This is a genomic window from Allobosea sp. NPDC055594 (assembly GCF_053618995.1).
Genome location: NZ_JBSHIO010000004.1, coordinates 169020 through 224689, shown reverse-complemented (window position 1 = coordinate 224689; position 55670 = coordinate 169020). Strand labels below are relative to the sequence as shown.

Annotated in this window: 55 protein-coding genes and 1 riboswitch (2 of these 56 cut by a window edge); of the genes, 35 read left to right on the top strand and 20 right to left on the bottom strand. The window is 68.4% G+C overall.

Annotated elements, in window-relative coordinates; translation table 11 throughout:
- The 13 genes from ACWGRX_RS10590 to trmB all read left to right on the top strand — a co-directional run.
- Positions 1-471, top strand: partial view of a universal stress protein gene (locus tag ACWGRX_RS10590; protein ID WP_291641080.1) — the 3' portion only. It extends 24 nt beyond the left edge of the window; 471 of the gene's 495 nt are visible here — the last part of the coding sequence; the start codon falls outside the window, past its left edge; it ends in the stop codon at positions 469-471.
- A gap of 96 nt (positions 472-567) precedes the next feature.
- Positions 568-1134 (top strand): NifU family protein, encoded by a 567-nt coding sequence (locus ACWGRX_RS10585; protein WP_291641082.1) that lies wholly within the window; start codon positions 568-570, stop codon positions 1132-1134.
- A gap of 155 nt (positions 1135-1289) precedes the next feature.
- On the top strand, positions 1290-1991 hold the full coding sequence (gene tsaB / locus ACWGRX_RS10580; protein WP_291641084.1) for a tRNA (adenosine(37)-N6)-threonylcarbamoyltransferase complex dimerization subunit type 1 TsaB: 702 nt from the start codon (positions 1290-1292) through the stop codon (positions 1989-1991).
- A gap of 2 nt (positions 1992-1993) precedes the next feature.
- Entirely contained in the window at positions 1994-2491 is a 498-nt protein-coding gene (locus ACWGRX_RS10575) for a GNAT family N-acetyltransferase (protein WP_452117513.1), read from the top strand.
- 100 nt (positions 2492-2591) lie between these two features.
- Positions 2592-3401: a lysophospholipid acyltransferase family protein gene (locus ACWGRX_RS10570; protein ID WP_452117512.1), complete on the top strand. Its 810-nt coding sequence runs from the start codon at positions 2592-2594 to the stop codon at positions 3399-3401.
- Between the two features lie 124 nt (positions 3402-3525).
- Entirely contained in the window at positions 3526-4878 is a 1353-nt protein-coding gene (gene miaB, locus ACWGRX_RS10565; protein ID WP_452117511.1) for a tRNA (N6-isopentenyl adenosine(37)-C2)-methylthiotransferase MiaB, read from the top strand.
- A 98-nt stretch (positions 4879-4976) separates the two neighbouring features.
- A complete protein-coding gene (locus ACWGRX_RS10560; protein WP_291642224.1) occupies positions 4977-6131 on the top strand; it encodes a PhoH family protein in 1155 nt (384 codons plus the stop codon).
- A complete protein-coding gene (gene ybeY, locus ACWGRX_RS10555) occupies positions 6128-6724 on the top strand; it encodes an rRNA maturation RNase YbeY (protein ID WP_452117510.1) in 597 nt (198 codons plus the stop codon). The genes ACWGRX_RS10560 and ybeY overlap by 4 nt, the downstream gene beginning before the upstream one ends.
- A complete protein-coding gene (locus tag ACWGRX_RS10550; RefSeq protein WP_452117509.1) occupies positions 6721-7701 on the top strand; it encodes a hemolysin family protein in 981 nt (326 codons plus the stop codon). Before ybeY ends, ACWGRX_RS10550 begins: the two co-directional genes overlap by 4 nt.
- The gene (gene lnt / locus ACWGRX_RS10545; RefSeq protein WP_452117508.1) at positions 7698-9296 is read left to right on the top strand and encodes an apolipoprotein N-acyltransferase; all 1599 of its coding nucleotides are present in this window, start codon (positions 7698-7700) and stop codon (positions 9294-9296) included. The genes ACWGRX_RS10550 and lnt overlap by 4 nt, the downstream gene beginning before the upstream one ends.
- Positions 9297-9415: 119 nt before the next feature.
- Positions 9416-9826: a helix-turn-helix domain-containing protein gene (locus tag ACWGRX_RS10540; protein WP_291646235.1), complete on the top strand. Its 411-nt coding sequence runs from the start codon at positions 9416-9418 to the stop codon at positions 9824-9826.
- A gap of 159 nt (positions 9827-9985) precedes the next feature.
- Positions 9986-11191 carry a methionine adenosyltransferase gene (gene metK, locus ACWGRX_RS10535; protein WP_452117507.1) on the top strand — a complete coding sequence of 402 codons (1206 nt, stop codon included), beginning with the start codon at positions 9986-9988 and terminating at the stop codon, positions 11189-11191.
- 76 nt (positions 11192-11267) lie between these two features.
- Complete coding sequence (gene trmB / locus ACWGRX_RS10530) at positions 11268-11960, top strand: tRNA (guanine(46)-N(7))-methyltransferase TrmB (protein ID WP_452117506.1); 693 nt, start codon at positions 11268-11270, stop codon at positions 11958-11960.
- Here the strand turns inward: trmB and ACWGRX_RS10525 are convergent.
- On the bottom strand, positions 11935-13023 hold the full coding sequence (locus ACWGRX_RS10525; RefSeq protein ID WP_452117505.1) for a DUF2336 domain-containing protein: 1089 nt from the start codon (positions 13021-13023) through the stop codon (positions 11935-11937). The genes trmB and ACWGRX_RS10525 overlap by 26 nt on opposite strands.
- A gap of 250 nt (positions 13024-13273) precedes the next feature.
- On the opposite strand from ACWGRX_RS10525, the gene rimP reads away from it, so the two are divergent.
- The 8 genes from rimP to ACWGRX_RS10485 all read left to right on the top strand — a co-directional run bounded on the left by rimP (position 13274) and on the right by ACWGRX_RS10485 (position 23646).
- A complete protein-coding gene (gene rimP, locus ACWGRX_RS10520; RefSeq protein ID WP_291642237.1) occupies positions 13274-13990 on the top strand; it encodes a ribosome maturation factor RimP in 717 nt (238 codons plus the stop codon).
- Between the two features lie 5 nt (positions 13991-13995).
- Positions 13996-15588 carry a transcription termination factor NusA gene (gene nusA / locus ACWGRX_RS10515; RefSeq protein ID WP_291642239.1) on the top strand — a complete coding sequence of 531 codons (1593 nt, stop codon included), beginning with the start codon at positions 13996-13998 and terminating at the stop codon, positions 15586-15588.
- A 37-nt stretch (positions 15589-15625) separates the two neighbouring features.
- Positions 15626-16354, top strand: a complete 729-nt coding sequence (locus ACWGRX_RS10510; protein WP_291642241.1) for an RNA-binding protein — start codon at positions 15626-15628, stop codon at positions 16352-16354.
- Positions 16351-19188, top strand: a complete 2838-nt coding sequence (infB, locus tag ACWGRX_RS10505; RefSeq protein ID WP_291642243.1) for a translation initiation factor IF-2 — start codon at positions 16351-16353, stop codon at positions 19186-19188. Before ACWGRX_RS10510 ends, infB begins: the two co-directional genes overlap by 4 nt.
- Before the next feature lie 147 nt (positions 19189-19335).
- On the top strand, positions 19336-19782 hold the full coding sequence (gene rbfA, locus ACWGRX_RS10500; RefSeq protein WP_291638033.1) for a 30S ribosome-binding factor RbfA: 447 nt from the start codon (positions 19336-19338) through the stop codon (positions 19780-19782).
- The gene (truB, locus tag ACWGRX_RS10495; protein ID WP_452117504.1) at positions 19769-20746 is read left to right on the top strand and encodes a tRNA pseudouridine(55) synthase TruB; all 978 of its coding nucleotides are present in this window, start codon (positions 19769-19771) and stop codon (positions 20744-20746) included. The genes rbfA and truB overlap by 14 nt, the downstream gene beginning before the upstream one ends.
- 75 nt (positions 20747-20821) lie before the next feature.
- Entirely contained in the window at positions 20822-21853 is a 1032-nt protein-coding gene (locus tag ACWGRX_RS10490; RefSeq protein ID WP_452117503.1) for a proline racemase family protein, read from the top strand.
- 83 nt (positions 21854-21936) lie between these two features.
- Entirely contained in the window at positions 21937-23646 is a 1710-nt protein-coding gene (locus ACWGRX_RS10485; RefSeq protein ID WP_452117502.1) for a hypothetical protein, read from the top strand.
- 161 nt (positions 23647-23807) lie between these two features.
- Here ACWGRX_RS10485 and thiE read toward each other — a convergent pair whose 3' ends face one another.
- The 12 genes from thiE to ACWGRX_RS10425 form a co-directional block, all read right to left on the bottom strand.
- The gene (gene thiE, locus ACWGRX_RS10480; RefSeq protein ID WP_452117501.1) at positions 23808-24476 is read right to left on the bottom strand and encodes a thiamine phosphate synthase; all 669 of its coding nucleotides are present in this window, start codon (positions 24474-24476) and stop codon (positions 23808-23810) included.
- Between the two features lie 89 nt (positions 24477-24565).
- The gene (locus ACWGRX_RS10475; RefSeq protein WP_452117500.1) at positions 24566-25315 is read right to left on the bottom strand and encodes a hydroxyethylthiazole kinase; all 750 of its coding nucleotides are present in this window, start codon (positions 25313-25315) and stop codon (positions 24566-24568) included.
- Positions 25312-27189 (bottom strand): phosphomethylpyrimidine synthase ThiC, encoded by a 1878-nt coding sequence (gene thiC, locus ACWGRX_RS10470; protein ID WP_452117499.1) that lies wholly within the window; start codon positions 27187-27189, stop codon positions 25312-25314. The genes ACWGRX_RS10475 and thiC overlap by 4 nt, the downstream gene beginning before the upstream one ends.
- 81 nt (positions 27190-27270) lie before the next feature.
- Positions 27271-27375, bottom strand: a riboswitch (TPP riboswitch).
- A gap of 106 nt (positions 27376-27481) precedes the next feature.
- Positions 27482-27682: a hypothetical protein gene (locus tag ACWGRX_RS10465; RefSeq protein ID WP_452117498.1), complete on the bottom strand. Its 201-nt coding sequence runs from the start codon at positions 27680-27682 to the stop codon at positions 27482-27484.
- Between the two features lie 85 nt (positions 27683-27767).
- On the bottom strand, positions 27768-27968 hold the full coding sequence (locus tag ACWGRX_RS10460; protein WP_291638025.1) for a hypothetical protein: 201 nt from the start codon (positions 27966-27968) through the stop codon (positions 27768-27770).
- A gap of 74 nt (positions 27969-28042) precedes the next feature.
- Positions 28043-28336 (bottom strand): hypothetical protein, encoded by a 294-nt coding sequence (locus ACWGRX_RS10455; protein WP_291646166.1) that lies wholly within the window; start codon positions 28334-28336, stop codon positions 28043-28045.
- Positions 28337-28471: 135 nt separating this feature from the next.
- A complete protein-coding gene (locus ACWGRX_RS10450; protein ID WP_452117497.1) occupies positions 28472-30487 on the bottom strand; it encodes an OmpA family protein in 2016 nt (671 codons plus the stop codon).
- A 133-nt stretch (positions 30488-30620) separates the two neighbouring features.
- On the bottom strand, positions 30621-31514 hold the full coding sequence (locus ACWGRX_RS10445) for a polysaccharide deacetylase family protein (RefSeq protein ID WP_452117496.1): 894 nt from the start codon (positions 31512-31514) through the stop codon (positions 30621-30623).
- Between the two features lie 13 nt (positions 31515-31527).
- Positions 31528-33237: a dipeptide ABC transporter ATP-binding protein gene (locus ACWGRX_RS10440; RefSeq protein WP_452117495.1), complete on the bottom strand. Its 1710-nt coding sequence runs from the start codon at positions 33235-33237 to the stop codon at positions 31528-31530.
- A gap of 184 nt (positions 33238-33421) precedes the next feature.
- Positions 33422-34300: an ABC transporter permease gene (locus ACWGRX_RS10435; RefSeq protein WP_452117494.1), complete on the bottom strand. Its 879-nt coding sequence runs from the start codon at positions 34298-34300 to the stop codon at positions 33422-33424.
- Positions 34300-35271 (bottom strand): ABC transporter permease, encoded by a 972-nt coding sequence (locus ACWGRX_RS10430; protein ID WP_452117493.1) that lies wholly within the window; start codon positions 35269-35271, stop codon positions 34300-34302. The genes ACWGRX_RS10435 and ACWGRX_RS10430 overlap by 1 nt, the downstream gene beginning before the upstream one ends.
- Before the next feature lie 151 nt (positions 35272-35422).
- Positions 35423-36124 (bottom strand): creatininase family protein, encoded by a 702-nt coding sequence (locus ACWGRX_RS10425; protein ID WP_452117492.1) that lies wholly within the window; start codon positions 36122-36124, stop codon positions 35423-35425.
- A gap of 95 nt (positions 36125-36219) precedes the next feature.
- Between ACWGRX_RS10425 and ACWGRX_RS10420 the strand changes: the two genes are divergently transcribed.
- The 12 genes from ACWGRX_RS10420 (at position 36220) to ACWGRX_RS10365 (ending at position 48999) form a co-directional block, all read left to right on the top strand.
- Positions 36220-36771: a MarR family winged helix-turn-helix transcriptional regulator gene (locus tag ACWGRX_RS10420; protein WP_452117491.1), complete on the top strand. Its 552-nt coding sequence runs from the start codon at positions 36220-36222 to the stop codon at positions 36769-36771.
- A complete protein-coding gene (locus ACWGRX_RS10415) occupies positions 36768-38369 on the top strand; it encodes an ABC transporter substrate-binding protein (protein ID WP_291638013.1) in 1602 nt (533 codons plus the stop codon). Before ACWGRX_RS10420 ends, ACWGRX_RS10415 begins: the two co-directional genes overlap by 4 nt.
- 154 nt (positions 38370-38523) lie before the next feature.
- Entirely contained in the window at positions 38524-39471 is a 948-nt protein-coding gene (locus ACWGRX_RS10410; protein WP_452117490.1) for an isoaspartyl peptidase/L-asparaginase family protein, read from the top strand.
- Positions 39472-39631: 160 nt separating this feature from the next.
- Positions 39632-40672: a ketopantoate reductase family protein gene (locus ACWGRX_RS10405; protein WP_452117489.1), complete on the top strand. Its 1041-nt coding sequence runs from the start codon at positions 39632-39634 to the stop codon at positions 40670-40672.
- Entirely contained in the window at positions 40645-41400 is a 756-nt protein-coding gene (locus tag ACWGRX_RS10400) for an SDR family NAD(P)-dependent oxidoreductase (protein WP_452117488.1), read from the top strand. Before ACWGRX_RS10405 ends, ACWGRX_RS10400 begins: the two co-directional genes overlap by 28 nt.
- A gap of 120 nt (positions 41401-41520) precedes the next feature.
- Positions 41521-41730 carry a cold-shock protein gene (locus tag ACWGRX_RS10395; protein WP_291638004.1) on the top strand — a complete coding sequence of 70 codons (210 nt, stop codon included), beginning with the start codon at positions 41521-41523 and terminating at the stop codon, positions 41728-41730.
- 247 nt (positions 41731-41977) lie between these two features.
- Positions 41978-43105, top strand: a complete 1128-nt coding sequence (locus tag ACWGRX_RS10390) for a TIGR03364 family FAD-dependent oxidoreductase (protein ID WP_452117487.1) — start codon at positions 41978-41980, stop codon at positions 43103-43105.
- Positions 43102-43941: a phosphonoacetaldehyde hydrolase gene (gene phnX, locus ACWGRX_RS10385; protein WP_452117486.1), complete on the top strand. Its 840-nt coding sequence runs from the start codon at positions 43102-43104 to the stop codon at positions 43939-43941. Before ACWGRX_RS10390 ends, phnX begins: the two co-directional genes overlap by 4 nt.
- A 255-nt stretch (positions 43942-44196) precedes the next feature.
- Complete coding sequence (locus ACWGRX_RS10380; RefSeq protein WP_291637998.1) at positions 44197-45411, top strand: ABC transporter substrate-binding protein; 1215 nt, start codon at positions 44197-44199, stop codon at positions 45409-45411.
- A gap of 230 nt (positions 45412-45641) precedes the next feature.
- Positions 45642-47528 (top strand): ABC transporter permease, encoded by a 1887-nt coding sequence (locus ACWGRX_RS10375; protein ID WP_452117658.1) that lies wholly within the window; start codon positions 45642-45644, stop codon positions 47526-47528.
- On the top strand, positions 47525-48286 hold the full coding sequence (locus ACWGRX_RS10370) for an ABC transporter ATP-binding protein (protein WP_452117485.1): 762 nt from the start codon (positions 47525-47527) through the stop codon (positions 48284-48286). Before ACWGRX_RS10375 ends, ACWGRX_RS10370 begins: the two co-directional genes overlap by 4 nt.
- Positions 48286-48999, top strand: coding sequence for an ABC transporter ATP-binding protein (locus ACWGRX_RS10365; RefSeq protein ID WP_452117484.1), 714 nt, complete (start codon positions 48286-48288; stop codon positions 48997-48999). The genes ACWGRX_RS10370 and ACWGRX_RS10365 overlap by 1 nt, the downstream gene beginning before the upstream one ends.
- Positions 49000-49476: 477 nt before the next feature.
- Here ACWGRX_RS10365 and ACWGRX_RS10360 read toward each other — a convergent pair whose 3' ends face one another.
- The 7 genes from ACWGRX_RS10360 to ACWGRX_RS10330 form a co-directional block, all read right to left on the bottom strand.
- The gene (locus ACWGRX_RS10360) at positions 49477-50010 is read right to left on the bottom strand and encodes a hypothetical protein (RefSeq protein ID WP_452117483.1); all 534 of its coding nucleotides are present in this window, start codon (positions 50008-50010) and stop codon (positions 49477-49479) included.
- A gap of 312 nt (positions 50011-50322) precedes the next feature.
- The gene (locus ACWGRX_RS10355; protein WP_452117482.1) at positions 50323-51111 is read right to left on the bottom strand and encodes a MetQ/NlpA family ABC transporter substrate-binding protein; all 789 of its coding nucleotides are present in this window, start codon (positions 51109-51111) and stop codon (positions 50323-50325) included.
- A 41-nt stretch (positions 51112-51152) separates the two neighbouring features.
- On the bottom strand, positions 51153-51953 hold the full coding sequence (locus tag ACWGRX_RS10350) for a MetQ/NlpA family ABC transporter substrate-binding protein (RefSeq protein WP_452117481.1): 801 nt from the start codon (positions 51951-51953) through the stop codon (positions 51153-51155).
- 37 nt (positions 51954-51990) lie between these two features.
- Positions 51991-52656 carry a methionine ABC transporter permease gene (locus tag ACWGRX_RS10345; protein WP_066472944.1) on the bottom strand — a complete coding sequence of 222 codons (666 nt, stop codon included), beginning with the start codon at positions 52654-52656 and terminating at the stop codon, positions 51991-51993.
- The gene (locus tag ACWGRX_RS10340) at positions 52646-53752 is read right to left on the bottom strand and encodes a methionine ABC transporter ATP-binding protein (RefSeq protein WP_452117480.1); all 1107 of its coding nucleotides are present in this window, start codon (positions 53750-53752) and stop codon (positions 52646-52648) included. The genes ACWGRX_RS10345 and ACWGRX_RS10340 overlap by 11 nt, the downstream gene beginning before the upstream one ends.
- 7 nt (positions 53753-53759) lie before the next feature.
- Entirely contained in the window at positions 53760-53945 is a 186-nt protein-coding gene (locus tag ACWGRX_RS10335; RefSeq protein WP_291646146.1) for a hypothetical protein, read from the bottom strand.
- 8 nt (positions 53946-53953) lie between these two features.
- On the bottom strand, positions 53954-54226 hold the full coding sequence (locus ACWGRX_RS10330) for a hypothetical protein (RefSeq protein ID WP_452117479.1): 273 nt from the start codon (positions 54224-54226) through the stop codon (positions 53954-53956).
- 441 nt (positions 54227-54667) lie between these two features.
- Between ACWGRX_RS10330 and ACWGRX_RS10325 the strand changes: the two genes are divergently transcribed.
- Both ACWGRX_RS10325 and ACWGRX_RS10320 read left to right on the top strand, forming a co-directional pair.
- Positions 54668-55411: a hypothetical protein gene (locus tag ACWGRX_RS10325; RefSeq protein ID WP_452117478.1), complete on the top strand. Its 744-nt coding sequence runs from the start codon at positions 54668-54670 to the stop codon at positions 55409-55411.
- 57 nt (positions 55412-55468) lie between these two features.
- On the top strand, positions 55469-55670 hold the 5' portion of the coding sequence (locus tag ACWGRX_RS10320; protein WP_327521223.1) for a SpoIIAA family protein. 185 nt of this gene lie beyond the right edge of the window; only the first 202 of its 387 coding nucleotides appear in the window; the start codon lies at positions 55469-55471; the stop codon falls past the right edge of the window.

The following is a 55670-nucleotide window of genomic DNA, read 5'->3' as shown; positions in this document are numbered from 1 at the left end:
GAGACGGGCCATCGCCCGAAATTCCTGGCGGTGGTGGACGACAGCCCGGAATGCGCCAAGGCGGTGCGCTTCGCGGCCAGGCGCTGCGCCCGCGTCGGTGCGACCATCGTGCTGCTCGGCGTGGTCACGCCTCCGGCCGAGGAGAACTGGCTCGGCGTCGGCGAGGTGATGCGGGCCGAGGCCGAGGCGGAAGCCGAGGCGCTGATCGCCGCTGCGGCCGCCACGGTGCGCTCGCTCGCCGGGCTCGAGCCCGAGAAGGTGGTGCGTACCGGCATCAAGGCCGACGAGGTGGTCAAGCTGATCGAGGCCGACGAGGACATCTCGCTGCTGGTGCTGGCTGCAGGCACAGGCAGCAACGGGCCGGGGCCGCTGGTCAGCGCGCTCGCCGGCAAGAGCGCCGGGACCTTCCCGATTCCGGTGGCCATCGTTCCCGGCCATCTCGCCGACGAGGAAATCGACGCACTCGCCTGATCCGGCATGCCGGCGCGGCTGGAATGATTCCAGTAATGGGCCTATATCGGGAACAGGAACGGCGGCCTTGACCCGTCGGTGCCGGAGGTAAGATCCATGTTCATCCAGACCGAAGCCACGCCCAATCCCGCGACCCTGAAATTCCTGCCCGGCCGCAGCGTCTCGCCCGGAGGGCCGGTCGAATTGCGCGACCCGGCACAGGCCGATCGCTCGCCGCTCGCCGCGCGCCTGTTCGGCGTCAAGGGCGTCTCGGCGGTGTTCTTCGGCTCCGACTTCATCACCGTGACCAAGGCGGAGGGCGAATGGCCGCATCTCAAGCCCGCTATCCTCGGCGCGATCATGGAGCACTACATGTCGGGCGCCCCGCTGATGGCGGACGGCGCTGCGGATGCCGGTCCGGAGGAGAGCGAGGAGGAGTTCTTCGCCGACGAGGACGCGCAGACCGTCGAGACGATCAAGGAGCTGCTCGAGACCCGCATCCGCCCGGCCGTGGCCGGCGATGGCGGCGACATCACCTTCCGCGGCTTCAAGGACGGCACGGTCTATCTGGCGATGAAGGGCTCCTGCTCGGGCTGTCCCTCCTCGACCGCGACGCTGAAGCACGGCATCCAGAACCTGCTGCGGCACTTCCTGCCGCAGGTTCGCGAGGTCGAGGCGGTCTGAGCGCCGCCCCGCCTCGGTTCCTTCAATATTCTCCGGCGGTCATCCCGGCCGGAGCGCAGCGCAGAGCCGGGATCCATGCCTGAGCCTTCATCGGTGATGTTCCGGCATGGGTCCCGGGTCTTCCTTCGGTCGCCCGGGACGACCGGCCATTTTTCATGCCGGGTAGGCAACTAATGCGCATCCTCGCCATCGACACCGCGCTCGGCGCCTGCTCCGCCTGCGTGCTCGAGGCCGGTGCCACCCAGCCCGTCGCCATCGAGCAGGTGGCGATGGAGCGCGGCCACGCCGAAGCGCTCATGCCGATGATCGAGCGTGTGATGGGCAAGGTCGAGGGAGGCTTTTCCTCGCTTGATCGCGTCGCCGTGACCATCGGTCCCGGCAGTTATACCGGCTTGCGGGTCGGCATCAGTGCGGCCCGCGCCATCGCCTTTGCTGCCGGCATTCCGGCAGTCGGTGTCTCGACCCTGGCGGCGACCGCCGCTCCGCTGATCGGGCGCGAGGGCGGCCGGGTGATCGCCGCCGCGCTCGATGCCAGGCACGGCCAGGTCTGGTTCCAGGCGCTGAACGCGCAGGGCAAGCAGCTGGTTTCGATCCGCCAGGTCAACCATCGCGATGCAGCCCGCGCCATCGGCGCCGGCCCGGTCTCGCTCGTCGGCTCGGCGGCGCTCGCCGTCGCCAACGAGGCCTGGGCGATCGGGCTCGATGCCGTCGTCGTCGACGACGCCAGGGCGCCCGACGTGATCTGGGTCGCGCGGCTCGGCATGATCGCCGATCCGCAGAGCGCCCCGCCGCGCCCGCTCTACCTCAAGGAGCCGGAGACGACGCCGCAGGATCGTGCCCGCCTGCCGCGGCGCTGAGCATGGACTGGCTCGACCGCCTCCGCCACCGCCGTGCGGCCCCGGCCCGGACGGGCCGGCTCGATACGGCCCAGGCGCGACAGGTCGCCGTCTTGCATCATCAGGGCGGCTTCGCCCGGCTCTGGGATCCCGGCGAATGCGCGGCGCTTCTGGCCGATCCCTCGGTTCTCGCCGATGGCGTCTTCTCCGGTAGCGCCGTCGAGCCCTCAGGCTTCGTGATGTCGCGGATCGCTGCCGACGAGGCCGAGATCCTCAGTATCGTCGTCGCCAAGGGAAGCCGGCGTGGCGGTCTCGCCCAGGCGCTGCTGGCGGGGCATCTCGCAAGGCTCGCGGCGCGGGGCGTCGCCCGGCTCTTCCTCGAGGTCGAGGAGACCAATGCGGCCGCGGTCGGCCTATACCGCCAGTTCGGCTTCGCCGAGGTTGGTCGGCGCGAGGGCTATTACCCGAAGCCCGACGGCAGCCGCGCGGCCGCGCTGGTGATGCGGCTCGATCTTGGCTGAGCTGCCCTGGGCCGAGCTGTCCTGCGCGATTGCACGCCATGGACGGGCGGCCGGGCGGCGATTATAGCCGGAACCCTGTGAGCGGAGCTTGGTGCAGAGAATGAACGGCCTGGGTCCCGGTGCGATGCTGCGCATGGCGCTGATCAGCCTCGGAACGCTCGTCCTGATCCCGCCGCAACTGGTCTCGATGCGGCTGGGGGCTGGCCATGGCTTCCTGTTCACGCGCCTGTTCCATCGGCTGGTCTGTCGGGGGCTCGGCGTCCGCGCGGTGATTCGCGGCACGCCTCCTGGCCCCGGTGAGGGCGGGCTGATCGTCGCCAACCATGTCTCATGGCTCGACATCCCCGTGCTCGGCGCCGCGCGTCCGCTCTCCTTCGTCGCCAAGGCCGAGGTCGCGACCTGGCCGGTGATCGGCTGGCTCTCGACCTTGCAGCGCACCGTCTTCATCGACCGGAAGCGCCGCGGTGCTACCGCCGGCGTCGCCGTGGAGATGGGGCAGAGGCTTTCGGACGGGCAGGCTGTGGTGCTCTTCGCCGAGGGCACGACCGGCGACGGCACCCGCGTCCTGCCCTTGCGTTCCTCGCTGCTCGGCGCTGCACATGAGGCGGTGCGCGGCGAGAGCGAGGCGGAGGGCGAGGTGACGATCTACCCGCTCTGCATCACCTATCTCGGCTATCATGGCCTGCCCGGCGGGCGGGCGATACGCTCGGCCCTGGCCTGGCATGGCGACACCGAGCTCGCGCCGCATCTGAAGTCGATCCTGGCGGCCGGGGCGGTCGATGTCGAGCTCGCCTGGGGCGAGCCGATCCGGATGGGCCGCAAGCTCTCGCGCAAGGAGGCGACGCGGCTCGCCGAGATCGCCATCCGCCGGGCCCGGCAGGAGGCCGTCACCGGCCGGTCACGCGCTTGAGCAAGCCTCCAGGCGATTCGTCGGGAGCGGCCCGGATATTGCGTGCCCGCCTCCCGCGGCAGTATGATTCCCAAATCGCGGCCGGCTGGGTTAAGGAGACGGGATTGAGGTCGGATCGGCATTGATGAAGAAAGTCCACATCAAGTCCTATGGCTGCCAGATGAACGTCTATGACGGGCAGCGCATGGCGGATGTCCTGGGCGGCGAGGGGTACGAGGAGACCGCGACGCCCGACGACGCCGATCTGATCCTGCTCAACACCTGCCATATCCGCGAGCGCGCGGCGCACAAGGTCTATACCGAGCTCGGCAAGCTGCGTGAGCTGAAGCAGGACCGCAAGGCCGATGGTCGCGAGACCACGCTGGTCGTCGCCGGCTGCGTCGCCCAGGCCGAGGGTGCCGAGATCCAGCGTCGGCAGCCCGCGGTCGACCTTGTCGTCGGCCCGCAGGCCTATCATCGCCTGCCCGAATTGCTGCGCCAGGCGCGCGCCGGCCGCGTCGTCGACACCGACCTGCCGCCGGACGACAAGTTCGGCCATCTGCCGGCGCCCAAGCCTGCGGCGATCCTGGCGCGCGGCATCTCGGCCTTCGTCACCGTGCAGGAAGGCTGCGACAAGTTCTGCGCCTTCTGCGTCGTGCCCTATACGCGCGGCGCCGAGTTCTCGCGCCCGGTCGCGCAGGTGGTCACGGAGGTCGAGCGGCTGGCTGGTGCCGGGGTGCAGGACGTCACCCTGCTCGGCCAGAACGTCAACGCCTATCATGGCGAAGCGCAGGACGGGCAAATCTGGGGGCTGGCGCGGCTGATGCGCCGCCTCGCCGAGGTGCCCGGCATCGCCCGCATCCGCTACACCACGAGCCATCCGCGCGACATGGACGATGAGCTGATCGCCGCCCATCGCGACCTGCCGCAGGTGATGCCCTTCCTGCATCTGCCGGTGCAGGCCGGCTCCGACCGCATCCTCGCCGCGATGAACCGCAAGCACACCGCCGACGAATATCGCCGGCTGATCGAGAAGGTGCGCGCGGCCCGGCCGGACATCGCCCTGTCCTCGGACTTCATCGTCGGCTTCCCCGGCGAGAGCGATGCCGATTTCGAGGCGACGCTGAAGCTCGTCGAGGATATCCGCTTCGCCTCGGCCTATACCTTCAAGTATTCGCCGCGCCCCGGCACCCCGGCCGCGGAACTGGAGACACAGGTCGAGCCGGCGGTGATGGACGAGCGCCTGCAGCGCCTGCAGGCCCTGGTCGAGCGCCATCGCCAGGAGTTCAACCACGCCATGGTCGGACGCACCGTCGAGGTGCTGCTCGAGCGGGCGGGGCGCCATCCCGGCCAGCTTGCCGGCAAGACCCCCTATCTCCAGGCGGTCCAGATCGAAACCGCGACGCATCGCATCGGCGAGCGCGTCATGGTGACGATCGAGCGGGCCGGCTCGAACTCGCTGTTCGGCCGGGCCGTCTCACGGGAGCTCGCTGCCTGAGTGCGTATGCCTAGAAGTCGAGTCGGGTCTCGTCGCGTGCCTCTGCCTGCCCACGACCCCCGCTCCAGGAGAAGACACCTTTGGCCCAGGCCGATCCGATGAACCCGAGACCCGAACGCGGCCTTCGCCGCGACCCGCTGGCGCTCCGCGAGGAGGTGCCGGCGCGCGCCGGCCTGTCCGGCACGGAAGTGGTGCTGTCCTTCGACGACAACCAGCTCGCCAGCCTGGTCTTCGGGCAATACGACCAGAACCTGGCACATCTCGAGCGCCGGCTCGGCGTCGTCGTCAGCCCCAATGGCAACCACATCACCATCAAGGGGCCGCCGGACACCGCCGAGCAGGCCAGCCGCGTGCTGCGCACCCTCTATGCCCGCGCCAAGATCGGCGCCGCGGTCAATCTCGGCGAGGTCGACGGCGCGATTGAGGAGAGCAATGTGCAGCGCTCGCTCTTTCCGGCCGACAATGCCGGAAAATCGGCCTTCGACGCTATCGTCACCCGCAAGCGCGGCCCGGTGCGCGCCCGCAATGCGGCGCAGGACGCTTATCTGCGCCAGCTCAAGCGCCATGAGCTCGTCCTCGCCGAGGGGCCGGCCGGCACCGGCAAGACCTGGCTAGCGGTCGGCCATGCGGTCTCGCTGATCGAGCAGGGCGTCGTCGAGCGCATGGTGCTGTCGCGGCCGGCGGTCGAGGCCGGAGAGCGACTCGGCTTCCTGCCGGGCGACATGCGCGAGAAGGTCGACCCCTATCTGCGGCCGATCTACGACGCGCTCAACGATTTCATGGAGGCGCGCCATGTCGAACGCGCTTTGCAGACCGGCATGATCGAGATCGCGCCGCTCGCCTTCATGCGCGGCCGCACCCTGACCAATGCGGTCGTGCTGCTCGACGAGGCCCAGAACGCCACCTCCGTGCAGATGAAGATGTTCCTGACCCGCCTCGGCGAGGGCTCGCGCATGATCATTACCGGCGACCCCTCGCAGATCGACCTGCCGCCGGGCCAGCGCTCCGGTCTGGTCGAGGCGGTCAGGCTGCTCTCGGGCGTCGAGGGCGTCGGTCATGCCCGCTTCGAGGAGGGCGACGTCGTCCGCCACGAACTCGTGCGCCGCATCGTCATGGCCTATGAGGATGCCGCCAGGAAGGAACGCGACGAGCGTGAGGCCCGGCTCGCCAATCTCCAGCCGGCCGATGCCGGCCCGGTGGAGGGCGATGCCGACGGGTTGAAGCGCATGCTGTCGCGGGAGAGACCGCGATGAACGATCGACCTCGATCGCGGCGCGCCGCGCCGCGATCCGAGTTGCCGGCCGGTGGGCTGACGCTCGAACTGCGCCTGCAATCGCGGCGCTGGCGTGAGCTCGGCGATCTAAGGCCGCGCATCGAGGCGGCGCTCGCCGCCGGTCTCGCAGAAGCGCGCCTGACGCCGCTCGCAGGCGCCGAGCTCAGCCTGCTCCTGACCGACGACAAGCGCATCCGCGCCGTCAATCGCGACTGGCGCGGCTTCGACAAGCCGACCAATGTCCTCTCCTTCCCGGCCGTGCCGCCGGAGCGTGTCGCCGCGAGCCCGGTGCTCGGCGACATCGTGCTCGCCCTCGAGACGCTGACGCGCGAGGCGCAGGCCGAGGGCAAGAGTCTCGGCGATCATCTCAGCCATCTCGTCATCCATGGCCTGTTGCATCTGCTCGGCGAGGACCACGAGACCGAGGCCGAGGCGCAGCGGATGGAGGCGATGGAGACCGCGGCGCTCGCCCGGCTCGGCATCGCTGACCCCTATGCCGGAAGCGATCCGGAACCCACCAGGCCGCCTCCCGGAGCGGCCGCCTCCAAGAAGCAGTCTTCACCCGCGCCATGAGCGACGACCCTCGACCTAGCACCACCTCCGAGCCCGCCGGCCGCGGCCTGACCCATTGGCTCGGCCAGTTCCTCGATCGGCTCGGCCTGCGCCATGGCGGCTCCGTCCGCGAGGAGATCACCGAGGCCCTGGCGCAGGGAAGCGGCGGGATCGCCGACATCAGCCCGCAGGAGCGGGCGATGCTCTCCAATGTGCTCAGCTTGCGCGAGCGCCGGGTCGACGATGTCATGGTGCCGCGCGCCGACATCATCGCGGTTTCCCTCGATGCCACGCTGGCGGGGCTGCTCGCCCTGTTCCGCAGCGCCGGTCATTCCCGCCTTCCGGTCTATGGCGAGACGCTCGACGATCCGCGCGGCATGATCCATATCCGCGATTTCCTCGACTTTCTCGCGGCGTGCGCGAAGCCCGGCCGGGGTGGCGAGGGCGAGGCGGTTCCCGATCTCGGTGCCGTCGATCTCTCGGCGACGCTGGCGCAGGCGAACATCCTGCGCCCGGTGCTCTACGTCCCACCCTCGATGCCGGCAGTCGACCTCCTCGTCCGGATGCAGGCGACGCGGACCCATATCGCGCTGGTGATCGACGAGTACGGCGGCACCGACGGGCTGGTCTCGATCGAGGACCTGATCGAGATCGTCGTCGGCGACATCGAGGACGAGCACGATCATGACGAAGCGCCGACCATCGCGCCGGCCGGCGAGAACCGCTTCATCGCCGATGCGCGCGCGACGCTGGAGGAGTTGAACGAAGCCACCGGCATCGATCTCTCGCGGGCAGAGGTCGCCGAGGAGGTCGATACGCTCGGCGGGCTGATCGTGACCCTGGCCGGGCGCGTGCCGGCACGCGGCGAACTGATCAAGGGGCCGGAAGGCCTCGAATTCGAGGTGCTCGACGCCGATCCCCGCCGCGTCAAGCGCCTGCGCATCCATCGCCGTAGCGAGGTCGCGGCCGGCGAGGCCGCCGCACCGGACGCGCCATGACGGCACTGGCGGCTCTGGCCGATCGCGTCATCCTCGCCTGGGGCTGGCCGAAGCGCCTGATCGCCCTCGCGGCAGGCGCGAGCGGCGCTCTGGCCCTGGCGCCGCTCGATCTCTGGCCGCTTCTCGTCGTGCCGATGACCGTGGCGGTCTGGCTGATCGATGGTGCGGTTGCCGACAGCCGGGCTGGCCGCTTCCGCGCCGCCGCGCTCGCCGGCTGGTGGTGGGGCTTCGGCTACCATCTCGCCGGGCTCTGGTGGCTCGGCGCCGCCTTTCTGGTCGAAGCCGACAAATTCGCCTGGGCGATGCCGCTCGGCGTCGTGGCGCTGCCGGCCTTCCTGGCGCTTTTCCCGGCGCTCGGCTTCGGCTTCGCCCGGCTGCTCTGGCCGTCGGGAGCAGGGCGCATCCTTGTGCTCGCGGCGATGCTGGCGCTGAGCGAGTGGCTGCGCGGCCATGTGCTCACCGGCTTTCCCTGGAACGTGTACGGCATGATGCTGGCCGGGCCGGAATGGTTGGCGCAGAGCGCCTCGCTGTTCGGGCTCTACGGGCTGACGCTGCTCGCGGTGGCGATCGGGGCCGCACCGGCGGCGCTCGGAACGGGCGAGACCGCAAGGGCGCGCTGGCAGCCGACCGGGCTCGCCGTCGTAGCGCTCGCCGCCATGGCCGCGTTCGGCGCCTGGCGCGTGCCTGCCGGGCCGACGGCCGCGGTTGCGGGTGTGAAGCTGCGCCTGATGCAGCCGAACCTGCCGCAGGACGCCAAGTTCAGCCCGAGCAACAGCGAGATGATCCTGGCGCGCTATCTCGCGCTGAGTGATCGGGCGACCGGACCGAAGACGTTGGGCGTGCAGGACGTCACCCATCTGATCTGGCCGGAATCGGCTTTTCCCTTTCTGCTCGGGCGGACGCCGCAGGCGCTGGCGCGGATAGCGGCCCTGCTGCCGCCCGGTGCGACCCTGATCACTGGCGCGGCGCGCGCCGGCGAGGTGCTGCCCGGCGAGAGTCGGCCGCCGATCTACAATTCGATCCAGATCGTCGATGACGAAGGTGTGATCGCGGGCAGCTACGACAAGGTGCACCTCGTGCCCTTCGGCGAATATCTGCCGCCCTTTCTCGAGCGCCTGATCCGGGCCGTCGGCCTGTCCGAGTTCGTCTCGGTGCCCGGCGGCTTCGCCGCCGGCACGCGGCGCACGCCACTCCAGGTGCGCGGGCTGCCGCCGGCTGCCGCCCTGATCTGCTACGAGGTCGTCTTTCCGGGCGCCGCGATGCCGAGCGGGCCGAGGCCGGGCTATATCCTCAATCTGACCAATGACGGTTGGTTCGGCCGGACCAGTGGTCCCTATCAGCACCTGGCGCAGGCGCGGCTGCGGGCGATCGAGGAAGGGCTGCCGCTGGTCCGCGTCGCCAATACCGGGATATCGGCCGTGCTCGACGGCCATGGCCGGGTTCGAGCCGCCTTGGCGCTGGGCGAGTCCGGCGTGCTCGATGCGAGTCTGCCGCGGGCCGGGCCGCCGACACCCTATTCGCGCTTCGGGGATGTTTTTTTTGCATGCCTGATTGTAACCTCCCTGCTGTTTGGGCTATGGCCACGGCGCAAGTGATCCCGTTTGGAACCTTCCCGTCGATCGACACCTGCTATGAGGTACGGTCGTGGTCGCTACGTGCCGCTCACACCGGGCGGTACGAGGAATGACGGAACGCGAGGCCGGCAGCACCGATGTTGAAGAAAGTCCCCAATCCGATCGATCGCCATGTCGGCAGCCGCGTGCGCATGCGCCGCATGCTTGCCGGCGTCAGCCAGGAGAAACTCGGCGAGGCCCTCGGACTGACTTTCCAGCAGGTGCAGAAATATGAGAAGGGCGCCAACCGGATCAGCGCCAGTCGCCTGCAGCAGATCGCCAAGATGCTCGACGTGCCGGTGTCCTTCTTCTTCGAGGGGGCGCCGAGCGGCGACATGCCCGAAGGCGGCTTCGCGGACATGTCCGCGACGACCTATGTCTCGGACTTCCTCGCCACCAGCGAGGGCGTCCAGCTGACCAAGGCCTTCATCAAGATCAAGAGCAGCCGGGTTCGCCGGCGCATCGTCGATCTCGTCGAGGCCCTGGCCGAAGAAGGCGAGGAAAACGCCTGAATCGGGCCCGCTTCGTTCGCCTTGTCGAACGAATCATTTCTCAAATCACTATCCGGCCTTGACGGCGAACGTTTCCGCTGCAAAGACGCTGCGCGTTTTTGCAATCCTGCAGGCGCGCCTGCGGCTGCCTGGACGATTCCGCCAACGAGGATACCGCCTGTGTCACGCCAGAACTATCTCTTCACCAGCGAGTCGGTCGGCGAAGGCCATCCGGACAAGGTCTGTGACCGGATCTCCGACGAGGTCGTCGATCTGTTCTTCAAGGAAGCGGCCAAGGCCGGCATGGACGCGGCCCAGGTCCGCGTCGCCTGCGAGACGCTCGCCACCACCAATCGTGTCGTGATCGCCGGCGAGGTCCGTACCTCGCTCGACGAGAAGGCGATGAAGAGCAAGGTCAAGTCGGCGGCGCGCAAGGCGATCCGCGCGATCGGCTACGAGCAGGACGGCTTCCACTGGAAGAAGTGCAAGATCGACGTGCTGCTGCACGCCCAGTCGGCCGACATCGCCCAGGGCGTCGACGCCTCCGGCAACAAGGACGAGGGTGCCGGCGACCAGGGCATCATGTTCGGCTATGCCTGCCGCGAGACCCCGGAGCTGATGCCGGCGCCGATTTATTACGCCCACAAGATCCTCGAGGTCCTGGCCAAGGCCCGCCATTCCGGTGAAGGTGCCGCCGCCAAGCTCGGCCCCGACGCCAAGAGCCAGGTCACCGTCAAGTACGAGAACGGCAAGCCGGTCGGCGTCACCCAGATCGTGCTCTCGACCCAGCATCTCGACGAGAAGCTCTCCTCGGCCGATGTCCGCAAGATCGTCGAGCCCTATATCCGTCAGACCCTGCCCGATGGCTGGATCTCGAAGGACACCGTCTGGCACGTCAACCCGACCGGCAAGTTCGTCATCGGCGGCCCTGACGGCGATGCCGGCCTGACCGGCCGCAAGATCATCGTCGACACCTATGGCGGCGCTGCGCCGCATGGCGGCGGCGCCTTCTCGGGCAAGGACCCGACCAAGGTCGACCGTTCGGCCGCTTACGCCGCGCGCTATCTCGCCAAGAACGTCGTAGCCGCCAAGCTCGCCGAGCGCTGCACGATCCAGCTCTCCTATGCCATCGGCGTCGCCAAGCCGCTCTCGATCTATGTCGACCTGCACGGCACCGGCAAGGTCGACGAGGCCAAGCTCGAAGCCGTCCTCGGCGAGGTCATGGACCTGACCCCGCGCGGCATCCGCACCCATCTCGGCCTCAACAAGCCGATCTACGCCAAATCGGCCGCCTACGGCCATTTCGGCCGCAAGCCGGGCCGCGACGGCAGCTTCTCCTGGGAGAAGACCGATCTCGTCGACGCGCTGAAGAAGGCGCTGGCCTGATCTGCGCTTCGGCATTCTCGATCACCATGGCCGGGGCAGGGTGCCCCGGCCATTTTCTTTCGTCAGGACGGCGGCGATGACAGATCAGCACGATCCAGACCGGGCCTTTTTCGGCCGGCGCAAGGGCAAGGGCCTGCGCGAGGGCCAGGCCGGCCGGATCGCCGACGTGCTGCCGCGCCTGCGCCTGCCGGAGGGCGAGATCGCTGACCTCGCCAGCCTGTTTCCGGCTCCCGTCGAGGCCGTTCGCCTCGAGATCGGTTTCGGCGGCGGCGAGCATCTGCTGCACCGCATGCGCGAGAGCCCGCAGATCGGCTTCATCGGCTGCGAGCCCTTCATCAACGGCATGGCGAAGTTCCTCGCGGTGATCGAGCGCGAGGGGCTGCGCAATGTCAGGCTCTGGGATGGCGATGCCGCCCTGATGCTGCCGCGCCTGCCGGCCGGCAGCCTGGACGCGGCCGATCTGCTCTATCCCGATCCCTGGCCGAAACGGCGCCAGCGCAAGCGTCGCTTCGTCTCGGAGCGCACGCTCGGCCTGCTGGCGCGCGCCTTGCGGCCGGGCGGCCGCTTCCGCTTCGCCAGCGATATCGACGACTATGTCGGCTGGACGCTGGCCCGGCTGCTCGCCTCGCCCGATTTCGACTGGGCCGACGAGAGTGCCGACGACTGGCGCCGACCCTATCCGGGCTGGATCCGCACCCGCTACGAGGCCAAGGCGGTGAGGGAGGGGCGGGTGCCCAGCTATCTCACGGCGTTCCGTCGCGCATCCTGAGGAAGCCGAGCACGCGCTGGGCCGTCGTCGGGGTCAGGTTGCGGAAGCTGATCTGCGCCCGCTCGAGGACCGGCGCCGACTTGCCGTCGCCCTTGCGCAGTTGGATCAGCGTCTTGGTGGTCTCCCAGGACCAGCCCATGCCGCGCGCCACCAGGAGCACGGCGTCGCGATCCGGCCCGAAGACGATCTGCTCGGTCGCGGGCAGGGAGAGCCCGGCGAGCACCGCGACGCCGCAGATCGCATGCTCCGCGGCGCCGGACGCGGCGTAGTGCGCGACCATGGCTTCGTCGAGCTTGCCGGTCTCGTTGAGGGCCTTGATGTCGGCGAGCGCCGTGCCGAACTTGCCGAGATCGTCGCCGATCTCGCTTTCCGACGACACGGTTTCGGCGCTGCGCTCGACGGCGCCGGCGACGACGCCGGCCATGGCCGGTTCCAGCGAGGCTTCGAGCCGCCGCCGGGCGGAGTTCTTGGCCGCGGTCAGGAGCTGATCGGTGAGGTCGGCCGGCACGTCGGCGCGGGTGCCCAGCGTCGCCTGCAGGGCGTCGTCCTGGGCGGCGCGCATCACCAGCACGCCCATGCCATGGCGTGAGAAGCGCGCGCTCTGGTTTGCCGCGACCGCATGGGTGACGACGCGGCCGCCGCGCAGGATCAGGAAATCGGTCACCGGTTCGCCGAGATCAGGCCGCTCGGTAATGGCGAGCATGTGGTCGCGGCCCTTGGCGGCCGAGATCGCGACGAGGTCGTTGTCGCTGAGGCGCGGCGAGGCGACCAGCACCGGCCGGGCGACCGCGATCTCGTCGAGGGCGAGCTGGCGCACGACGCCGCTCGGCGCGTTCGGCACCTCCGAAAGGCGCTCCGACAATTCGATGCGGGCGCGCAGCTCGATTGCGCGCGCGAGACGGCCGATGACGACGTCGAAGACGCTGATCTGGTCCTCGGCCATGCCGGCGGCCGTGCTCAGGAACAGTTCGGTCAGCTTTGCCAGGATGGCGGCGCGCTCTTCGCTGGAGCCGCGCGCCATCGTTGTTTCGAGGTCGCGCAGCAGCGCTCCGACGGGACTCATCAACGCAACCTCTTCACCAGGACGGGCGAAAGGCTAGCAGGCAAGAATGACCAGCCGGTTAGCGGAACGATCCAAACCGCGCCGTGCCGCCATGCAACTTGCAAGATGCGCCGAACAGGACTAGATAGGGCGCCAACAGCTCTGGTTTCGGTGTAAGCCGGCGATCAAGAGCGGGCCCACCGGCCCGCTCTTTTTTGTTGGCCGAAGCCGTCCGGGCGCAGCGGCCGCCATCGGCGCCGCAGGCGAGGTGATGGCGAGCCGGGCAATGGGCGAGCAGGACATGCAGGATCAGGAACAGCGGATCGTCGTCGAGACCGGCGTCGCGGCACGTGTCGCCGCGATCGTGGAACCGGCGATCGCCGATATCGGCTATCGGCTGGTGCGTGTCCGCATCACCGCCCAGAATGGCTGCACCTTGCAGATCATGGCCGAAAAGCCGGACGGTACCATGACCGTCGAGGGCTGCGAAGCTGTCAGCCAGGCGGTTTCGCCGGCCCTCGATGTCGACGACCCCATCCAGGCGGCGTATCATCTCGAGGTTTCGTCGCCCGGCATCGACAGGCCGCTGGTCCGCCCGGCTGATTTCGAGCGTTGGGCCGGCCATCTCGCCAAGATCGAGACCGTCGAGCCCGTCGCCGGACGCAAGCGCTTCCGCGGCATCCTGCGCGGTGTCGCCGGCGCCGAGGTCCTGCTCAGCCGCGACGATGCGAAATCCGAGGAGGAGCGCGACGTCGCGATCCCCATGCGGATGATCGACGAGGCGCGGCTGGTGCTGACCGATGCGCTGGTCACCGAATCGCTCCGGCGCGGCAAATCCGGCCTGCCGCCGGAAATGCCTCCGGCCGACGAGATCGCGATGCCCGTGCCCGGGCGCGGCAAGTCGCTGGGGCCGCGCGACCCCAAGGCCCGCAAGCCGGCCAAGGGCAAGAAGCCGTCTTCCGAGCAGAACCGAGAAGAAGAGGAGTGAGTGCAATGGCTGTCAGCGCCAACAGGCTCGAACTGCTGCAGATCGCAGACGCCGTCGCCCGCGAGAAGTCGATCGACCGTCAGATCGTGATCGACGCGATGCAGGACGCCATCGCCAAGGCGGCGCGCTCGCGCTACGGCGCCGAGACCGATGTCCATGCCGAGATCAACACCAAGTCCGGCGAGTTGCGCCTGGCCCGCCATCTCCAGGTCGTCGACCTTGTCGAGAACGGCGCGACCGAGATCACCGTCGACGAGGCCAAGCGCCACAACCCGGCCGCCCAGGTCGGCGACGTTATCGCCGATCCGCTGCCGCCCTTCGATTTCGGCCGCATCGCCGCCCAGTCGGCCAAGCAGGTCATCGTGCAGAAGGTGCGCGAGGCCGAGCGCGATCGTCAGTATGACGAGTACAAGGATCGCATCGGCGAGATCGTCAACGGCGCCGTCAAGCGCGTCGAATACGGCAATGTCTTCGTCGATCTCGGCCGCGGCGAGGCGATCATCCGCCGCGACGAGATGATCCCGCGCGAGACCTTCAAGGTCGGCGACCGCGCCCGCGCCTATGTCTACGATGTGCGCCGCGAGCCGCGCGGCCCGCAGATCTTCCTGTCGCGCACCCATCCGCAGTTCATGGCCAAGCTCTTCGGCCAGGAAGTTCCGGAGATCTATGACGGGATTGTCGAGGTCAAAGCCGTTGCCCGCGACCCAGGTTCGCGCGCCAAGATCGCCGTGATCTCGCGCGATTCCTCGATCGACCCGGTTGGCGCCTGCGTCGGCATGCGCGGCTCGCGCGTGCAGGCCGTGGTCGGCGAGCTGCAGGGCGAGAAGATCGACATCATTCCGTGGTCGCCCGATGTCGCGACCTTCGTCGTCAACGCGCTGCAGCCGGCGGAAGTCGCCAAGGTCGTGCTCGACGAGGAAGCCGACAAGATCGAGGTCGTGGTGCCGGACGAGCAGCTCTCGCTCGCCATCGGCCGCCGTGGCCAGAACGTCCGTCTCGCCTCGCAGCTCACCGGCTGGGATATCGACATCCTGACCGAGGCCGAGGAATCCGAGCGTCGCCAGAAGGAGTTCGTGCAGCGCACGGAGATCTTCATGAACGCGCTCAATGTCGACGAGACCGTCGGCCAGCTGCTCGCCTCGGAAGGCTTCCGCTCGGTCGAGGAGGTCGCCTATGTCGAGCCCTCCGAGCTCTCCTCGATCGAGGGCTTCGACGAGGATACCGCCGCCGAGATCCAGACGCGCGCCCAGGACTATCTCGCCGCCATCGAGGCCGAGTTCGACGAGAAGCGTCGGGCGCTCGGCGTCGAGGACGAGCTGCGCGAGGTCGAGGGCGTCACCACCGCGATGATGGTCGCGCTCGGCGAGAACGACGTGAAGAGCGTCGAGGACCTTGCCGGCTGCGCCACTGACGACCTCGTCGGCTGGACCGAACGCAAGGATGGCGAGACCACCCGCCATTCCGGCTATCTCGACGGTTTCGATCTGTCGCGTCAGGACGCCGAGGCGATGGTGATGGCCGCCCGCATCAAGGCGGGCTGGGTCGAGGCGCCGGAGCCGGCTGCCGAAACCGACGCCGAAGAAGAGGCGCAGGCCTGAGGACAAGAGCCTGAGGACGAAAGCCGGAGACCGCGCCATGGCGCCGCGGGTCGAGCGCGAAGCCCGAGCGGACAAGGCCCAGGAACGGACCTGCGTGGTGACGCGCCAGGCGCGCGCTCCCGAGGACCTGATCCGTTTCGTCGTCGGCCCCGGCGACATATTGGTGCCCGATCTCCGGCGTAAGTTGCCGGGGCGTGGCGTTTGGGTCGGGCTGAGCGCCGCTGCGGTCGGCCAGGCGGTGAAGCGCAAGGCCTTCGAGCGCTCGTTGAAGCAGAAGGTCGCGGTTTCGGCGACGCTGGCCGACGAGGTCGACGCTCTGATGGTGCGCGATGCGATCCAGGCGCTGGCCATGGCCAATAAGGCCGGCCTGGTTTCGAGCGGCTTCGGCAAGGTCGAGGCGCTCGCCGGTTCGGGCCAGGCAGCGGCGATCATCGCCGCGAGCGATGGCGCCGAGGACGGCAAGCGCAAGATCGGCCAGGCGCTGCGGCGGGCTGCCGCGATCCGCGCCGAGGCCGGGCTGAAGCCGCGCAACATCCCGGTCGTCGCGATTTTCGCGGCGGCAGAACTGGAACTGGCGTTAGGGCGTGAGCATGTGATACATGCAGCCCTTGTTCCGGGACCGGCGACCGAGGGCTTCCTCTCGCGCTGGCGTCGGCTCGTCCGCTTTCGGACGGACGATGCTGGCGGGACGCCGATTATCGACCCGGCGGAATCCGACGCTGCAGATCAAACGAAGACCGAACCGGCAGGACCGAAAGCGGAATGACTGACACGAAGAACCCGGGCGACAAGACCTTGAGCGTGACGCCTCCCAAGACGTTGTCGCTGAAGCGGCCTGTCGAACAGAGCACGGTTCGGCAGAGCTTCTCGCATGGGCGTTCGAAGCAGGTCGTTGTCGAAGTGAAGCGCCGCGTCGGCGGCCATGAGCCTGCCGCTCCGGCGCCGGTCGCCCGCGCCCCGCAGCCGCCGGCCGCGCCTGTCGCGCCGCGCCCGCAGCCTGCTCCGGCCCGTCCGGCAGGGGGCATGCTCCTGCGCACCTTGTCCGATGACGAGAAGGATGCGCGTCTGCGCGCCCTTTCCGATGCCCGCGCCAGCGAGGCCCAGGCGCGTGCCCGCGCCGAGGAGGAGGCCCGCCAGCGTGCCGCCCGCGAGGAACGCGAGCGCGCCGAACGCGAGGCCGCCCAGGCGCGTCAGCGCGAGGAGGAGGAGCGTCGCCGCCAGGAGGAGGAGCGCAAGCGCCGCGCCGACAGCGCCATGCGCCAGCGCGAGGAAGTGGCCGCGCCGCGCCCGGCCGCCCCGGCCGCTCCCGCCCCGCAGGCCGCCGCCCCGGTTTCGCCGCCGGCCGCGCCCGCACCTGCCGCTCCGCAGGCCGCCGCGCCGCGCCCGGCGCCGTCCGGCCAGCGTGATTACGGAACGCCGCGTACCCCGATGCGCGATGTCGGCGCCCGTCCGCCGCGCCTCGACTATCGCCCGCCCCGCCCCGATACGCCGCGTCCGCCGCGTCCCGACGCCAATGCGACGGCAGAGCCGCTCGTCGCCCGGCCCGCGCGCCAGGCGCCCGCCTCCGCCGGTGCGCCGCGCAGCCGCCCCGAAGAGGGCGAGGCGCGTCCCGCCTTCCGTCGCCCGGGCGGTAGCCCCGGTGGCGCGCCGCGTGGCGCTCCGGCTCCGGCTCCCAAGACCCCGAAGGCCGGCGAGAAGCCGCGTGGCCGCCTGACGCTGTCCACCGCCACTGGCGGGGATGACGAGCGCACGCGTTCGGTCGCGGCTTTCCGTCGCCGCGTGCAGCGCATGACCGGCCACCGCGCCTCGGACGTCGCCAAGGAGCGCGTGATGCGCGAGGTGATCATCCCCGAGACGATCACCATCCAGGAACTCGCCAACCGCATGACCGAGCGGGGCGTCGACGTCATCCGCCTGCTGATGAAGCAGGGCGCGATGCACAAGATCACCGATGTGATCGACGCCGACACCGCCCAGCTCGTCGCCGAGGAAATGGGCCACACCGTCAAGCGCGTCGCTGAATCCGACGTCGAGGAAGGCCTGTTCGACACGCCGGACACCGATGAGGCGCTGGTTTCGCGCCCGCCGGTGGTCACCATCATGGGCCATGTCGACCACGGCAAGACCTCGCTGCTCGACGCGATCCGCAAGACCCATGTCGTCACCGGCGAGGCCGGCGGCATCACCCAGCATATCGGCGCCTATCAGGTGACGACGCCTTCGGGCGCCAAGGTGACCTTCATCGACACCCCCGGTCACGCCGCCTTCACGGCGATGCGCGCCCGCGGCGCCAAGGTGACGGATCTGGTCGTGCTCGTGGTCGCCGCCGATGACGGCGTCATGCCGCAGACGGTCGAGGCCATCCATCACGCCAAGGCGGCGAAGGTGCCGCTGATCGTGGCGATCAACAAGATCGACAAGCCCGACGCCAACCCGGATCGGGTGCGTTCCGAGCTGCTGCAATACGAGATCCAGGTCGAGTCGCTCGGCGGCGAGACGCTGGAGATCGAGCTGTCGGCCAAGACCGGCCAGGGGCTCGACTCGCTGCTCGACGCGATCGCGCTGCAGGCCGAGGTGCTCGACCTCAAGGCCAATCCGGATCGTGCCGCCGAAGGCACGGTGATCGAAGCCAAGCTCGACCGCGGCCGCGGCCCGGTTGCGACCGTGCTGGTCCAGCGCGGCACGCTGCGCACCGGCGACATCATCGTCGCCGGCTCCGAATGGGGCCGTGTCAGGGCGCTGATCGGCGACACCGGCGCCCAGATCAAGGAGGCTCCGCCTTCGTTGCCGGTCGAGGTGCTCGGCTTCAACGGCACGCCCGAGGCCGGCGACCGCGTCGCGGTGGTCGAGTCCGAGGCGCGCGCCCGCGAGATCACCGATTATCGCGAGCGCCAGAAGCGCGATCGCCTCGCCGTCCGCGGCGCCGGCTCGGGTGCCGGCCGCTCGCTCGCCGAGATGATGCGCGAGCTCAAGGAAGGCGCCGGCCGCAAGGAGTTCCCGCTCGTCGTCAAGGGCGACGTGCAGGGCTCGGTGGAGGCCATCGTCGGTTCGCTCGAAAAGGTCGGCAATGACGAGGTGCGCGCCCGCGTGCTGTCCTCCGGCGTCGGCGCGATCACCGAATCCGACGTCACCCTGGCGCAGGCCTCGGGTGCGGTCGTGGTCGGCTTCAACGTGCGCGCCCATAAGGAAGCGCGCGAGGCGGCTGAGCGGGCAGGCGTCGAGATCCGCTACTACAACATCATCTACAACCTGATGGATGACGTTAAGGATGCGATGTCGGGCCTGCTGGCGCCGACCCTGCGCGAGACCATGCTCGGCAACGCCCAGATCCTCGAGATCTTCAACGTCTCGAAGGTCGGCAAGATCGCCGGCTGCCGCGTCACCGACGGCACGATCGAGCGTGGCGCCAATGTCCGCCTGATCCGCGACGGCGTCGTGGTCCACGAGGGCAAGCTCTCGCAGCTCAAGCGCTTCAAGGACGACGCCAAGGAAGTGGTGGCCGGCCAGGAATGCGGCATGTCCTTCGAGAACTATCAGGACATGCGCCAGGGCGACGTGATCGAGTGCTATCGCGTCGAGGAGATCAAGCGGACGCTCTGAGCGTTCGTTTGCCGCCGCGTCATGGCCGGGCTTGACCCGGCCATCTCGTGACGAAAGCGCGCCGCCTGGCGCCCGTCTTTCAAGAGATGGCCGGGTCAAGCCCGGCCATGACTTTTGATCCGGTCCGATCCCGGAGAACGAGAAACCATGGCAAAACCTGTAAAAACCTCCGGTCCCTCGCAGCGCCAACTCCGTGTCGGCGAGCTGATCCGCCACGCGCTCGCCGAGATGCTGGCGCGCGGCGACATCCATGACGATGTGCTGGCCAAGCATGTCATCACCGTGCCCGAGGTTCGGCTCTCGCCCGATCTGCGGCTGGCGACCTGTTACATCATGCCGCTCGGTGGCGATGACATCGCTCCCGTGCTGAAGGCGCTCGACGCCCATAAGCGCTATATCCGCGGCGAGGTCGCCCATCGCGTGAACCTGAAATACGCGCCCGATATCCGCTTCCGCCAGGATGAGAGCTTCGACGAGGCGGCGCGGATCGATGCGCTGCTCGATTCCGATGCCGTCCGCCGCGACACCGATCGCAAGCCGCTCCGGATCGGCCGCGACGAGACCGATCAAGACAAGCCCCATGATGATGAGTGACGAGAACGGCGCTGCCCCCGAGGCCGGCAAGGAAACGGGTGGCAAGGAAACCGGCGGCAGGGAATTCGCGCCGCGTCCGAAACGCCGCGACGTCCATGGCTGGGTCGTGCTCGACAAGCCGGTCGGCATGACCTCGACCCATGCGGTCAGCGTGGTCAAGCGCGCCTTCTCGGCCAAGAAGGCCGGCCATGCCGGCACGCTCGACCCGCTCGCCTCCGGCCTTTTGCCGATCGCGCTCGGCGAGGCGACCAAGACCGTCCCCTTCGTGATGGACGGCCGCAAGGCCTATCAGTTCACCGTCGCCTGGGGCTCGCAGACCGATACCGACGACACCGAGGGCAAGGTCGTGGCGACCTCCGAGGCGCGGCCCGAAGAGGCGGCGATCGCGGCGCTGCTGCCGCGTTTCACCGGCACGATCCAGCAGGTGCCGCCGAAATTCTCGGCGATCAAGATTGCCGGCGAGCGTGCCTATGACCTCGCCCGCGACGGCGAGGAGGTGACGCTGGAGGCGCGGCCGGTCGAGATCACCGCGCTGCGCATCGTCACGCATTCGCCGGAGACGACGACCTTCGAGGCCGAATGCGGCAAGGGTACCTATGTCCGCGCCATTGCGCGCGACCTCGGGCTGGCGCTCGGCTGCCTCGGCCATGTCGCCCATCTCAGGCGCACCCGCGTTGGGCCGTTCGCGGTCGAGGATGCGGTCTCCGTCGAAACCCTGCGCGAGGGGCCGGAAGCGGCGGCGAGCGCCTTGCGGCCGGTCGCGACCGCCCTGTCGCTGATCCCGGAGATCGTCATCCATCGCGATGCGGCGCTCAGGTTGAAGCGCGGTCAGAGCATCCTGCTGCGCGGGCGCGACGCCCCGATCGAGGCGCAGGCGGTCTACACCACCTGTGGCGGCGTGCTGATCGCCACCGGCGCGATCGAGCAGGGCGAGTTCGTGCCGCACAGGGTCTTCAATCTCTGAGGCGTGGAAGCGCCGCTGCGCCTCTGGCGGCGGCGCGCGATCCGGCTAGGCTGGGCCGCCATCTGGAGACCAGCCATGCGCCTCGCCTATGTCGACTACCATACCTGCGGCGAGCCGGTCCGGATCGTCACCTCGGGCTATCCCGAGCTGACTGGCGCGAGCATTCTGGAGAAGCGCCGGCAGGCCCGCGAACGCCACGACCATCTGCGCCGGACGATGATGCTGGAGCCGCGCGGCCATGACGGCATGTACGGCGTCATCCCTGTGGCGGCGAGCCATCCCGAGGCGGCCTTCGGCGTGCTCTTCACCCATAATGAGGGCTATTCGACGATGTGCGGCCACGCCACCATCGCGCTCGGCCGCTATGCGATCGAGCATGGGCTGGTGCCGGCGGTCGAGCCGGTGACGCGCTTTTCGATCGAGGCACCCTGCGGCCTTTTACGCCTCGCCTGCGAGGTCGAGGGCGGGAAAGTCGGCAAGGTGAGTTTCGAGAGCGTTCCCGCCTTCGTGGAAGCGCGCGCTCTTCCGGTCGCGCTGCCCGGCTTCGGAACGGTGGTCACCGACATCGCCTATGGCGGCGCCTATTACTGCATTTTGCCGGCCTCGCGTTTCGGGCTCGACCTGTTCGCGAGTCCCGTCGCGGAAATCGTCGCGGCGGCGGGGCTGCTGACCGACACCGTGCGGACGGCACGGGTGATCACCCATCCGACCGAACCCGATCTCGGCTTCCTCTATGGCACCATCGTCACGGACGAGGCTGGACCGGAGGCCGAGAGCTTCAATCTCTGCGTCTTCGCCGAACGCCAGATCGACCGCTCGCCGACCGGTTCCGGCGTGACCGCGCGCATGGCGCTCGACCATGCCAAGGGCCTGGTCCCGGCCGGAAGGAGCCGCAGCTTCCGCAGCATCACCGGCGGAACCTTTACCGGCACGGTGATCGGCCCGGTCGAATGTCCCGCTGCCGGTGCCGTCACCGTCGCGGTCGCCGGCACGAGCCATCTTGCCGGCGAAGGCAGCTTCGTCATCGAGGCCGACGATCCGCTGCGTCATGGCTTTGCCCTGCCGCGGCGCTTCGCCGAGATTCCAGGCGCTCCGGCGCGGGGCTAGGACGGCTTTCGCCGTCATTCGCCGGTTCCCGCAGGCTCCCGGTAAGGTTTTTCTGCCAGTCTCCGCGCGATCAGGAGGGTGGCATGGTGATGGGAACGGCCAACGCGCAGCAAGGACGCGCCGGCGGTACCGAAGGCTGGAGCCTGCGCCGCCTCGCCCTCAGCCCTCTCTTCTGGCTCGCACTCTTCCTCGCCTTCGTCCTCGCCGGGCTGCTCCTGCCGCTGCGCCTGCCGCTCGGCTCCAACTACTGGGACACCGCCGTCTATTTCGACGCCGCCCAGCGCATCCATGAGGGCCAGATCCCGAGCATCGACTTCTTCGCGCCGGTAGGCCCGCTCGGCTATTATCTCGTCGCAGGCCTCGACCTCGCCTTCCCCAGCGCCCACCCGATCCTGCTCGCCAATTGGGGCGTGCTGCCGGTGGCGCTGCCGCTTCTCGCCGTCATCGTCTTCCATGTCGGACAGCGCTCGCGCGGACAGGCGCTCGCCCTGCTGCTGCCCTTCCTGCTCTTCGCCTCGCTGCCGATCAATCTGCACGAACTCTATCCGCTACCGGGCCTCGACGGCTTCGGCCATTACAACCGCCATATCTGCCTGCTGCTCTATCTGCTGGTGGCGGCGCTGTTCTTCGTGCGCGGCCCGCTGCTGCTGACCGTGCTGGTCGCGACGCTGATGCTGGCGCTGTTCCTGGTCAAGGTCACCGGTGCCGTCAGCGGCGCCATTCTGGTCGGCTATGCCGTGCTGACCGGCCGGATGCGCTTCAGGGATGCGGCGCTCGCCGCCGCCGCCGTCATCGCCATCCTCGCCCTGGTCGACCTCGGTACCGGCCTGGTCAGGGCCTATGTCGAGGACATCCTGATCCTGCTCTCGCTCAATACCGGGGCGCTGCTGCCGCGCTTCCTGACCGTGGCCTCGGTCAAGTTCAACGTCGTCGGCTCGGTACTCGTCCTGCTCGGCGTGCTGGTCTGGGCGGCCTGGCGCGACCGGCCGGCGGCGTTGGGCTCGTTCCTGCGCAGGCTTGCGGTTTCGACCACCGGCTGGCTCGCGGTCACCCTGTTCGCGCTCGTCTTCTTCGAGACGCAGAACACCGGCAGTCTCGAATTCATCGCGCTCTGGCCATTGCTGCTGGCGATCCTGCTGGAGTGGCAGGGGCGGGCGGACCGGCTTCGCCCGGTGGTGCTGGTGCTGCTCCTGGCCGCGTCCCTGCCCTCGGCGCTGATCTTCATCGAGCGCGGCGCCCGCGCCATGCTCGGCGCACCGAGCTATCAGGCGCTGCGCGTCGACGATCTCGGCCGGATCGGCCGCGTCAGCGTCAAGCGCGAGATCGCCGAGCGCGCGCCGCTGATGCTGGAGCACTACGCGCGGAACCAGCCGGCCTATGCTGACCTCGCTGCCAAGGGCCAGCTCCCCGCTTTCATCCTCTATTCCGCCATCGACTATCAGGCGACCTGGCTGCTCGAGGCCGAGCAGGGCGTCGAGGCGATCCGCGCCTGGGAGAGCACCAACAGGCGTCAGCTCAACGGCTTCTTCACGCTCGATTTCGTCGATCTGTTCAATCGCGGGCTCGACCGCAGGCCGCCGCGCCATGTCCCGATCGGCATCGATCCGTTCCGCAGCAATCCGAAGGTCGCGGCCCCGGCGCTGGAGGATCTGCGCGAAATCGATGCGATCATGGCGCCGAAATGCCCGCAGACCACGGCGCGCGGCATGATCCTCACGCACTTCGCGAGGGCGTTGGAAGGGCGGGCCAGGATCGCGCTCTCGCCCTGCTGGGACATGTATCTGAGGGGCTGAACGGCAGCGCTTGCGGGATTCGCTCAGAACCTCAACGTCATCCTGGGCTTGTCCCGGGATCCATCGAAGGTCGCCAGAGCCTTATGATGGATCCCGGAGCTGCGCCGCTATAGCGGCTTGTCCAGGATGACGGCAGAGTGACGGCACCAAGATCCCGCCGGTCAGACCGGCGCCGCCAGCCGCCGCGTCAGCGCCGCGTCGATCGCGGCCCGGAGGGCGCGGGCCGCCGCCGTGATGTCCTCGGCTGCGAACAGCGCGCCGATCACCGCGACGCCATCGGCGCCGGCGCCTATGACCGAGCCGGCATTGCCGGCATCGATCCCGGCGATGGCGCCGACCGGGAGATCGCCGAGCGCCTGCGCCGCCGCGCGCCGCAGTGCAGAATAGCCCTCGATGCCGAGCGGCGCCTTGGCATCGTCCTTGTGCTGCGTGGAGAACACGGCCCCGGCGCAGGCATAGTCGATCTTCGCAGCCGCCAGTTCCGGCAGGTCCTCGACCTTGTTCAGCGTCGCCCCGATGATGGCGCGCGGGCCGAGCAGGCGGCGGGCGTCGCTGAGCTTCATGTCGTCGGCGCCGAGATGGACGCCGTCGGCGCCTGCGGCGAGCGCGACATCGACCCGGTCGTTGATCAGCAGCGGCACCAGCGTGCCGTGCAGGGCCGAGCGGATGGCGCGGGCCTCGCGCACCATCTCGCGCGTCGTCTCGTTCTTGGCGCGCAGCTGGATCAGCGTCGCGCCGCCCTCGACGGCCTCGCGCGCCATGTCAGCCAGCGAGCGGCCGCGGGCGATCTGCGGGTCGACGATGCCGTAGAGGCTGATGTCGACGGTCATGGCGGTCTTCCTGTCCTGGTGATGCCGGGCGCCGTGCGGCGCTGGGAAGCAAGCTTGCCTCCCTGCGCGTCCGGCGCCCGCGGCGGGTATCACCCCGCCAGATGTTGCGCCAGCGTCGCCTCGTCGATGCCGGCGAGGGCGTCGACGAGCTCGACCGCGAAGCTACCGGGTCCACGCGCACGTTCCGCGGCGATTTCGCCGGCTATGCCATAGGCCGTCAAGGCCGCCGCGGCGGCGACGGCCGGGTCCGCTTCGACGGCGCAGCAGGCCGCGATCAGCGCCCCCGCCGCGCAGCCGACGCCGGTGACCTTGGTCATCAGCTTATGGCCATGGGCGACCGAGAAACGCGCCGCGCCGCTCTCGATCCGGTCGACCTTGCCGGTGGTGACGCGGGTCACCCCTTCGGCAGCGGCAAGATCGAAGGCGAGCGCCGTCATCTCGGTGGCGTTGCCGCGCACGACGAGGTTCGGCAGGCGCAGCACCTCGCGGGCGATGTGCAGGCGCAGCGGCGAGAGCTCGACGAATACCGGGTCGAAGACCAGGGGCTTGCCGCGGTCGCGCGCCACCTCCAGCAGCTTCGGGATCGCGAGCTCGCTCTCGGCGTTGATCGTGCCGATATTGATCAGGATCGCGCCGGCGCCCTCGGCCATCGCCGCGACCTCGTCGACATGGATCGCCATGGACGGGATCGCGCCGAAGGCGAGCAGCATGTTCGCCGTGATGTTCTGCGCCACCGTGTTGGTCAGGCACTGCACCCGCGGGCGGCTTTCCGCCACGCGGGCGAGGACCGAGGCGACGCGCGCAGCATCGAGCCGGTCCATCGCCATGACCGCGCTCATTCGGCCGCCGGCAAGTAGAGCTGAGCTCCCTTCTTCAGGAACTCCTCCGACTTCGCCGCCATGCCTTCGCTCGCCATCGCCTCGAGCGCAGCCCGCTCGTTCTCGCCCATCGCCAGCACCTCGGCGCGCAGATCCTGAGTGATCTTCATCGAGCAGAACTTCGGCCCGCACATCGAGCAGAAATGCGCGACCTTATGGGCGTCCTTCGGCAGCGTCTCGTCGTGGAACGACCGCGCCGTGTCCGGGTCGAGCGCCAGGTTGAACTGGTCCTCCCAGCGGAAGTCGAAGCGGGCACGCGACAGGGCATCGTCGCGCAGCTTCGCCGCCGGATGGCCCTTGGCGAGGTCGGCGGCATGGGCGGCGATCCGGTAGGTGATCACGCCGGTCTTGACGTCGTCGCGATCGGGCAGGCCGAGATGCTCCTTCGGCGTGACATAGCAGAGCATGGCGCAGCCGAACCAGCCGATCATCGCCGCGCCGATGCCGGAGGTGATGTGGTCATAGCCGGGCGCGATGTCGGTGGTCAGCGGTCCCAAAGTGTAGAACGGGGCTTCGCCGCATTCGCGCAGCTGCTTGTCCATGTTCTCCTTGATCTTGTGCATCGGCACATGGCCGGGGCCCTCGATCATCACCTGGCAGCCCTTGTCCCAGGCGACCTTGGTGAGCTCGCCCAGCGTCTCCAGCTCGGCGAACTGGGCGCGGTCATTGGCGTCGGCGATCGAGCCTGGACGCAGGCCGTCGCCGAGCGAGAACGAGACGTCGTATTTGCGCATGATCTCGCAAATCTCGTCGAAGCGCTCGTAGAGGAAGCTCTCCTTGTGATGCGCCAGGCACCAGCGCGCCATGATCGAGCCGCCGCGCGAGACGATGCCGGTCACGCGGCTGGCGGTCAGCGGAACATAAGGCAGGCGCACGCCGGCATGGATGGTGAAATAGTCGACGCCCTGCTCGGCCTGCTCGATGAGGGTATCCTTGAACACCTCCCAGTCGAGCTTGATCGGGTCGCCGCCGACCTTCTCCAGCGCCTGGTAGATCGGCACCGTGCCGATCGGAGCCGGCGAGTTTCTGAGTATCCAGGAGCGGATGTTGTGGATGTTGCGGCCGGTGGAGAGGTCCATCACCGTGTCGGCGCCCCAGCGGATCGCCCAGACCAGCTTCTCGACCTCCTCGGCGGCGCCGGAGGTCACGGCGGAGTTGCCGATATTGGCGTTGATCTTGACCAGGAAATTCCGGCCGATCGCCATCGGCTCCAGTTCCGGATGGTTGATATTGGCCGGGATGATGGCGCGCCCGCGGGCGATCTCCTCGCGGACGAATTCCGGGGTGACGAATTCGGGCACCGAGGCGCCGAAGCTCTCGCCATCGGCATGGCGTTCCTTCGCGCCTTCCAGCATGGCGGCGCGGCCGAGATTCTCGCGATGGGCGACATAGATCATCTCGGGGGTGATGATGCCGGCCTTGGCGAACTCGTACTGCGTCGCCATCTGGCCGGGCTTGGCCTCGAGGATCGGGCGCTGCGCCGGGCAGGCCGGGACCAGGTGCTCCTCCGAGATGTTGCCGTTGTCGGCGGCGGTGACGGCGCGGCCGGGCACGGTCGCGAAGCCGCGCGCATCGAGCCAGGCGCGGCGCGGCTGCGTCAGGCCGGCATTGAGGTCGATCTGCACATCGCTCTCGGTATAGGGGCCGGACGGATCGTAGATGCGCACCGGCGGCTCGGCATCGGTGGTCAGCACCACCTCGCGGAAGGGCACGCGCATTTCGGGATGCTCGGGCGCCGCGACATAGATCTTGCGCGAGCCGATGATCGGCCCGGTCGTCACGCTTTGCGGCGCGGCCTTGACTGAATTCTTCTGGGGCTTGGTATGGGCGTTCATGGGATCTCCCCCTTGGTCCAAGGTTCAGGAGATCCGGGTGTCTGGACGGTCCAGTCGCTGTTAAGCGGCTACGGAAATAGGGCGTAGGCCGCGTTCCAGTCCCTCCGCCGGTATGACCCGGATCAGGTTCGACGGGTTCGGCGTCGGACGCCATCTCAGCTCTTGCGAGCACCCCTCGGAACGAAACGGAGGTTAGAGGCGCTCGAGAGAGGAAGCAAGCCGGCCTTGGGCCGGCGGCCATGTGATGGCGGCATGGGCGAAGGCCGGCGCTGCCGCTTGCGATCGGCTCGGCTCAGACGGTGACGTCGAGATGCTCGCCCTGGCCGAAGGGGAGGGCGGCCTTCTGCTCGGCGATGCTGCGCTCCAGCATCTCGACGAGGCCGCGCTGGGCATCGTCCAGCTCTTTCTGCATTTCGCTCTGCTGCGTCGGCTGGGGCCGCTCATTGGGCCGGATGACGAAGCTTTCGGCGATCAGAAAAGACGAGTCGCTCATGCTCTCCTCCCTCGTATTGGAGGATAGGGAGCGAGCCTTACCCGAATCTGAATCAGAAACCGCGCGTTGCGGCAGACGGCGCCGATCAGGCGGTCACGTCGAGGTTGCCGCCCTGCCCGGTCGGCAGCGTGGCCTGCTGCTGCTCGGCTGCCTGCTGCAGCATCGCGACCACGGCCTGATCGGCCTTTGCGTTCTGCTTGAGCATTTCGAGCTGCATGGTCTGCTGCGTCGCGGCCGAGCGCATGCTGACCAGACTCTGGGCGATCGCGGCCGACATTTCGCTCATGGCAAACTCCTCGCCGCGACCATAGGCGGCGAGCCCTTACGCAAATCTGAATCCTCGGCGGCGCTCCAGAGCGATTAGGGTGCGATGATCGATGGTACGCCCCGGGGCATCGGCAGATTGCGGTTCGGCGCAGGCGCGCCTTGGCGGTCGCGCGACATCTGCTCGCGCTCCCGCTGGACCTCGGCGCGTTCCGGCGCGGGCTCGCGCTGCTGAACTTCCTCGGCATTGGGCGCCATCGGCACGCCGGGCGCACGCTCGCGCTGTGCCGTCGGCGTCCGGGGGCTGGATTGTTCTTGTCCGGCTGCCGCTTCGGCGGCGATCAGCCCGATGAGCACGAGACCCGTCAGGAACCAGAATGATCTGCGCATGGAGCCCTCCTGCGCGCTTGGCCGGTCGTCTGCGGAATCCGGCCCGACGATCAAACGCCCAGCGGCGGCGAAGGTTCCATCGCAATTTCAGGCGAAGGCCCGGGCGTCCGCGAGGAAAGCGCCCGGGCCGTGCCCTCACCGCGCGTTCTGGCCGGTGAGCAGCGGGGTGATCCGGCGCAGCGTCACGCGCCGGTTCTCGCGCGAGTCGCCTTGCGTCTGGACCTTGAGATATTGCTCGCCATAGCCCTGGGTCGTCAGGTTTTCGGCCGGCACGCCGAAATCGCGGGTCAGGATCTCGGCGACCGACTGGGCCCTGCGGTCCGAGAGCGAGAGATTGTCGATATCGGAGCCGACCGCGTCGGTATGGCCCTCGACCAGGAAGACCTCGTTCGGCATGCGCTCGACCGCCTGCATCACCGCCTGCGCCAGCACCCGCAGGCGCTGGGCCTGGTCGGTGCCGACCGTCCAGGAACCGGAATCGAAGTTAATCGTGTCGACATCGACGCTGCGCATATGGGCGCGCAGATCAGGCGAGTAGCGTACCTCGTCCAGCGTGTAGCGGCGCGGCACCGGGGCGACCGGAGGAGCGGTGATCGTTTCGTAGATCAGCCGTTCATCGGCGTGGCCGGCATCGACGACATACCGCTCGCGCGGGATGCGCAGCGGCGGCGGTGGCAATTCGACGATCTCCTCGGCGAAGCGCGGGCGCGGCCCGTCGCGACGCATATTGTCGATAATGATGATCTCGGTGCCGTCACGCTCGCGCCGCGAGCGCCGCAGCAGGCGGCCGTCGCCATCCGTCACCGTCACGATCTGCGTACCGTCCCGGCGCTCATAGACCGTGACCGTCTCTTCGCCACGGCGCTCGCTGCGGGTGTCGAGGCCGAGATCGCGGAAGCGCTGGTTCTCGTCGCGCCGGATGATGACGCGATCGTCATCGCCGCGGATGAGCGTCCGGCCGGGTTCGCGGATGATGGTGACGTCGCCCTCGCGCGTCTCCTGCCGCCGGCTGCGGACATCGTCGATCCGGTCGGCACCCTGTGTCGCCATGATGCCGCCGATCGCGGCCGCGCCGAGCCCGATCGCGGCCGCCCCGCCGAGGCCGAGGCCGCCGCGCCGGCCCTGACGTTCGGGCGGCGGCAGCTGACCGGGGGCAGGCGCAGCTTGCGAAGGCGCGGCCCCCGGCTGCGGCGGGGCGCCTGGCGCGCGGCCGGCGTTCGGAGCGGGCCCGGGCTGAGCCGGACTGGGCTGGGCGGTGCCACCGGCTGCGCCCTGGCCGGTTCCGGGCTGCACGGGGGCAACGGGCGCCGGGATGGGCGCCGGCTGGCGGTTAAGCCCGGAGGGCGGCTGGGCCGGCGCCGTCGGGGCAGGCGGCGTGCCCGGTGCGGGAGCCGCCTGTCCGGAGCCGGGCTGGCGGTTCGAGCTTGGTGAGGGCTGCGACGGAGCTGCGCTCGGCTGCGGCGCGGCAGTGGGAGCCCGTCCGGCCGGCGGCACGGCGGTTGGCTGGCCGCCGCCCGGAGCCACCTGACCCGGTCCGGGGCGATTGGGTGCTGCCGGTGCCACGGGGGGCTGGCCTGGCGCGGTCTGCGCCGGAGCGGGCCGGCGCTGGCCGTCCTCGCCCGATGGTGCAACCGGGCTGCCGGGCTGGGCAGCAGGTGCGCCGGGCCGCCCCGGCGAAGGCTGCGGCGCGATCTGGCCGGGAGCCGGACGTTGCGGCGCGCCGGGTACGGCCGAGGGAGTACGCGGAGCCCCCTGTGGGGCGGACGGCGCGATCTGGCCTGGGGCTGCGCCGGCAGGCGGCACGGGGCGACGCGGCTGCTCGGGTTCGCTCGGCGTGGCCCGGCCGGCCGGAGGCGCCGCCTGCGGGGCGGAAGGCGGGCGCGGCACGTTCGGGTTCACCCCGGCCGGGCGCTCGGGCTGGGCGGGACGGGCCGCCGGCGGCTGACCCGGCGCCGGGCGGGCACCGGGGCGTTCCTGCCCGCCTTGTGGAGGACGTTCCTGCCCGCCCGGCCGCTGGCGCCGCGGATCGGGACGGTCGTCATCGCCCGGCTGGGCCTGGGCGAGCTGGAGCGATGGCGCGGCGAAACTGCCCTGCGATAGAGCGATGGCGGGGATCAGGGTGCCGAGCAGGAGCAGGTTCTTGAGGCGCATGGTGACGTCCGTTTCCAGTTGTTCTTCCGGACATCAGCGCTGCCGCGCCCTGAATTCCGGATGAACCGAAAACGGCTGAAATCGGGCACGGTTCCGCTGCCCAAAGGGCAGGCCACGCCCGTTTTCGCGGGTTTCAGAGTCCGGCCTGCGCCTTCACATAGGCCGCGATCTCGGCATGCGTCGCGAACCAGACATCGCCCTTGCCCTTGGCGTGCCGCACCAGCTCCTCGAGGATCCAGAAGCGCGAGCGATAGGTGATGACATGCGGATGCATCGTCAGCAGGAACAGCCCGCCATCCTGGTGGGCGCCGTCGAATTCGCGCCGGAAGATGTCGAACACGGCTTCCGGCGGCGTATAGGGCCGCAGCGCCTGGAAGCGGTTCATGTTGAAATAGACCGCGTCGTCGCGGATCCACTCGACCGGCAGCTCGACCATCCCGGTCGGCTCGCCCTTCTCGACCAGTTCATAGGGGTCGTCATCGGCGAAGAGCGAGGAATCGTAGAGCAGGCCGAGCTCGCGCTCGACCGCGAGCGTCACTTCGGAAAAGTCCCAGGACGGGGTGCGCATGCCGACCGGCCTGACCCCGGTGATCTTCTCCAGCGTATCGGCCGAGCGCAGATGCAGCTCGCGCTCCTTCTCAGGCGGCACCGCCGTGTTGACCTCGTGGATCCAGCCATGCAGGCCGATCTCGTGGCCCTCGGCGACGACGCGGCGCTGCTCGTCGGGATAGAGCAGGGCGGTGACGGCCGGCACGAAGAAGCTCGCCTTGATCTCTTCCCTCGCCAGCATAGACAGGATGCGCGGCATGCCGGCGCGGTTGCCGTATTGCCCCCAGGACAGCCGTCCGACGGATTTGCCGCCGTCGCGCAATTCATTGGTCTCATGGTCGACGTCGAAGGAGAGCGCGACCGCGCAGCGCGCCCCGCCCGGCCAGCTCTTCGGCTTGAGATTACGGCCGGCGCGCACGCGCTCGACCTTGCCGCGCCAGGTCTCCTCGGGCCACTGCCAGGGTTCGAGATCGTCCATCGTCATCCTCCAGTCACGAGGCCGCTGCCGGCAGCACCGGCACGGCGGCGAGCAGGCGCTTGGTGTAGTCGTGCTGCGGCCGGTCATAGACCTCTGCCGCCGGGCCTTCCTCGACGATCCGGCCGCGATACATCACCGCCACCCGCTCGCAGAGATGGCGCACCACCGAGAGGTCATGGGAGATGAAGATCAGCGTCAGGCCGAGCTCGCTGCGCAGCCGCATCAAGAGGTTGAGGATCTGCGCCTGGATCGAGACGTCGAGCGAGGCGACCGGCTCGTCGCAGATCACGAGATCCGGCTGCATGGCGAGCGCGCGGGCGATCGCGACGCGTTGGCGCTGGCCGCCGGAGAACTGGTGCGGATAGCGGCCGGCGACGGCTGGATCGAGCCCGACGGCGTTGAGCCAGTCGCGGACATATGCGTCGGTCTGCGCCCTGTCGACCAGACCATGGGCGAGCGGCCCTTCGCTGATGCTGTCGCCGATGCGCATGCGCGGGTCGAGCGAGGCGAACGGGTCCTGGAAGATCGTCTGGACGCGGGTGGTGAGCTTGTGCGGCGTCTCGCCGGTGCTCATCACCGGCTGGCCGGAGAGGCGCACCGTGCCGGCGCTCGGCGCGTAGATGCCCGCCGCCATCCGCCCCAGCGTCGACTTGCCGGAGCCGGATTCGCCGACCAGACCGAGCGCCTCGCCGCGCGGCACGGTCAGGCTGACGGAATCGACCGCCAGCACCGAGACCGCCGGCTTTGCCAGCCCGAACTTCTCGGCCAGCGTCCGCAGGCTGCCGGTGCGGGTCTCGAAGCGCTTGCTGACGTCGTCGAGCACGAAATAGGGCGCCGCTTCGTCACCGGCCGGCTCCGCCTTCGCGGCCGGCAGGCGTGGCGGTGGGGCGGCGTCGGGCACTTCGCCACGCAGCAGGTAGGTGCCCGGCTTGGCACGCGAGGGCAGGGCATCGAGCAGGGCGCGGGTATAGGGATGTTGTGGCCGCGTCAGCACGTCGAGCGTCGGGCCTTCCTCGACGATCTTGCCGAGCCGCATCACCGCGACATGCCGGGCGATCGAGGCGACGGTGGCGAGGTCGTGGCTGATCCAGATCAGCGCCGTGCCAAGCTCGGCGACGAGCTCCTTCATCTCGGCCAGGATCTCGGCCTGGATCGAGACGTCGAGCGCGGTGGTCGGCTCGTCGCAGATGATCAGTTTTGGCCCATGCAGCAGCGCGATCGCGATGGCGACGCGCTGGCGCATGCCGCCCGAGAGCTGGTGCGGGTAGAAATCGACCGTCGCCTCCGGATCGGGGATGCGCACCTGTGCGAGGCCCTCGATCGCGCGCCGGCGCGCCTCGGTTGCCGTGATCTTCCGATGCGCCTCCAGCGCCAGCCGAATCTGCTCGCCGATGGTCAGGACCGGGTTCAGCGTCATCAGCGGGTCCTGGAAGACCATCGAGACGGTCTTGCCGCGCAGCGCCCGGAGCTCGTCCTGCGGCAGGCCGGTGAGCTCGCGCCCTTCGAGCTTCACCGAGCCGCCGGTGACGCGGCCGGGCGGGTCGATCAGGCCGATGATCGAGAAGCCAGTGACGCTCTTGCCCGAGCCGGATTCACCGACGAGCCCCATCACCTCGCCGCGCCGCAGCGAGAAGGAGACGCCGTCGACCGCCTTCACCACCCCGGCGCGGGTGAAGAAATGCGTGCTGAGGTCGTGGACGTCGAGGAGGGGCGCGTCGGTCATGGTTTGCTCCCTTCTCCCCCTGCGGGAGAAGGTGCCGGCAGGCGGATGAGGGGTCGCGCGACATTGCTGAATGTCGTCGTCCCCTCTTGGCGCGAACCGGCCAGCGTCGTGCGACCCCTCACCCCAGCCCTCTCCCGCAAGGGGAGAGGGGGCACGGTGGCGGCCAGTCCCGGCGAGAGCGTCCTCATCGCTTCAGCCTCGGATTGACCTGGTCGCGGACCTGGTCGCCGACGAGATTGATCGCGACGATCAGCAGGATCAGGGCAAGGCCGGGATAGATCGAGATCCAGTAGCGGCCCGACAGCATGTACTGGAAGCCATTGGCGATCAGCGCGCCGAGCGAGGGCTCGGTCACCGGCAGGCCGACGCCGAGGAAGGACAGCGTCGCCTCGAGTGCGATCGCGTTGGCGACCTGCACGGTCGCGACCACGATCAGCGGTGGCAGGCAGTTCGGCAGGATGTGGCGCCAGACCACCTGCCGCGCCGGCAGCGGCGTCGAGAGCGCCGCCTCGACATAGTCCTTGCCGCGCTCGGCCGAGGCCGCGCCATGGGCGGTTCGGGCGAAATAGGCGTATTGCGCGGCGGCGAGCGCGGCGATCAATTGCGCCTTGCCCTGGCCGAGCAGGGCCGAGATCACCAGCGCGAGCAGGATTGCCGGGAAGGCGAGCTGCAGGTCGATCACCCGCATGATGAAGGCTTCGCGCCGTCCCCCGAGATAGGCCGCGCTGATGCCGAGCCCGACGCCGACGACGAAGGCGATGGCGCCGGCGACCAGCCCCATCTGCAGCGAGATGCGCAGGCCGTAGAGGATGGCGGAGAACAGGTCGCGCCCCTGCGCATCGGTGCCGAGCCAGTGGACATAGCCGCCGGAGCCGACATAGCCGGGCGGCCGGCGGGCATCCATCAGCGCGAGCTTGGCGAGGTCGTAAGGGTCCTGCGGCGCGATCAGCGGCGCGAGCAGGGCGACGCCGACCAGCGCCACGACGAGGGCGAGCGCCGCGACCGCGATCCTGCTCTCGCGGAACTCGGCCCAGAAGCGTCTGGCGGGCGAATCCTTGCGCATCAGCCGCGCCCCTTCCGCAGCCGCGGATCGAGCGCGAAATAGGTCAGGTCGACCAGGAAGTTGATCATGATGAAGACGAAGGCGACCAGCATCAGATAGGCGACCATCACCGGCCGGTCGAGCGACTGGATGGAGTCGATGATCAGCTTGCCGATGCCCGGCCAGGAGAAGATCGTCTCGGTGACCACGGCGAAGGCGAGCGTCGAGGCGAATTCGAGCCCGAACACCGTGACGAGCGGGATCGAGATCAGCCGCAGCACATGCCGGCGCAGCACGGTCCATTCCGACAGGCCGGCGGCGCGGGCGAACTTCACCGTGTCGCTCAGCATGACCTCGCGGGTTCCGGCGCGCGCGAGGCGCGTCATCAAAGCGAGCTTGAAGAAGGCGAGATTGGCGGCCGGCAGCAGCATGTGGCTGAGCCCGTTCGCGGTCAGAAAGCTCCATTCGACACCGAACAGCGCGGCCGTGTCGCCGCGTCCGCCGGCCGGCAGGATCTGCAATTCGACGGCGAAGGTCATGATCAGCACGAGGCCGATCCAGAAGGTCGGCACCGAGAAGCCGAGGATCGAGATCGCCATGATCGTCTTGGCGAGCGCGCTGTCCGGCCGGTAGCCGGCATAGATGCCGGCCGGGACGCCGATCAGTGCCGCGCCGACCACGGCGGCGATCGTCAGCTCCAGCGTCGCCGGCAGGCGCGACAGGATCAGCTCCAGCACCGGCATGCCGAAGACGAAGGAGCGGCCGAAATCGCCGTGCAGCACGCGGCCGAGAAAGGTGAAATACTGTTCCCAGAGCGGCTTATCGAGCCCGTAGCGGACGATCGTCTCGAGGCGGATATCCTGGCTGACATCGGGGCCGATCAGCACGTCGATCGGATTGCCGATCGCATAGACGCCGATGAAGACCAGCGCCGACATGACGAGCATGACGGCGAGCGCCTGTAGGATCCGCTCGAGGACGTGCGTCAGCATCGGCGCGGCGTTCTTCGAAAAATGCCCTCGGACCTTATCCTGCGGAGCCGCAAAGCGGCGTCCCGAAGGATGGTCCAGGGTGCACCGGAGCATTCTTCGAGACGCGATCTGCGATCGCTTCTCAGGATAAGGTCCGAGGAGGGACCGCTCGTCACGGCCAGCTCTCCGCCATCGCCGCCCGTGTCTCCTCGACTCCGACCGTCCAGACCCTGAGCATCTCCGCGTCGGGGCGCTGGTAGCGGCCGTGGAAATTGCCGTCGCCGAGAATCTCGCGCTTTCGCTGGGGATTGGCTGCCTGGTAGAGGGCGGCATCGAAAGGCGGCTTGACGATGTCCGGCATGGCCACGCCCTCAAGGCGGGTCCAGGGAAAATTCTCCATCCAGGAGGCATGCGACGCGGCCGGGTCGATCTGCCGGACGGCCGCCTGGAACAGCGGGCCGGCCCACCAGTTGTGCATCTTGACGCTGGCGTCGGGGCGCCTGCCCATCCATTCCGTGGCGAGCGTCATCGCCGGCGAATTGCCGCCATGGCCGTTGACCAGCACGATACGGCGGAAGCCGGAGCGATAGACGCCTTCGAGCAGGTCCTCGATCACAGCGAGATAGGTGCTCATCCGCAGCGAGACCGTGCCGGGATAGGCGGTGAAGCCCGGCGTCATGCCGTAGGCCAGCACCGGAAAGACCGGAATCCCGAGTGGTTCGGCGGCCTCGTTCGCGACGCGCTCGGCGAGGATCGCGTCGGTGGCGAGGCTCAAATAGGCATGCTGCTCGACGCAGCCGAGCGGCAGAACGCAACGGTCGTCGCGCTTCGCCTGTTCCTCGATCTGCATCCAGTTCATCCGGGAAACCAGCATGACCGATCCTTGCGTTTCGACGAAACCACGTCATCCTTGACAGCCGCATCCGGGGTCGTCAAGTTCCATATGGAACCAAGTCAGGGAGTGTCGCAATGCGCCTCGCGCCGACCGCCTTGTCGAAGCTGGACAGCGAGCGCGAGGCCGCTCTGCGCAATCTCGACCCGTTGATCGTCACCAAGCTCTGGGGCAATCCCTGCTGGCTCTCCTTCCGGCTGAATTTCATCGCCTTCCGCTTCAATGATCCGGTCTATCGCTGGATCGAGGCGCGCTACGGGCTGGTCCGGCCGGAATTCGTCGCGCTCTACGCGGTCGGCCTGAAGGGCGGCGTCGCCGCCAAGAACATCGTCGCCTCTGCCGGGCTGCCGAAGAACACGCTGTCGCGCGCCATCCAGAAGCTGCTCGAGCGCCGTCTGCTCAAGCGCGAGAGCGATCCCGACGACCTGCGCAGCTATGTGCTGGCCCTCACCCCTGCCGGCAGGGCGATCTTCGACGAGACCATGCCGCGGATGGTGCAGCAGCAGGCTGCGATGCTGGGTGCGTTGAGCGAGGCCGAGCAGAAGCAGTTCTGCGAGCTCCTGGACAAGATGGTGATCGCCTCTCCGACCTGGCCTGTCGACCTCGAACCCGAAGGTAACCCGTCATGACCGAGACCTTGCGCATCTTCCCGCTCTGGCGGCGGGCCACCTTCGCTGCCCTGTGCGGCATCGGGCTCGCCGGTCCTGCTCTCGCCCAGAACCTGACCATCGGCGTGCGCGCCGGCCCGGAATCGATCGATCCGCATTTCACCGCGACCGGCACCCATGCCGAGGCGCTGAAGCATGTCTTCGACACGCTGACCTGGTCAGGCGACAAGCTGCAGATCGAGCCGCGCCTGGCGACGAGCTGGAAGGCGATCGAGCCCGCCGTCTGGGAGTTCAAGCTCCGCCCCGGCGTCAAGTTCCATGACGGCTCCGACTTCACCGCCGAGGACGTCAAGTTCTCGATCGAGCGCATCCCGGTCGTGGCCGGACCGAACCCGACGACGATCTATGTCCGCCGCGTCAAGGAGGTGAAGATCGTCGACCCGCTCACCGTCCACATCGTCACCGACGGACCGGCGCCGAATCTGCCGAACGATTTCATCCGGCTCTTCATCGTCTCGCACAAGGCGGCCGCCGGCCTGACCAAGGACAATGCGAACGAGGCCTTCAACGGCGGCAAGGCGGCGATCGGCACCGGCCCCTATAAATTCGTCTCCTGGACGCCGAAAGACCAGCTCGTGCTCGACCGTTTCGACGGCTATTGGGGCGAGAAGCAGCCTTGGGCCCGGGTGTTGCGCAAGGAGCTGCCGAACGACGCCGCCCGCGTCGCCCAGCTCAAGGCCGGCCAGGTCGACATCATCGTGCGCGCGCCGGCCTCCGACGTGCCGACGCTGAAGCGCGATGCCAAGCTTTCGGTAGCGACCATCGACACCGTCTATGTCTTCAACATGGAGCTCGACATGCGGGACAAGTCCCCGCAGGTCAGCGCCAAGGACGGCTCGGCCCTCCCGAAGAACCCGCTGCAGGACGCCAGGGTCCGCGAGGCCATCGACCTCGCCATCGACCGGCCGGCCCTCGCCGAGATCGCGATGGAAGGGCTGGGTGCACCGGTCAACCAGCTGGTGACGCCGGATATCGCCGGCTACAACAAGAGCCTGCCGCCGCTGAAGCCCGATCTCGCCAAGGCCAAGAAGCTGATGGAGGAGGCCGGCTACCCGAACGGCTTCAAGGTCGGCTTCTCCTTCACCAGCGATCGCCTGCCCGGCGACCGGCAGGTCGGCACCTCCATCGCCCAGATGCTGGCGCGGATCGGGATCGAGGTGAACGCCAACGCCCAGCCCGGCGCCGTCTTCTTCCCGGCCCGGCTGCGCGGCGAGTTCTCGCTCTCCATGTCCGGCTGGGGCACGCTGACCGGCGAGGCGAACTACACGCTCTCCTCGGTGGTGCACTCCAACGACCCCGCCAAGAAGCTCGGCGCCTTCAATGTGCTCGGCTACAAGAACGCGGAGCTCGACAAGCTGATCGAGGATGCCGCGATCGAGATGGATGAGGCCAAGCGCAACGACCTCCTGGCGCAGGCCAACGCCATCGTCGCCAAGGACCGGCCGCGGCTGCCGATCGTCGCCGTCGGCTCGGCCTGGGCGATGCAGAAGGCCAAGGTGACCATCCGCCCGCGCGTCGACGAGGACACGCTGGCCATGGACATCAAGCCGGCGAAGTAAGGGGAACCAGGACCGTCATGCTCGCCCTTGTGGCGGGCATCCACGTCCTGAACATCGGACTGCCCAGACGAAGACGTGGATGGTCGGGACAAGCCCGACCATGACGTCGCGGCGCACCCTCACCACGATGTGACTGAAGTCAGGATAAGCAAAAATGACCATCGCTCTCGCCATCCATGGCGGCTGCGGCACCTTGCCCAAATCCGAAATGACCGACGCCGAATGGGCCGAGGCCAAGGCCCATCTCGCCAAGTCGCTGCGTGCCGGCTGGGCGATCCTGACCAAGGGCGGCAGTGCCGTCGACGCGGTCGAAGCGGCGGTCGTGGTGATGGAGGATTCCGCTCATTTCAATGCCGGCCATGGCGCCGCCCTCAACGCCGATGGCGAGCATGAGCTCGACGCCTCGATCATGGACGGCGCGACCTTGGCGGCCGGGGCGCTCTGCGCCGTCAAGCGCATCCGCAATCCCGTCACCGCCGCCAAGGCGCTGATGCGCCGCGGCGACCCGCTGCTGCTGACCGGCCCGGCCGGCGACGCCTTCGCCCAGGCCGAGGGGCTCGACATCGTCGCCAATGAGCATTTCTCGACCGAGCGCCGGCGCAAGAACCTCGCCTCGATGAAGATCCGCGAGCTCGTCGGCACCATGGCCGGAGCGAGCGAGGCCGAGAAGCACGGCACGGTCGGCGCCGTCGCCCGCGACCAGGCCGGTCATCTCGCCGCCGCGACCTCGACCGGCGGCTATACCAACAAGCCGCCGGGCCGTGTCGGCGATTCCCCGATCATCGGCGCCGGAACCTATGCGCGCGACGGGCGCTGCGCCGTCTCCGGGACCGGCAAGGGCGAGTATTTCATCCGCTATTGCGTCGGCCACGAGATCGCGTCGCTGATCGGCTATGCCGGGCTTTCGCTGCAGGAAGCAGCCGAGCGCGCCATGGCCGAGCTGACGGCGCACAAGATCGGGGCAGGCCTCGTCGCCATCGACGCCGATGGCGAGATCGTCGCGCCCTATAACACCGGCGGCATGTATCGCGGCTGGGTCACGCCTGACGGCCTCGTCCATGTCGCGACCCATGCCGATGTCGAAGTGATGGGGCAGGCGTGAGCGGCGATTACCTCCTCTCAGCCCTCATCCTGAGGAGACCGCGTATGCGGCCGTCTCGAAGGATGTTCCAGCTGGTCAGGGAGTCTTCTGGAGCATCCTGCGAGACGCGATCTGGGATCGCTCCTCAGGATGAGGGCTTCGAGTGGGAGAAGGCGGGCTCATGACGACCGAACCGATCCTGATCTGGGGCGCAGGCGCGATCGGCGGCACGCTCGGCGCTTATTGGGCGCGGGCCGGCGTGCCCGTGCTGCTGGTCGACATCGTGCCCGAGCATGTCGAGGCCTGCCGGACATCGGGCCTATCGATAGCCGGCCCGGTCGAGGAATTTCGGCAGGTGGTGCCGGCAGCGACGCCGCAGGAGCTCTCCGGCAGCTATTCCCGCATCGTGCTGGCGGTGAAGGCCGGGGCGACGGAGGCCGCGCTCGCGGCACTGACGCCGCATCTTGCGGAAGGCGGCTTCGTGCTCTCGGCCCAGAACGGGCTCAACGAGATCACCATCGCAAGGGCGGTTGGCGAGGCGCGCACCATGGGCTGCTTCGTCAATTTCGGGGCCGACTGGCATGGTCCCGGCGAGATCCTCTATGGCAATCGCGGCGCCGTCGTCGTCGGTGAGCTCGATGGGGCGATGACCGGCCGGGCCCGCGAGATGCACCGTTTGCTCAGGTTGTTCGAGCCGGACGCGATCCTGACCGACAACATCTACGGCTATCTCTGGGGCAAGCTCGCCTATGGCGCGATGCTGTTCGGCACCGCCCTCACCAATGATTCGATGTCGGCGAACTTCGCCGATCCGGCGCGGCTGCCGGTCTGGCTGGCGCTCGGGCGCGAGGTGGGTGCTGTCGCGGCGGCGCGCGGTGTGACATCGCTCGGCTTCGGCGACTTCGATCCGAAGGTTTTCGCACCCGGCGCGCCCGAGGGCCCGCAGGTGAAGACCATTGCCTGGCTCGCCGACTATACCGCGAAGACGGCCAAGACCCATTCCGGCATCTGGCGCGACCTTGCCGTCCGCAAGCGCAGGACCGAAGCCCGGCCGCAGATCGGCATCATCTCGGCGCTCGGCCGCGAGGTCGGCGTCGCGACGCCAGCGCTCACGACGCTGGTCACGCTCATCGAAGACATCGAGGAAGGCCGCCGGCCGATGGCGTTCGAAACCCTGAAGGTGCTGATCGAGCAATGCAGATCCGTTTCGACGACCGTGTAGCCCTCGTCACCGGCGCTGCGCAGGGCATCGGCCGCGCCATCGCCGAGGCGCTGGCCCAGGCCGGCGCCCGGATCCATCTCGTCGATCTCGATGCCGAAGGCGTCACCGCCGCGGCGAGAGAACTCGGCGCGGCCGCTCATGTCGCCGATCTCGGCGGGCCCGCAGCGGCGCAGGAGACGGTCGCCGCCGTGCTTGCGGCCGAGGGTCGGCTCGACCTTCTGGCCAACGCCGCCGGCGGCGTGCGCGGCCAGGTCGGCCGGCCGATCGAGGAGATCTCCGAGTCCGACTGGCGCGCCATCTTCGCCGCCAATGTCGACGCCGCCTTCTTCCTGTCGCAGGCCGTTGCACCGGCGATGAAGCAGGCTGCTTACGGCCGCATCGTCAACATCTCCTCCGGCGCCGGCCTGCGGCCGAGCCTGACCGGCATCCAGGCCTATGCCAGCGCCAAGCACGCTCTGGTCGGGCTGACCCGGCAGCTCGCCTGGGAACTCGGCCCGCATGGCATCACCGTCAATTCGGTGGCGCCCGGCTTCGTCCGCTCCAACCCGGCGACCGAGCGGCAATGGCAGTCCTATGGCGCGGAAGGTCAGAAGCGGCTGGTCGAGGGCATCCATACCCGCCGGCTCGGCACGCCGGCCGACATCGCCCATGCCAGCCTGTTCTTCCTCTCGGAGCAGGCGGGCTGGACAACCGGCCAGGTTCTGTCGGTCGATGGCGGACGTTCCTGAGTTTCTCCCCGAAAGGGATGATCCGGCTCATTGCTGAGCCGGATTGCCACATGCGCAAGGATCGCCCTAGAGTGCGCGCCGGGCGGCACTCGCCGCCTGCCGAAAGTGAAGGGAGAGCACGTGGCAACGGGCACCGTGAAGTGGTTCAACGAGACCAAAGGGTACGGATTCATCACGCCGGATGCCGGCGGCAGCGATGTCTTCGTGCATATCAGCGCAGTCGAGCGCTCCGGCCTGCGCGGCCTGAACGAAGGCCAGAAGATCAGCTACGATCTGGAAGCAGACCGCAAGACCGGCAAGTCGGCGGCCGTCAACCTCAAGACTGCCTGAAGACACCGGCCTATCGAGGGTCGCGGACAAGCGGCGTCTGCTTCCCCGCCATATAGAACTCGTCAAGAACTGATGATTCCAGGCATTTCCGTCGCCGATCGGCGGCGGCCAGGAGCGCAAGGCAAGGCCAGGCTCCTCCGCGGCGCTGGTCGCTTGCAATCGCATCGCTGTCATCGATCTGCATTACGCCTGCTCTAAGCGGGAGGGCTTGCCATGGCGCGCCAGAGCGCCGGGGAGGGAGAGCCCAGTGGATCGCAGTTTCGACCTCGCCATCGTTGGCGCCGGTATCGTCGGCCTCGCACATGCTTTGGCCGCCGCAAGGCGCGGGCTGAAGGTCGTCGTGATCGACCGCGATGCGCAGGCCAATGGCGCGTCCGTCCGCAATTTCGGCTTCGTCACCGTCACCGGCCAGCAGGCGGGCGAAACCTGGCAGCGGGCGCGGCGCTCGCGTGATGTCTGGGCTGAAATCGCCCCGAAGGCGGGGATTTCGCTGGTCCATGCCGGGCTCTGCCTCGCCTCGCGCCGGCCGGAGGCGACCGCCGTGCTCGAGGCCTTCCTCGCCACCGAAATGGGCGAGGGCTGCGCGCTGCTGCGCGGCGAGGCCCTGGCGCAGCGCTTCCCCTTCCTCGCGCCGGGCCAGGAGGCGGCGCTCTGGAGCCCGCATGATCTGCGTGTCGAATCGCGCGAGGCGATCCCGCTGCTCGCCGCTTATCTCGCGCGCGACTGGGGCGTCTCCTTTCTGCGCCAGGCGACGGTGCGCGGCGTTGCCCTGCCGGTGATCGAGACCTCGGAAGGCGCCCTGCGCGCCGATGCCGCCATCATCTGCCCCGGCGACGATTTCACCGGCCTCCATGCCGACGAGCTCAGGCGCGCCCACCCCGCACTGACCCGCTGCAAGCTGCAGATGCTGCGGGTCCGCACCGCAACCTCCGGGCCCGACCTGCCCTGCGCGGTCATGTCGGATCTCTCGCTGGTGCGCTATCTCGGCTATGCCGAGCTGCCCGAGGCCGCCGCCCTGCGTGCCCGGCTGGAGCGCGAGCAGCCGGAACATCTCGCCAACGGCATCCACCTGATCACCGTCGCCTCGGCCGATGGCAGCCGCGTCGTCGGCGATTCCCACCATTATGCGGCAACGCCCGATCCGTTCGCGCAGCATGGCGTCGACGCTCTGATACTCGACGAATACGAGGCGGTCTTCGGCGTACGGCCTCCTGTCGAGACGCGCTGGCTCGGTACCTATGCCAGCCTGCCCGACCGGCCGATGCTGCGCGAGGCGATCGCCGAGCGTGTCCGCCTGGTGATCGTCACCTCGGGAACCGGGGCTTCCACCTCCTTCGCGATCGGCGAAGAGACCATTGCGGAGATGTTCGGATGAGCGCCGTCGCCATGCTTTCGTTCAAGGCCGTCAAGGCGGTGGTGCTGGACTGGGCCGGCACGGTCGTCGATTTCGGCTCGCGTGCGCCGATGGGCGCCTTCGTCGAGGTTTTCGCCCGTTTCGGCGTCGCCATCAGCATCGCCCAGGCCCGGGGCCCGATGGGGCTGCCGAAGCGCGCCCATATCGCCGCGCTGCTGGCCGAGCCGGCGATCGCCGAGGCCTGGCGCGCCGCTCATGGCGCGCTGCCGGGCGAGCCGGCGATCGACGCCGTCTATGCCGAGTTCGTGCCGCTGAATGCCGCCGTCGTCACCGACTATGCCGAGCTGATCCCCGGCGCCGCCGAGACTGTTGCCAATCTGCGCCGGCGCGGGCTCAGGATCGGCTCGACCACGGGCTATACCCGCGAGATCATGGAACGCCTGCTGCCGGCCGCGGCTGCGCAGGGCTATCGGCCCGACAATCTCGTCTGCGCCGGCGATCTCGCGGAAGGGCGGCCGAGTCCGCTGATGATGTATCGCTGCTTCGCCGATCTCGGCGTCTATCCGCCCGCCAGCGTCGTCAAGGTCGACGACACCGAGCCGGGCATCGCCGAAGGCGCGGCCGCCGGCTGCTGGACGGTCGGCCTCGCCGTCTCCGGCAATTGCGTCGGCCTCTCGCTGGCGGAGTGGAACGAGTTGCCCCTGCTCGAGCAGCAGGTCCTGCGCGGCAAGGCGGCGGCGCGGCTGCGGGCCGCCGGCGCCGATTATGTCGTCGACAGCATCGCCGAGCTCGTCGGCGTGGTCGAGGCGATTGATTCGACCCTGCTGGCGCGCGCCGCGGCGAAACAGCCGGCCTGAGCCCGGAACAGCGAAAGCAGGAGCACGAACGGACCGGCGACTGCCCCTCGCCGGAGCTCGCCCCGCTTTGCCCGCGAATGCGGCACGGATGCCCAATTTAGAACGATTGACAAACAAAACGGCAGCGCTGAGAGTTCGTAGGTATACAAACGAATTTCCTTGCCGGCTTGGCGCCATTGATGCGCCCGGCTTAGGGTGGGGAGCCGCGGCGAGGGGCCGCAAGCAAGAAGATCGATCAGCCAGTGGGGGACAGCCATGAAGATTGACCGTCGCCAATTCGTCAGCGGAGCCGTGATCGGAGCGGCCACGCTGGCAACGCCCTCGCTGCTGCGCGCCCAGGGTGCGCCGATCAGGATCGGCGAGATCAACAGCTACACCTCCCAGCCAGCCTTCCTGAAGCCCTATCGCCAGGGCTGGGAACTCGCGCAGGAGCAGGTCAACGCCGCCGGTGGCGTGCTCGGCCGCAAGATCGAGACGCTGTTCCGCGACGATGCCGGCAAGCCCGAGGATTCGGTGCGCCTCGCTGGCGAGCTGATCAATGCCGAGAAGGTCGATCTGCTGTCCGGCGGCTTCCTCTCCAATGTCGGCCTCGCCATCGCCGACTACGCCCTCCAGAACAAGCGGCTCTACGTCGCCTCCGAGCCGCTTTCCGACGCGATCGTCTGGGCCAAGGGCAACCGCTACACCTTCCGCCTGCGCCCCTCGACCTACATGCAGGCGGCGATGCTGGTCGAAGAGGCCGCCAAGCTCCCGGCCAAGAAATGGGCGACCGTCGCGCCGAACTATGAGTACGGCCAGTCGGCGGTGAAGTGGTTCAAGGAGCTGCTCAAGAAGGCGCGGCCCGATGTCGAGTTCGTCGCCGAGCAGTTCCCGGCGCTCGGCCGCATCGATGCGGGCGCCACCGTGCAGGCGCTCGAGGCGGCCAAGCCCGACGCGATCTTCAACGTCACCTTCGCCGCCGATCTCGCCAATTTCGTCCGCCAGGGCAATACGCGCGGGCTGTTCGAGGGCCGCGCCGTCGCCTCGATGCTGACCGGCGAGCCGGAATATCTCGACCCGCTCGGCGCCGAGGCCCCGGTCGGCTGGATCGTCACCGGCTATCCCCAGGCCGACATCCAGACGCCGGACCACGTCAAGTTCCGCGAAGCCTATCGCGCCAAGTACAACGACTATCCGCGGCTCGGCTCGGTCGTCGGCTACGACACGATGAACGCCATCGCCGCCGGCCTCGCCAAGGCGGGCACGACCGACAATGAGAAGCTCGTCGACGCGCTGAAGGGGCTGAAGTTCACCTCGGCCTTCGGCCCGGTCGAGTTCCGCGCTTCCGACCATCAGGCGACGCTCGGCGCCTATGTCGGCAAGACCGCGGTCAAGAACGGCAAGGGCGTGATGGTCGACTGGCGCTATGCCGACGGTGCCAAATACCTGCCCTCGGATGCCGAGGTGAAGGCGCTGCGCCCGGCGGGCTGAAGTCGCCGGTTCGACTGGTTTCGTCGACGAAAAGACAGCGACTGCGGCTCCGAAAGGACCTGCGGCCTGTAACGAGGTGCGCCGTCATTCCCGGCCGCAGCGCAGCGGAGCGCCGGGATCCATTGTAGAGCGCCGCGTTCTAAGATGGATCCCGGAGCGACCTTCGGTCGTCCGGGATGACACGCGGTTGGAATGCGCTTTGGCAGCTCCCGAATGAGACCTCATCCATGATCGACCTGATTTTCGCGCAGACGCTGAACGGTCTGGCCTCGGCCTCGTCGCTGTTCCTCGTCGCCTGCGGGCTCTCGATCATCTTCGGCGTGACGCGGATCGTGAACTTCGCGCATGGCTCCTTCTACATGCTGGGCGCCTATCTCGCCTTCACGCTGGTCTCCTATTTCGGCGGCTCCGAAGCGCTCGGCTTCTGGGGCGGGGTCGTGCTCGCCGCGTTGATCGTTGCGGCGATCGGTGCCCTGGTCGAGATCACCGTATTGCGCCGGATCTATCAGGCGCCGGAACTCTTCCAGCTGCTCGCCACCTTCGGCCTGGTGCTGATGGTGCAGGACATCGCACTCGCGATCTGGGGAGCGGAGGACAAGCTCGGCCCGCGCGCGCCGGGCTTCAAGAGCTTCGTCGTGCTGATGGGCAGCCGCTTCCCGACCTATGAGCTCTTCCTGATCGTGGTCGGGCCGATCATGCTCGCCCTGCTCTGGTTCCTGTTCCAGAAGACGCGCTGGGGCACTTTGGTGCGCGCCGCGACGCAGGACCGCGAGATGGTCGGCGCGCTCGGCGTCAACCAGCGCCTGCTCTTCACCTCGGTCTTCGCCTTCGGCGCGGGGCTCGCCGGGCTCGGTGGCGCGCTGCAGCTCCCGCGCGAGGCGGTCAACCTGCACATGGACCTGTCGATGATCGCCGAGGCCTTCGTCGTGGTCGTCGTCGGCGGGCTCGGCAGCGTCACTGGTGCCTATCTCGCCGCCGTGCTGATCGGCGTGATCCACGCCTTCGGCATCCTGATCTTCCCGAAGATCACGCTCGTCCTGGTCTTCCTGGTCATGGCGGTGGTGCTGATGGTCAAGCCCTATGGGCTGATGGGCAGGCGGCCGGTCGGCAGCGCCCATGCCCATGGCCCGGTCGAGCCCTTGCTGCTGCCGGCGAGCTCCGCCGCCAAGGGCCTCGGCCTGCTGGCGCTGGCACTGCTCCTGGTTGCGCCCTTCATCGTCGCCGATCACTGGCTGCTGACCCTGACCGAGCTCTCGATCTTCGCGCTCTTCGCCGCGTCGCTGCACCTGATGATGGGGCCCGGGGGCATGGCCTCCTTCGGCCACGCCGCCTATTTCGGCCTCGGCGCCTATGGCGCGGCGCTCGCCGTGAAATGGCTCGCTCTGCCGATGCTGCCGGCGCTCGCCTTTGCGCCCTTCCTGGCGGGCATTGCCGGCTTCGTCTTCGGCTGGTTCTGCGTCCGGCTCTCGGGCGTCTATCTGGCGATGCTGACGCTGGCCTTCGCCCAGATCGCCTGGGCGACCGCCTTCCAATGGGTCGATCTCACCGGCGGCGACAACGGCATCCTCGGCGTCTGGCCGGCTGCCTGGGCGAGCTCGAAACTGGTTTTCTATTATCTCACGCTGGTGATCTGCGTCGCCTTCGTGCTGCTGCTGCGGGTCTTCGTCTTCGCGCCCTTCGGCTATGCTCTGCGGGCGGGGCGCGACAGCCCGCTCAGGGCCGAGGCGATCGGCCTGCCGGTGATGCGCATCCAGTGGCTCGCCTTCATCATCGCCGCCTTCGCGGCGGGCATTGCCGGCTCGCTCTTCGCCTTCTTCAAGGGGTCGGTCTTCCCGACCTATATGGCGATCCCGCGCTCGGTCGACGCGCTGCTGATGGTGCTGCTCGGCGGCGTCCAGACGGTTTCGGGCCCGATCGTCGGCGCCTTCGCCTTCATGGGCCTGCAGGAGCAGCTCGCCAAGGCGACGATGTACTGGCGTTTCGTGCTCGGCGCCTCGATCGTGCTGCTCGTCATCCTGTTCCCGCGCGGGCTGGTCGGCACCACGCTCGCGCTTGCCGAGCGCCGCCGCGAGGATGGCGGCGCCGCGCCTGCCGCCACGCCGGAGCCCGCCCGATGACGCCGGTCCTCGAAGTCCGCAATCTCGGCAAATCCTTCGGCGGCGTCCGCGCCGTCGACGATGTCAGCTTTGAGGTCGAGGCCGGCAAGCTGCTCGCTCTGATCGGCCCGAACGGCGCCGGCAAGACCACCTGCTTCAACATGCTGAACGGCCAGCTGCCCTCCGATCGCGGCGAGGTCATCCTCGCCGGCCGCCGCATCAGCGGGCTGAAGCCGCGCGAGGTCTGGCGGCTCGGCGTTGGCCGCACCTTCCAGATCACCGCCACCTTCGCTTCGATGAGCGTGCGCGAGAACGTCCAGATGGCGCTGATCTCGCATGCCGGCGAGATCTGGAAACTGTTCGGCCGGGCCAAGGATCGCTACGTCGCCGAAGCCGACGCGCTGCTCAGCCAAGTCGGCATGCTCGATCAGGCCGAGCGCGCCTGCGGCGTGCTCGCCTATGGCGATCTGAAGCGCGTCGAGCTCGCCGTCGCCATCGCCAACCAGCCAAAACTCCTGCTGATGGACGAGCCGACGGCCGGCATGGCGCCGCGCGAGCGCATCGCCCTGATGGCGCTGACCGCCGAAATCGCCCGGCAGCGTGGCATCGCCGTGCTCTTCACCGAGCACGACATGGATGTCGTCTTCGCCCATTCCGATGCCGTGCTGGTGCTCGACCGCGGCCGGTTGATCGCACAGGGCAAGGCCGAGGAGGTCCGCAACGACCCGGCGGTACGCGCCGTCTATCTTGGCTCCGGCGCGACTTCGGGAGGCCATTGATGAGCGCCACCATGCTCGAGATCGAAGGGCTGAACGCCTATTACGGCCGCGCCCATATCCTGCAGGGCGTCGGCTTCTCGATGGACCGCGGCGAGGTGCTGGCGCTGATGGGCCGCAATGGCGCCGGCAAGTCGACGACGATGAAGGCGGTGATGGGGCTCGTTGCGCCGCAATCGGGCCGCGTCGTCTTCGACGGGCAGCCGATCGCCGGGCGCGAGCCCTTCGAGATCGCAAGGCTCGGCCTCGGCTATGTCCCCGAGGACCGGCGGGTCTTCTCCGAGCTCAGCGTCATGGAGAACCTCGCCGTCGGGCGCCGGCCGCGCCGCGAGAACGTGCCCTACTGGACGCCGGAGCGCCTGTTCGAGCTCTTCCCCAATCTCGGCCGCATGCGCGACCGGCCGGGCGGGGCGATGTCGGGCGGTGAGCAGCAGATGCTGACCATCGCCCGCACCTTGATGGGCAATCCCAGCCTCGTCCTGCTCGACGAGCCCTCGGAAGGGCTCGCCCCGGTCATCGTCGAGGAGATGGCCAAGACCATTCTGGCGCTGAAGAGCGAGGGGCTCTCGGTGCTGATCTCCGAGCAGAACCTGCATTTCGCCGGCTCGGTCGCCGACCGCGCCACGATCATTGAGAAGGGTCTGATCCGCTTCTCCGGCACCATGGCCGAGCTCAAGGCGAATGAGGCCGTGCGCTCGCAGTATCTATCGGTCTAGCAGGGCCAGCGAAATTACGCCGGAAGCCCGGATCTTCGGCGACCCGCGAAGTTGAAAGCACTCAATGCTCCCACTACCGACAACCTAGAAGCGATCGAGAACGATCTTTCCCAGTGTGGGTGTCGCCATTTTGTAGTCCGCAAATGCGCACGCCGAACGGCTCTCTCGCCATCGCAAAACGCAATGGCGAGCTAGACCGAATCGGCACTTTCGGTTATAAATGAAGACCCGCCGGAGTGGCGTAAGCCACCCTGGGCGGGCGAGCCAAAGATAGCCTGCCAGAGCTTCAGCCCTAGCTACGCTATTATGACGGCTTGCCACATGGGATACTCCTTTCTCGGCCTCGGCCGCAGTTTGGTAGACTCTCGTGAAGCCAACGGGCGATGTCTTGGAGGACACCCGTTAGCGGTGGAAAGGTGGAGGCGGGGGGAGTCGAACTCCAGGGGGAGACGCTGCAAATCGTTCCCTGGCACCGGCCTAGCCGCCCCCATTCTCAGCGGGTCCAGTCTTCGGACTGGGCCCGTTTTCTTGTTGATTGCTTCTATTGCCGCTTCGACCGTCGACGAGAAGGTCGTCGAATTCGTCGTCGACCGTGGGTTTACGCTTTACTGTCCAGCCGAGTCTGCCATGTGAGAGAAACTCATCGCTGTTGTGCAAGAGTGCCGACAGGTTGTTCTGCGGATCGTTCCCACCCAGCTTGATTCCTCGTGCCTCCACCAGCTTGAAGATCTCAGCTGTCTTCATTGGCAAACTCTGCTCCCGAAGAATCTCTCTTGCCGCAGCCAAAGCCTGCTGCCTCTCGGGGGAGGTACGTCGATTGCTCGGTTTGGGGGAACGATCTGGCTCGATGGCCGCAATCTGTATTGCCGTCGCCTCAGGCGCCTGCCGCCCTTCGTAGAGAGCCAGCATTTTTTGCAGCTCGTGCAACTTGATCGCGCGCGGATCGGGAGACGCTCGAAGCGACGCTTCGAGCCCGGCAATCTCAGCCCTCATGGCAGCGACGAAGTCCATGACAGAGTCCCCTGTGCCACGCCTATATAACACAGATCGGGGCTGTCCCAATATCCCACAATGGGAAAACGCTGCCAATTTTGAAAATTTTGTAGTTAAAAGTTGGCAAGACCGACTTGACAAGTGGGAGTAATTAATTCGCGCTCACGCGAATCGTGATCGGGCTGTGGCATTAAGGGAGTCGTCGCCCTACCCACGGTGGGTAAGTGCTTGTAGTTGGATGAGCTCTTGCCCACGCAGAGACAAAAAACCCCGGAAGCTTGCGCTTCCGGGGCAGGTGCCCGGCAGTGACCATGCCAGGTGGGAGGAAGCTTACCAGCCGGCCAGGACCTGGCCCTTGAAGCGCTCGGCGACGAAGGCCTTCACCTCGGGCGTGTGATAGGTCTCAAGCAGCGTCTTGACCCAGGGCTTGTCCTTGTCGGCGGTGCGCACCGCGATGACGTTGACATAGGGACCCTTGGCGTCCTCGCGCAGGATCGCCGAGGTCGGCTCGATCTTGGCGTCGACGGCATAGTTGGTGTTGATCGCGGCGGCGGCGACGTCGGCCAGCGAGCGCGGCGTCTGGGCGGCCTCGATCTCGATGATCTTCAGCTTCTTCGGGTTCGAGGTGATGTCGGCGACCGTCGGCTTGAAGCCGGTGCCGTCCTTCAGCTTGATCACGCCCTTGTCCTGCAGCAGCAGCAGGGCACGGCCGCCATTGGTCGGGTCGTTCTGGATCGCGACCGTGGCCCCGTCCGGAATCTCGGCCCAGCTCTTGTACTTCGACGAGTAGATGCCGAGCGGGAAGTTCACGGTCAGGCCGACGCTGGTCAGCTTGAAATTCCGGTCCTTCACCTGGTTGTCGAGATAGGGCTGGTGCTGGAAGGAGTTGGCCTCGAGCTCGCCGGCGTCGAGCGCCTGGTTCGGCACGACATAGTCGGAGAACTCGATGATCTTGATGTCGAGCCCCTTCTGGGCGGCGAGCGGCTTCACCTTCTCGAGGATCTCGGCATGCGGGCCGGGCGAGACCCCGATGCGGAGCACCTGGTTCTGCTGGGCGAGCGCCGGGCCGGCGACGGTGACTGCGAAAGCGGCGGCGAGAATGGTCCTGCGGGTGGTCATGGAACGGACTCCGTTCTTGGAGATTGCGGGAGGCGACGGCTTCACCAGGTAGGCAGGATCGAGCCCTTGAAGCGCTCGGCGACGAAGGCCTTGATCTCGGGCGAGCGGTAGCTGTCGACCAGCGCCTGAACCCAGGGCTTGTCCTTGTCGACGCTGCGCACCGCGATCAGGTTGGTGTAGGGGCCCTTGGGCGCCTCGCGCAGGATCGCCGAGTTCGGGTCGAGCTTGGCGTCGACAGCATAGCTCGTATTGATCGCCGCGGCAGCGACGTCGGCGAGCGAGCGCACCGTCTGCCCGGCCTCGATCTCGACGATCTTCAGCTTCTTCGGGTTCTCGGTGATGTCGAGCACGGTCGGCTTGAAGCCGGTGCCGTCCTTCAGCTTGATCACGCCCTTGTCCTGCAGCAGCAGCAGGGCGCGGCCACCATTGGTCGGGTCGTTCTGGATCGAGACGGTGGCGCCGTCCGGCACCTCGGCCCAGCTCTTGTACTTCGCCGAGTAGATCCCCATCGGGAAATTGACGGTGGTCGCGACGCTCGCGATCTTGAAGCCGCGATCCTTCACCTGGTTGTCGAGATAGGGCTGGTGCTGGAAGGCATTGGCCTCGAGGTCGCCGGTGTCGAGCGCCTGGTTCGGGATGACGAAATCCGAGAACTCGAAGATTTTGAGCTCATAGCCCTTCTTGGCGATGATCGGCTTGATCTGCTCGACGATCTCGGCATGCGGGCCGGGGGTGACGCCGATGCGGATCACCTGGTTCTGCTGGGCGAGGGCGCCCGAAGCGGACAAGGAGAGGGCGGCGGCGGCAGCCAGCAGGCTGCGCCGGGAAAGCAAGGTCGACATGGTAGGCTCCGGCTGAGGAAGAAGGTTCGCTTGGCGCTCAGGCGTGACGCAGGCGCTTGTTGAGATGGCGGGCGAGGCGGTCGCCGAGGCTCTGCACGGCCTGGACGAGGACGATCAGCACCGCGACGACCGCAGCCATCACTTCGGGCATGAAGCGCTGATAGCCATAGCGGATGCCGAGATCGCCGAGGCCGCCACCGCCGACGGCGCCGACCATGGCCGAGAAGCCGATCAGGCTGACGAGAGCGAGCGTCAGGCCGAGGGTGATCGCCGGCAGCGCCTCGGGAACGAGGACCTTGCGCACGATCTGCACCGGCGTCGCGCCCATGGAGCGCGCCGCCTCGACCAGCCCCTGGTCGACCTCGCGGATGGCGCCCTCGATGAGGCGGGCGATGAACGGCGTCGCCGCGACCGTCAGCGGCACGGTCGCCGCCGTGGTGCCGATCGAGGTGCCGGCGATCAGCCGGGTGAACGGGATGATCGCGACGACCAGGATGATGAAGGGCGTCGAACGCGTGGCGTTGACCAGCGTGCCGAGGATCGCGTTGACGGCCGGGGCGGCGAAGAGCTCGCCGCGCTTGCTCGTCGCCAGGAAGACGCCGAGCGGCAGGCCGAGCAGGGTGCCGAGCCCGGCGGCGATCGCGACCATCAGCAGCGTGTCGCCGGTGGCCTGGATGATGAGGCGGATGAGTTCAGGCGACATGACCGATGACCTCTGCCTTGAGTTCGAGGCCCTTCAGCGCGCCGAGCACGGCACCGAGGCCGGGTTCTTCGGAGGGAACCGAGACGAGCAGGCTGCCGAAGGGTTTGCCGGCGATGGCGTCGATTCGCCCCGCCAGGATGTTGACGTCGATGCCTATCGTGGAGCCGAGCCGGCTGATCACCGGCGCGGTGGCGTTGGCGCCGGAGAAGGTGACGCGCAGCACGGCGCTGCCGCCGGCCAGCGGCGTCTCGCGCAGCCGCCCGGCAAGATGGGCCGGCAATTCGACGCCGGTGACCGTTTCGACGAAGCGGGCGGTCGTCGGATGCTGCGGCCGGGTGAAGACCTCGAAGGTCTCGCCCTCTTCGACGATGCGCCCGCCCTCGATCACCGCGACCCGGTCGCAGATCTCCTTGATCACCGGGATTTCATGCGTGATCAGCAGGATGGTGACGCCGAGCTCGCGGTTGACCTGCTTGAGCAGCGCCAGGATCGACTGCGTCGTCTCGGGGTCGAGTGCCGAGGTCGCCTCGTCGCAGAGCAGCACCTTCGGGTCGGTCGCCAGCGCCCTTGCGATACCGACACGCTGCTTCTGCCCGCCCGAGAGCTCGGCCGGATAGCGCTCGCGCTTGTCGGCGAGGCCGACGAGGTCGAGCAGCTTCTCGACCCGCCCGGCGATCTCGCTCTTCGGCGTGCCGTCGATCTCGAGCGGCAGCGCGACATTGTCGAACACCGTGCGCGAGGAGAGCAGGTTGAAATGCTGGAAGATCATGCCGGTCGAGCGGCGGCGCGTCCGCCAGCCGGCCTCGGTCAGGTCGGTGACATCGTCGCCCTCGATCAGGATGCGGCCGGAGCTGGCGCGCTCCAGCCCGTTGACCAGGCGGATCAGGGTCGACTTGCCGGCGCCGGAGCGGCCGATCACGCCGACGATGGCGCCGCGCGGCACGTCGAGGTCGATGCCTTCCAGCGCCGTGACCGGCTTCTGGCCGCGCCGGCCGGCGAAGACCTTGCCGACCCGCTCGAAGCGGATGACCGGCTCGGCCAATGGCGCGATCTCGGCCGCGACGCGGAAGGCGTCGGGTTTCAGGGGGGCGTTCATCATGACCTCAGTATAGCGTGTGGCAGGACCAGTGGGTGATGCTGATCTGCTCGAGCGTCACCTGCCGGACCGATCGGCGCTGCGCCTCGTCGTCGACCGAAAAGGAGGGTTGGTCGAGCCGGCGTGGCGCGGCGGGCAGAGCCTCGCCGAGCCAGAGCGCGAGGCGCCGGCGCAGGGTTTCGAGCCCGGACATCACTCGCCTCAGGCCGCCAGCCGCGTCTGGCCCTGACGGCGCGGCGCGACGAGCAAACGGGCGGCGCGTTCGGCCGCGCCTGGCGTCGCGAAGCGCTCGCCCTCGAGCCGGTCGAAGGCCGAAGCCGCCGAGATGAAGGTGAAGAAGCGCTCGCCAGCGCGGCGCGCCACCAGCCCGGCCTGGGTCTCGCCGACCTCGATGACATAGGCGAGTGTGGCCTGGGCGAGCGTCGGCTGGGCGGTGACGGGCTGATCGGATGCAAGGGAAGTGAACTGCGACATGACGTGACCTCCGCCGCGATGCGGCGTCTCGAAGGATGAATCTGTTCGGAAGAAAATCCGCCGCGCGGGCGGTCTCAGCGCTGGCTCAGCGCCGACAACAGAACATCATCGAACGAAGGGTCGGTTCGATCGGAGGAAGGGAATGATCGGTCATGTTGCTCTCCGCTTTAGCGTTTGGTGACGCGGCGCAAGCTGCTCGCTCAAATCTCCGCGGTCACGGGGCTGAGCCGGTGACAGGCCCAATCTAGGCAGTGTCGTTCTTCGTGTCAATCCAATCGTTCTTTTAAAGAGACATGTTCTCGGAGAAGAATTTTCTCCGGGCGTCGAGGCGGCCGAAACTGCGCGCGAGGCCGTGAATGGCGCATCGCAGCGCCTGTTCTGGCGCGCCGCCGCTCCGACCTGCTATCGTCCCGCCATGGCTATTCGCGATTCGGACCTCGCATGAACCAGGCGGTGCGCGGCGTCAGCATCGCCGACGGGCGGATGACGATCGACGGCGTCGCCGGCGCCTTCATCCAGGCCGTCGGCCGCCCGCTCGCTCTGGAGGCGGACGGGCTCGCTCTGGTGCGCGGCCATGTCTGGCGCGAGGGTGTGCGGCACGAGGCCGACCGCATCGAGGGACGGGCCCGGCCGCGCGAGGCGAGCCTGCACCGGGCCGGTCATCCTGGCGAGGCCCATGACATCGCCCTGACGATCCGGCCCTTTCCGACCGAAGGCGCGCAGGCGCCATTGCTGCGGCTCGGCCTTGCCGGCGATGCGCAGGAGGCCGGGCTCGACCAGAACTACCGCGCCGACCTCTTCCTGCCGCAGCCGCTCTTCGCCGAGCTCGGCCGCGATCTCGCCGAGAAGGCGCCCCTGCATTTGTCGCTCAGCGCCGCCACCGATCTCTGGCTGCGCGAGGCCGAGCCCGAGGCATTGCCCGGCCGCCCGCTCGCCTTCCATCTCGGGCTCGAGGCCGCCAGCGGCCGCAGCGCCAGCGGCCATGGCCGGGTCGAGTCGATCGAATGGGGCAGGGCCGGCCCCGCCAGCCCAGCCCAGCAGGCCCAAGCCGATGCGGCCACCGAGGCCGATCCCGAAGAGGAGCCGGAGGATCCGGTGTCCGAGCAGCTCAGGCGGATCAATTGGAGCCTGAAGCAGGTTCTGATCGTGCTCGCCTTCCTGATGTTGATCATTGCGCTGAAATAGCGCCGAACCTTCCTGCCCTGCCGGCGTTGCTTCGGGACAAGCCAGGGACAGAGGGCCATGCTCGACATTCTCCCCGCAGCCGACCATGTCGCCGCCTTTCGCATCACCGGCACGCTGACCGAGCCGGATTTCGACCGGCTGATCGCCGAGATCGAGGCCAAGCTCGAACGACATGAGAAGCTCGGCATCCTCGCCGATCTCACCGGCTTCGAGGACATGACCTTCCGCGCCGGCCTCAAGGATGCCCGCTACGGCTTCG

Coding starts and splice junctions, on each gene's coding strand:
- ACWGRX_RS10380 (WP_291637998.1), top strand. CDS start 44,197: ATGAAGATTGACCGTCGCCAATTCGTCAGCGGAGCCGTGATCGGAGCG.
- ACWGRX_RS10575 (WP_452117513.1), top strand. CDS start 1,994: ATGGACTGGCTCGACCGCCTCCGCCACCGCCGTGCGGCCCCGGCCCGG.
- ACWGRX_RS10585 (WP_291641082.1), top strand. CDS start 568: ATGTTCATCCAGACCGAAGCCACGCCCAATCCCGCGACCCTGAAATTC.
- lnt (WP_452117508.1), top strand. CDS start 7,698: ATGACGGCACTGGCGGCTCTGGCCGATCGCGTCATCCTCGCCTGGGGC.
- ACWGRX_RS10430 (WP_452117493.1), bottom strand. CDS start 35,271: ATGCTGACGCACGTCCTCGAGCGGATCCTACAGGCGCTCGCCGTCATG.
- ACWGRX_RS10355 (WP_452117482.1), bottom strand. CDS start 51,111: ATGACCACCCGCAGGACCATTCTCGCCGCCGCTTTCGCAGTCACCGTC.
- ACWGRX_RS10425 (WP_452117492.1), bottom strand. CDS start 36,124: ATGCTGGTTTCCCGGATGAACTGGATGCAGATCGAGGAACAGGCGAAG.
- ACWGRX_RS10335 (WP_291646146.1), bottom strand. CDS start 53,945: ATGTCCGGGCTCGAAACCCTGCGCCGGCGCCTCGCGCTCTGGCTCGGC.
- ACWGRX_RS10350 (WP_452117481.1), bottom strand. CDS start 51,953: ATGTCGACCTTGCTTTCCCGGCGCAGCCTGCTGGCTGCCGCCGCCGCC.
- ACWGRX_RS10420 (WP_452117491.1), top strand. CDS start 36,220: ATGCGCCTCGCGCCGACCGCCTTGTCGAAGCTGGACAGCGAGCGCGAG.
- ACWGRX_RS10460 (WP_291638025.1), bottom strand. CDS start 27,968: ATGAGCGAAATGTCGGCCGCGATCGCCCAGAGTCTGGTCAGCATGCGC.
- ACWGRX_RS10330 (WP_452117479.1), bottom strand. CDS start 54,226: ATGTCGCAGTTCACTTCCCTTGCATCCGATCAGCCCGTCACCGCCCAG.
- miaB (WP_452117511.1), top strand. CDS start 3,526: ATGAAGAAAGTCCACATCAAGTCCTATGGCTGCCAGATGAACGTCTAT.
- trmB (WP_452117506.1), top strand. CDS start 11,268: ATGACAGATCAGCACGATCCAGACCGGGCCTTTTTCGGCCGGCGCAAG.
- ACWGRX_RS10475 (WP_452117500.1), bottom strand. CDS start 25,315: ATGAGCGCGGTCATGGCGATGGACCGGCTCGATGCTGCGCGCGTCGCC.
- tsaB (WP_291641084.1), top strand. CDS start 1,290: ATGCCGGGTAGGCAACTAATGCGCATCCTCGCCATCGACACCGCGCTC.
- thiC (WP_452117499.1), bottom strand. CDS start 27,189: ATGAACGCCCATACCAAGCCCCAGAAGAATTCAGTCAAGGCCGCGCCG.
- ACWGRX_RS10325 (WP_452117478.1), top strand. CDS start 54,668: ATGAACCAGGCGGTGCGCGGCGTCAGCATCGCCGACGGGCGGATGACG.
- nusA (WP_291642239.1), top strand. CDS start 13,996: ATGGCTGTCAGCGCCAACAGGCTCGAACTGCTGCAGATCGCAGACGCC.
- ACWGRX_RS10345 (WP_066472944.1), bottom strand. CDS start 52,656: ATGTCGCCTGAACTCATCCGCCTCATCATCCAGGCCACCGGCGACACG.
- ybeY (WP_452117510.1), top strand. CDS start 6,128: ATGAACGATCGACCTCGATCGCGGCGCGCCGCGCCGCGATCCGAGTTG.
- ACWGRX_RS10450 (WP_452117497.1), bottom strand. CDS start 30,487: ATGCGCCTCAAGAACCTGCTCCTGCTCGGCACCCTGATCCCCGCCATC.
- ACWGRX_RS10570 (WP_452117512.1), top strand. CDS start 2,592: ATGAACGGCCTGGGTCCCGGTGCGATGCTGCGCATGGCGCTGATCAGC.
- truB (WP_452117504.1), top strand. CDS start 19,769: ATGATGATGAGTGACGAGAACGGCGCTGCCCCCGAGGCCGGCAAGGAA.
- ACWGRX_RS10465 (WP_452117498.1), bottom strand. CDS start 27,682: ATGAGCGACTCGTCTTTTCTGATCGCCGAAAGCTTCGTCATCCGGCCC.
- ACWGRX_RS10435 (WP_452117494.1), bottom strand. CDS start 34,300: ATGCGCAAGGATTCGCCCGCCAGACGCTTCTGGGCCGAGTTCCGCGAG.
- ACWGRX_RS10560 (WP_291642224.1), top strand. CDS start 4,977: ATGAACCCGAGACCCGAACGCGGCCTTCGCCGCGACCCGCTGGCGCTC.
- rbfA (WP_291638033.1), top strand. CDS start 19,336: ATGGCAAAACCTGTAAAAACCTCCGGTCCCTCGCAGCGCCAACTCCGT.
- ACWGRX_RS10490 (WP_452117503.1), top strand. CDS start 20,822: ATGCGCCTCGCCTATGTCGACTACCATACCTGCGGCGAGCCGGTCCGG.
- ACWGRX_RS10485 (WP_452117502.1), top strand. CDS start 21,937: ATGGTGATGGGAACGGCCAACGCGCAGCAAGGACGCGCCGGCGGTACC.
- ACWGRX_RS10525 (WP_452117505.1), bottom strand. CDS start 13,023: ATGAGTCCCGTCGGAGCGCTGCTGCGCGACCTCGAAACAACGATGGCG.
- ACWGRX_RS10365 (WP_452117484.1), top strand. CDS start 48,286: ATGAGCGCCACCATGCTCGAGATCGAAGGGCTGAACGCCTATTACGGC.
- ACWGRX_RS10370 (WP_452117485.1), top strand. CDS start 47,525: ATGACGCCGGTCCTCGAAGTCCGCAATCTCGGCAAATCCTTCGGCGGC.
- ACWGRX_RS10360 (WP_452117483.1), bottom strand. CDS start 50,010: ATGGACTTCGTCGCTGCCATGAGGGCTGAGATTGCCGGGCTCGAAGCG.
- ACWGRX_RS10550 (WP_452117509.1), top strand. CDS start 6,721: ATGAGCGACGACCCTCGACCTAGCACCACCTCCGAGCCCGCCGGCCGC.
- ACWGRX_RS10410 (WP_452117490.1), top strand. CDS start 38,524: ATGACCATCGCTCTCGCCATCCATGGCGGCTGCGGCACCTTGCCCAAA.
- ACWGRX_RS10510 (WP_291642241.1), top strand. CDS start 15,626: ATGGCGCCGCGGGTCGAGCGCGAAGCCCGAGCGGACAAGGCCCAGGAA.
- ACWGRX_RS10440 (WP_452117495.1), bottom strand. CDS start 33,237: ATGACCGACGCGCCCCTCCTCGACGTCCACGACCTCAGCACGCATTTC.
- ACWGRX_RS10400 (WP_452117488.1), top strand. CDS start 40,645: ATGCAGATCCGTTTCGACGACCGTGTAGCCCTCGTCACCGGCGCTGCG.
- ACWGRX_RS10455 (WP_291646166.1), bottom strand. CDS start 28,336: ATGCGCAGATCATTCTGGTTCCTGACGGGTCTCGTGCTCATCGGGCTG.
- infB (WP_291642243.1), top strand. CDS start 16,351: ATGACTGACACGAAGAACCCGGGCGACAAGACCTTGAGCGTGACGCCT.
- rimP (WP_291642237.1), top strand. CDS start 13,274: ATGGCGAGCCGGGCAATGGGCGAGCAGGACATGCAGGATCAGGAACAG.
- ACWGRX_RS10405 (WP_452117489.1), top strand. CDS start 39,632: ATGACGACCGAACCGATCCTGATCTGGGGCGCAGGCGCGATCGGCGGC.
- phnX (WP_452117486.1), top strand. CDS start 43,102: ATGAGCGCCGTCGCCATGCTTTCGTTCAAGGCCGTCAAGGCGGTGGTG.
- ACWGRX_RS10340 (WP_452117480.1), bottom strand. CDS start 53,752: ATGAACGCCCCCCTGAAACCCGACGCCTTCCGCGTCGCGGCCGAGATC.
- ACWGRX_RS10445 (WP_452117496.1), bottom strand. CDS start 31,514: ATGGACGATCTCGAACCCTGGCAGTGGCCCGAGGAGACCTGGCGCGGC.
- thiE (WP_452117501.1), bottom strand. CDS start 24,476: ATGACCGTCGACATCAGCCTCTACGGCATCGTCGACCCGCAGATCGCC.
- ACWGRX_RS10415 (WP_291638013.1), top strand. CDS start 36,768: ATGACCGAGACCTTGCGCATCTTCCCGCTCTGGCGGCGGGCCACCTTC.